The 54,616-nt window shown below is 37.6% G+C and carries 74 protein-coding genes and 1 tRNA gene (1 of these 75 cut by a window edge); 63 read left to right on the top strand and 12 right to left on the bottom strand.

The genetic code is table 11. From position 1 onward, the window contains the following. Positions 1 to 1,238, bottom strand: the 5' end (the start) of a protein-coding gene (locus CVT13_RS05715) for an Eco57I restriction-modification methylase domain-containing protein (protein ID WP_107811898.1). It extends 1,726 nt beyond the left edge of the window; only the first 1,238 of its 2,964 coding nucleotides appear in the window; it begins with the start codon at positions 1,236 to 1,238; its stop codon lies beyond the left edge, outside the window. 257 nt (positions 1,239 to 1,495) lie between these two features. Here CVT13_RS05715 and rpsJ point away from each other — a divergent pair, with 257 nt between their 5' ends. From rpsJ to CVT13_RS05500, 43 genes are all read left to right on the top strand, one after another. After that, positions 1,496 to 1,804 (top strand): 30S ribosomal protein S10, encoded by a 309-nt coding sequence (rpsJ, locus tag CVT13_RS05710; protein WP_009295257.1) that lies wholly within the window; start codon positions 1,496 to 1,498, stop codon positions 1,802 to 1,804. A gap of 20 nt (positions 1,805 to 1,824) precedes the next feature. Then, the gene (gene rplC, locus CVT13_RS05705) at positions 1,825 to 2,403 is read left to right on the top strand and encodes a 50S ribosomal protein L3 (RefSeq protein WP_107811897.1); all 579 of its coding nucleotides are present in this window, start codon (positions 1,825 to 1,827) and stop codon (positions 2,401 to 2,403) included. Continuing rightward, complete coding sequence (gene rplD, locus CVT13_RS05700; RefSeq protein ID WP_107811896.1) at positions 2,400 to 3,014, top strand: 50S ribosomal protein L4; 615 nt, start codon at positions 2,400 to 2,402, stop codon at positions 3,012 to 3,014. The genes rplC and rplD overlap by 4 nt, the downstream gene beginning before the upstream one ends. A gap of 1 nt (position 3,015) precedes the next feature. Next, on the top strand, positions 3,016 to 3,297 hold the full coding sequence (locus tag CVT13_RS05695; protein WP_002941535.1) for a 50S ribosomal protein L23: 282 nt from the start codon (positions 3,016 to 3,018) through the stop codon (positions 3,295 to 3,297). A gap of 1 nt (position 3,298) precedes the next feature. Then, entirely contained in the window at positions 3,299 to 4,132 is an 834-nt protein-coding gene (gene rplB / locus CVT13_RS05690; protein ID WP_103601039.1) for a 50S ribosomal protein L2, read from the top strand. 2 nt (positions 4,133 to 4,134) lie between these two features. Further along, the gene (gene rpsS / locus CVT13_RS05685) at positions 4,135 to 4,416 is read left to right on the top strand and encodes a 30S ribosomal protein S19 (RefSeq protein WP_002941639.1); all 282 of its coding nucleotides are present in this window, start codon (positions 4,135 to 4,137) and stop codon (positions 4,414 to 4,416) included. Between the two features lie 11 nt (positions 4,417 to 4,427). Further along, the gene (rplV, locus tag CVT13_RS05680; protein ID WP_002941544.1) at positions 4,428 to 4,760 is read left to right on the top strand and encodes a 50S ribosomal protein L22; all 333 of its coding nucleotides are present in this window, start codon (positions 4,428 to 4,430) and stop codon (positions 4,758 to 4,760) included. Between the two features lies 1 nt (position 4,761). Then, positions 4,762 to 5,460 carry a 30S ribosomal protein S3 gene (rpsC, locus tag CVT13_RS05675; protein ID WP_002941650.1) on the top strand — a complete coding sequence of 233 codons (699 nt, stop codon included), beginning with the start codon at positions 4,762 to 4,764 and terminating at the stop codon, positions 5,458 to 5,460. A gap of 2 nt (positions 5,461 to 5,462) precedes the next feature. Then, a complete protein-coding gene (gene rplP / locus CVT13_RS05670; RefSeq protein WP_021091116.1) occupies positions 5,463 to 5,888 on the top strand; it encodes a 50S ribosomal protein L16 in 426 nt (141 codons plus the stop codon). Further along, positions 5,875 to 6,069 carry a 50S ribosomal protein L29 gene (rpmC, locus tag CVT13_RS05665; RefSeq protein WP_002941625.1) on the top strand — a complete coding sequence of 65 codons (195 nt, stop codon included), beginning with the start codon at positions 5,875 to 5,877 and terminating at the stop codon, positions 6,067 to 6,069. Before rplP ends, rpmC begins: the two co-directional genes overlap by 14 nt. A 1-nt stretch (position 6,070) precedes the next feature. After that, a complete protein-coding gene (gene rpsQ, locus CVT13_RS05660) occupies positions 6,071 to 6,322 on the top strand; it encodes a 30S ribosomal protein S17 (protein ID WP_002941511.1) in 252 nt (83 codons plus the stop codon). Continuing rightward, a complete protein-coding gene (gene rplN, locus CVT13_RS05655) occupies positions 6,322 to 6,690 on the top strand; it encodes a 50S ribosomal protein L14 (RefSeq protein WP_002941516.1) in 369 nt (122 codons plus the stop codon). Before rpsQ ends, rplN begins: the two co-directional genes overlap by 1 nt. After that, a complete protein-coding gene (rplX, locus tag CVT13_RS05650; protein ID WP_107788688.1) occupies positions 6,690 to 6,926 on the top strand; it encodes a 50S ribosomal protein L24 in 237 nt (78 codons plus the stop codon). Before rplN ends, rplX begins: the two co-directional genes overlap by 1 nt. A gap of 5 nt (positions 6,927 to 6,931) precedes the next feature. Continuing rightward, the gene (gene rplE, locus CVT13_RS05645; protein WP_107811895.1) at positions 6,932 to 7,477 is read left to right on the top strand and encodes a 50S ribosomal protein L5; all 546 of its coding nucleotides are present in this window, start codon (positions 6,932 to 6,934) and stop codon (positions 7,475 to 7,477) included. 1 nt (position 7,478) lies between these two features. Next, entirely contained in the window at positions 7,479 to 7,664 is a 186-nt protein-coding gene (locus CVT13_RS05640; protein WP_002941532.1) for a type Z 30S ribosomal protein S14, read from the top strand. 9 nt (positions 7,665 to 7,673) lie between these two features. Next, on the top strand, positions 7,674 to 8,069 hold the full coding sequence (gene rpsH, locus CVT13_RS05635) for a 30S ribosomal protein S8 (RefSeq protein WP_021091129.1): 396 nt from the start codon (positions 7,674 to 7,676) through the stop codon (positions 8,067 to 8,069). Positions 8,070 to 8,259: 190 nt separating this feature from the next. Further along, a complete protein-coding gene (gene rplF / locus CVT13_RS05630; RefSeq protein ID WP_107811894.1) occupies positions 8,260 to 8,796 on the top strand; it encodes a 50S ribosomal protein L6 in 537 nt (178 codons plus the stop codon). Between the two features lie 10 nt (positions 8,797 to 8,806). Further along, complete coding sequence (gene rplR / locus CVT13_RS05625; protein WP_021091120.1) at positions 8,807 to 9,163, top strand: 50S ribosomal protein L18; 357 nt, start codon at positions 8,807 to 8,809, stop codon at positions 9,161 to 9,163. A gap of 15 nt (positions 9,164 to 9,178) precedes the next feature. Beyond that, complete coding sequence (rpsE, locus tag CVT13_RS05620; protein ID WP_002941646.1) at positions 9,179 to 9,622, top strand: 30S ribosomal protein S5; 444 nt, start codon at positions 9,179 to 9,181, stop codon at positions 9,620 to 9,622. A gap of 15 nt (positions 9,623 to 9,637) precedes the next feature. Then, complete coding sequence (rplO, locus tag CVT13_RS05615) at positions 9,638 to 10,039, top strand: 50S ribosomal protein L15 (protein WP_107811893.1); 402 nt, start codon at positions 9,638 to 9,640, stop codon at positions 10,037 to 10,039. Then, the gene (gene secY, locus CVT13_RS05610) at positions 10,039 to 11,301 is read left to right on the top strand and encodes a preprotein translocase subunit SecY (RefSeq protein ID WP_107811892.1); all 1,263 of its coding nucleotides are present in this window, start codon (positions 10,039 to 10,041) and stop codon (positions 11,299 to 11,301) included. Before rplO ends, secY begins: the two co-directional genes overlap by 1 nt. Before the next feature lies 1 nt (position 11,302). Then, positions 11,303 to 12,061, top strand: a complete 759-nt coding sequence (gene map / locus CVT13_RS05605; RefSeq protein ID WP_107811891.1) for a type I methionyl aminopeptidase — start codon at positions 11,303 to 11,305, stop codon at positions 12,059 to 12,061. Positions 12,062 to 12,094: 33 nt separating this feature from the next. Next, positions 12,095 to 12,313 (top strand): translation initiation factor IF-1, encoded by a 219-nt coding sequence (gene infA, locus CVT13_RS05600; protein WP_002848031.1) that lies wholly within the window; start codon positions 12,095 to 12,097, stop codon positions 12,311 to 12,313. 189 nt (positions 12,314 to 12,502) lie between these two features. After that, positions 12,503 to 12,616: a 50S ribosomal protein L36 gene (gene rpmJ / locus CVT13_RS05595; protein ID WP_002941545.1), complete on the top strand. Its 114-nt coding sequence runs from the start codon at positions 12,503 to 12,505 to the stop codon at positions 12,614 to 12,616. A gap of 3 nt (positions 12,617 to 12,619) precedes the next feature. Then, entirely contained in the window at positions 12,620 to 12,988 is a 369-nt protein-coding gene (gene rpsM, locus CVT13_RS05590) for a 30S ribosomal protein S13 (RefSeq protein WP_002941610.1), read from the top strand. A 22-nt stretch (positions 12,989 to 13,010) separates the two neighbouring features. Beyond that, positions 13,011 to 13,403 (top strand): 30S ribosomal protein S11, encoded by a 393-nt coding sequence (rpsK, locus tag CVT13_RS05585; protein ID WP_021091081.1) that lies wholly within the window; start codon positions 13,011 to 13,013, stop codon positions 13,401 to 13,403. Positions 13,404 to 13,428: 25 nt separating this feature from the next. Further along, on the top strand, positions 13,429 to 14,055 hold the full coding sequence (gene rpsD / locus CVT13_RS05580; protein ID WP_054197275.1) for a 30S ribosomal protein S4: 627 nt from the start codon (positions 13,429 to 13,431) through the stop codon (positions 14,053 to 14,055). A 14-nt stretch (positions 14,056 to 14,069) separates the two neighbouring features. Continuing rightward, positions 14,070 to 15,086, top strand: a complete 1,017-nt coding sequence (locus CVT13_RS05575) for a DNA-directed RNA polymerase subunit alpha (protein WP_087578016.1) — start codon at positions 14,070 to 14,072, stop codon at positions 15,084 to 15,086. Between the two features lie 11 nt (positions 15,087 to 15,097). Further along, positions 15,098 to 15,454, top strand: coding sequence for a 50S ribosomal protein L17 (gene rplQ, locus CVT13_RS05570; protein WP_002941584.1), 357 nt, complete (start codon positions 15,098 to 15,100; stop codon positions 15,452 to 15,454). A gap of 276 nt (positions 15,455 to 15,730) precedes the next feature. Next, positions 15,731 to 16,732, top strand: coding sequence for a hypothetical protein (locus CVT13_RS05565; protein ID WP_107811890.1), 1,002 nt, complete (start codon positions 15,731 to 15,733; stop codon positions 16,730 to 16,732). A gap of 123 nt (positions 16,733 to 16,855) precedes the next feature. Further along, positions 16,856 to 17,464 carry a hypothetical protein gene (locus CVT13_RS05560; protein ID WP_107811889.1) on the top strand — a complete coding sequence of 203 codons (609 nt, stop codon included), beginning with the start codon at positions 16,856 to 16,858 and terminating at the stop codon, positions 17,462 to 17,464. After that, entirely contained in the window at positions 17,461 to 18,210 is a 750-nt protein-coding gene (locus tag CVT13_RS05555; protein ID WP_107811888.1) for an ABC transporter permease, read from the top strand. Before CVT13_RS05560 ends, CVT13_RS05555 begins: the two co-directional genes overlap by 4 nt. Beyond that, positions 18,207 to 18,899: an ABC transporter ATP-binding protein gene (locus CVT13_RS05550; RefSeq protein WP_107811887.1), complete on the top strand. Its 693-nt coding sequence runs from the start codon at positions 18,207 to 18,209 to the stop codon at positions 18,897 to 18,899. Before CVT13_RS05555 ends, CVT13_RS05550 begins: the two co-directional genes overlap by 4 nt. A 76-nt stretch (positions 18,900 to 18,975) precedes the next feature. Then, positions 18,976 to 19,893: an NrtA/SsuA/CpmA family ABC transporter substrate-binding protein gene (locus tag CVT13_RS05545; RefSeq protein ID WP_107811886.1), complete on the top strand. Its 918-nt coding sequence runs from the start codon at positions 18,976 to 18,978 to the stop codon at positions 19,891 to 19,893. A gap of 208 nt (positions 19,894 to 20,101) precedes the next feature. Further along, on the top strand, positions 20,102 to 20,377 hold the full coding sequence (locus CVT13_RS05540) for a NifU family protein (protein ID WP_107811885.1): 276 nt from the start codon (positions 20,102 to 20,104) through the stop codon (positions 20,375 to 20,377). Beyond that, a complete protein-coding gene (locus CVT13_RS05535; RefSeq protein WP_107811884.1) occupies positions 20,364 to 20,918 on the top strand; it encodes a histidine kinase in 555 nt (184 codons plus the stop codon). Before CVT13_RS05540 ends, CVT13_RS05535 begins: the two co-directional genes overlap by 14 nt. After that, positions 20,896 to 22,179, top strand: a complete 1,284-nt coding sequence (locus tag CVT13_RS05530) for a UDP-N-acetylmuramoyl-L-alanyl-D-glutamate--2,6-diaminopimelate ligase (RefSeq protein ID WP_107811883.1) — start codon at positions 20,896 to 20,898, stop codon at positions 22,177 to 22,179. Before CVT13_RS05535 ends, CVT13_RS05530 begins: the two co-directional genes overlap by 23 nt. A 2-nt stretch (positions 22,180 to 22,181) precedes the next feature. Beyond that, entirely contained in the window at positions 22,182 to 22,529 is a 348-nt protein-coding gene (gene panD / locus CVT13_RS05525) for an aspartate 1-decarboxylase (RefSeq protein WP_002941539.1), read from the top strand. 3 nt (positions 22,530 to 22,532) lie between these two features. Further along, positions 22,533 to 22,847: a YbaB/EbfC family nucleoid-associated protein gene (locus CVT13_RS05520; protein ID WP_054197266.1), complete on the top strand. Its 315-nt coding sequence runs from the start codon at positions 22,533 to 22,535 to the stop codon at positions 22,845 to 22,847. Then, a complete protein-coding gene (locus CVT13_RS05515) occupies positions 22,844 to 23,953 on the top strand; it encodes a PDZ domain-containing protein (protein WP_107811882.1) in 1,110 nt (369 codons plus the stop codon). The genes CVT13_RS05520 and CVT13_RS05515 overlap by 4 nt, the downstream gene beginning before the upstream one ends. After that, a complete protein-coding gene (locus tag CVT13_RS05510) occupies positions 23,950 to 24,849 on the top strand; it encodes a polyprenyl synthetase family protein (RefSeq protein WP_107811881.1) in 900 nt (299 codons plus the stop codon). The genes CVT13_RS05515 and CVT13_RS05510 overlap by 4 nt, the downstream gene beginning before the upstream one ends. Before the next feature lie 134 nt (positions 24,850 to 24,983). Then, positions 24,984 to 26,894: a transketolase gene (gene tkt / locus CVT13_RS05505; RefSeq protein WP_107811880.1), complete on the top strand. Its 1,911-nt coding sequence runs from the start codon at positions 24,984 to 24,986 to the stop codon at positions 26,892 to 26,894. A 57-nt stretch (positions 26,895 to 26,951) separates the two neighbouring features. Then, positions 26,952 to 27,746, top strand: coding sequence for an undecaprenyl-diphosphate phosphatase (locus CVT13_RS05500; RefSeq protein WP_107811879.1), 795 nt, complete (start codon positions 26,952 to 26,954; stop codon positions 27,744 to 27,746). A 109-nt stretch (positions 27,747 to 27,855) separates the two neighbouring features. Here CVT13_RS05500 and CVT13_RS05495 read toward each other — a convergent pair whose 3' ends face one another. The 3 genes from CVT13_RS05495 to moaC are packed head-to-tail and all read right to left on the bottom strand — an operon-like array spanning position 27,856 to position 29,822. Beyond that, positions 27,856 to 29,094: a hypothetical protein gene (locus CVT13_RS05495; RefSeq protein WP_107811878.1), complete on the bottom strand. Its 1,239-nt coding sequence runs from the start codon at positions 29,092 to 29,094 to the stop codon at positions 27,856 to 27,858. Positions 29,095 to 29,104: 10 nt separating this feature from the next. Beyond that, positions 29,105 to 29,371, bottom strand: a complete 267-nt coding sequence (locus CVT13_RS05490) for a DUF493 domain-containing protein (protein WP_021091143.1) — start codon at positions 29,369 to 29,371, stop codon at positions 29,105 to 29,107. Next, positions 29,346 to 29,822 (bottom strand): cyclic pyranopterin monophosphate synthase MoaC, encoded by a 477-nt coding sequence (gene moaC / locus CVT13_RS05485; RefSeq protein WP_199907283.1) that lies wholly within the window; start codon positions 29,820 to 29,822, stop codon positions 29,346 to 29,348. Before moaC ends, CVT13_RS05490 begins: the two co-directional genes overlap by 26 nt. Positions 29,823 to 30,240: 418 nt before the next feature. Between moaC and CVT13_RS05480 the strand changes: the two genes are divergently transcribed. From CVT13_RS05480 to CVT13_RS05415, 14 genes are all read left to right on the top strand, one after another. Next, entirely contained in the window at positions 30,241 to 31,059 is an 819-nt protein-coding gene (locus CVT13_RS05480; protein ID WP_107811876.1) for an ATP-dependent protease, read from the top strand. Positions 31,060 to 31,071: 12 nt separating this feature from the next. Then, a complete protein-coding gene (gene nosZ, locus CVT13_RS05475; RefSeq protein WP_107811875.1) occupies positions 31,072 to 33,660 on the top strand; it encodes a Sec-dependent nitrous-oxide reductase in 2,589 nt (862 codons plus the stop codon). An 83-nt stretch (positions 33,661 to 33,743) separates the two neighbouring features. After that, positions 33,744 to 34,499: a cytochrome C gene (locus CVT13_RS05470; RefSeq protein WP_072595072.1), complete on the top strand. Its 756-nt coding sequence runs from the start codon at positions 33,744 to 33,746 to the stop codon at positions 34,497 to 34,499. Further along, a complete protein-coding gene (locus tag CVT13_RS05465) occupies positions 34,492 to 35,748 on the top strand; it encodes a nitrous oxide reductase family maturation protein NosD (protein ID WP_107811874.1) in 1,257 nt (418 codons plus the stop codon). The genes CVT13_RS05470 and CVT13_RS05465 overlap by 8 nt, the downstream gene beginning before the upstream one ends. After that, positions 35,741 to 36,418 carry a 4Fe-4S dicluster domain-containing protein gene (locus CVT13_RS05460; RefSeq protein WP_107811873.1) on the top strand — a complete coding sequence of 226 codons (678 nt, stop codon included), beginning with the start codon at positions 35,741 to 35,743 and terminating at the stop codon, positions 36,416 to 36,418. The genes CVT13_RS05465 and CVT13_RS05460 overlap by 8 nt, the downstream gene beginning before the upstream one ends. Next, positions 36,415 to 36,963, top strand: coding sequence for a c-type cytochrome (locus CVT13_RS05455; RefSeq protein ID WP_107811872.1), 549 nt, complete (start codon positions 36,415 to 36,417; stop codon positions 36,961 to 36,963). The genes CVT13_RS05460 and CVT13_RS05455 overlap by 4 nt, the downstream gene beginning before the upstream one ends. Next, the gene (locus CVT13_RS05450; protein WP_107811871.1) at positions 36,963 to 37,424 is read left to right on the top strand and encodes a c-type cytochrome; all 462 of its coding nucleotides are present in this window, start codon (positions 36,963 to 36,965) and stop codon (positions 37,422 to 37,424) included. The genes CVT13_RS05455 and CVT13_RS05450 overlap by 1 nt, the downstream gene beginning before the upstream one ends. A gap of 2 nt (positions 37,425 to 37,426) precedes the next feature. After that, positions 37,427 to 38,326, top strand: coding sequence for a NapH/MauN family ferredoxin-type protein (locus CVT13_RS05445; RefSeq protein ID WP_103644287.1), 900 nt, complete (start codon positions 37,427 to 37,429; stop codon positions 38,324 to 38,326). Between the two features lie 9 nt (positions 38,327 to 38,335). Then, positions 38,336 to 38,989 (top strand): ABC transporter ATP-binding protein, encoded by a 654-nt coding sequence (locus CVT13_RS05440; RefSeq protein WP_103618669.1) that lies wholly within the window; start codon positions 38,336 to 38,338, stop codon positions 38,987 to 38,989. Next, positions 38,982 to 39,809, top strand: a complete 828-nt coding sequence (locus CVT13_RS05435) for an ABC transporter permease (protein ID WP_107811870.1) — start codon at positions 38,982 to 38,984, stop codon at positions 39,807 to 39,809. Before CVT13_RS05440 ends, CVT13_RS05435 begins: the two co-directional genes overlap by 8 nt. A gap of 135 nt (positions 39,810 to 39,944) precedes the next feature. Then, entirely contained in the window at positions 39,945 to 40,352 is a 408-nt protein-coding gene (locus tag CVT13_RS05430; RefSeq protein ID WP_107811869.1) for a tetratricopeptide repeat protein, read from the top strand. A gap of 399 nt (positions 40,353 to 40,751) precedes the next feature. Beyond that, on the top strand, positions 40,752 to 41,840 hold the full coding sequence (locus tag CVT13_RS05425) for a PepSY-associated TM helix domain-containing protein (protein ID WP_107811868.1): 1,089 nt from the start codon (positions 40,752 to 40,754) through the stop codon (positions 41,838 to 41,840). Further along, the gene (locus CVT13_RS05420) at positions 41,821 to 43,935 is read left to right on the top strand and encodes a TonB-dependent siderophore receptor (RefSeq protein ID WP_107811867.1); all 2,115 of its coding nucleotides are present in this window, start codon (positions 41,821 to 41,823) and stop codon (positions 43,933 to 43,935) included. The genes CVT13_RS05425 and CVT13_RS05420 overlap by 20 nt, the downstream gene beginning before the upstream one ends. Before the next feature lie 88 nt (positions 43,936 to 44,023). After that, positions 44,024 to 44,557 carry a chemotaxis protein gene (locus CVT13_RS05415; RefSeq protein WP_107811866.1) on the top strand — a complete coding sequence of 178 codons (534 nt, stop codon included), beginning with the start codon at positions 44,024 to 44,026 and terminating at the stop codon, positions 44,555 to 44,557. Positions 44,558 to 44,564: 7 nt separating this feature from the next. Here CVT13_RS05415 and CVT13_RS05410 read toward each other — a convergent pair whose 3' ends face one another. After that, complete coding sequence (locus CVT13_RS05410) at positions 44,565 to 44,777, bottom strand: molybdopterin biosynthesis protein MoeB (protein WP_107811865.1); 213 nt, start codon at positions 44,775 to 44,777, stop codon at positions 44,565 to 44,567. Next, entirely contained in the window at positions 44,777 to 45,070 is a 294-nt protein-coding gene (locus CVT13_RS05405; RefSeq protein ID WP_107811864.1) for a hypothetical protein, read from the bottom strand. Before CVT13_RS05405 ends, CVT13_RS05410 begins: the two co-directional genes overlap by 1 nt. On the opposite strand from CVT13_RS05405, the gene CVT13_RS05400 reads away from it, so the two are divergent. Next, positions 45,045 to 45,221 (top strand): hypothetical protein, encoded by a 177-nt coding sequence (locus CVT13_RS05400; RefSeq protein ID WP_234411981.1) that lies wholly within the window; start codon positions 45,045 to 45,047, stop codon positions 45,219 to 45,221. The genes CVT13_RS05405 and CVT13_RS05400 overlap by 26 nt on opposite strands. A gap of 177 nt (positions 45,222 to 45,398) precedes the next feature. Here CVT13_RS05400 and CVT13_RS05395 read toward each other — a convergent pair. The 4 genes from CVT13_RS05395 to CVT13_RS05380 all read right to left on the bottom strand — a co-directional run bounded on the left by CVT13_RS05395 (position 45,399) and on the right by CVT13_RS05380 (position 48,168). Continuing rightward, a tRNA-Ser gene (locus CVT13_RS05395) sits at positions 45,399 to 45,486 on the bottom strand. A 43-nt stretch (positions 45,487 to 45,529) separates the two neighbouring features. Further along, a complete protein-coding gene (locus tag CVT13_RS10545) occupies positions 45,530 to 45,655 on the bottom strand; it encodes a hypothetical protein (protein ID WP_265094423.1) in 126 nt (41 codons plus the stop codon). A 302-nt stretch (positions 45,656 to 45,957) separates the two neighbouring features. Beyond that, positions 45,958 to 46,761 carry a M48 family metallopeptidase gene (locus tag CVT13_RS05385; protein ID WP_103582376.1) on the bottom strand — a complete coding sequence of 268 codons (804 nt, stop codon included), beginning with the start codon at positions 46,759 to 46,761 and terminating at the stop codon, positions 45,958 to 45,960. Positions 46,762 to 47,199: 438 nt separating this feature from the next. Then, the gene (locus CVT13_RS05380; RefSeq protein ID WP_054197246.1) at positions 47,200 to 48,168 is read right to left on the bottom strand and encodes a putative transporter; all 969 of its coding nucleotides are present in this window, start codon (positions 48,166 to 48,168) and stop codon (positions 47,200 to 47,202) included. A 108-nt stretch (positions 48,169 to 48,276) separates the two neighbouring features. On the opposite strand from CVT13_RS05380, the gene CVT13_RS05375 reads away from it, so the two are divergent. Next, positions 48,277 to 48,723, top strand: a complete 447-nt coding sequence (locus CVT13_RS05375) for a DUF411 domain-containing protein (protein WP_107691639.1) — start codon at positions 48,277 to 48,279, stop codon at positions 48,721 to 48,723. Between the two features lie 43 nt (positions 48,724 to 48,766). On the opposite strand, the gene CVT13_RS05370 is transcribed toward CVT13_RS05375, so the two are convergent. After that, positions 48,767 to 50,080, bottom strand: coding sequence for a sodium-dependent transporter (locus CVT13_RS05370; protein WP_107811863.1), 1,314 nt, complete (start codon positions 50,078 to 50,080; stop codon positions 48,767 to 48,769). Positions 50,081 to 50,281: 201 nt separating this feature from the next. Between CVT13_RS05370 and CVT13_RS05365 the strand changes: the two genes are divergently transcribed. The 3 genes from CVT13_RS05365 (at position 50,282) to CVT13_RS05355 (ending at position 53,250) form a co-directional block, all read left to right on the top strand. Next, complete coding sequence (locus CVT13_RS05365) at positions 50,282 to 51,592, top strand: hemolysin family protein (RefSeq protein WP_223154647.1); 1,311 nt, start codon at positions 50,282 to 50,284, stop codon at positions 51,590 to 51,592. A 242-nt stretch (positions 51,593 to 51,834) separates the two neighbouring features. Continuing rightward, a complete protein-coding gene (locus tag CVT13_RS05360; protein WP_107697862.1) occupies positions 51,835 to 52,680 on the top strand; it encodes a fumarate hydratase in 846 nt (281 codons plus the stop codon). Between the two features lie 9 nt (positions 52,681 to 52,689). Then, positions 52,690 to 53,250 carry a Fe-S-containing hydro-lyase gene (locus CVT13_RS05355; protein WP_084109801.1) on the top strand — a complete coding sequence of 187 codons (561 nt, stop codon included), beginning with the start codon at positions 52,690 to 52,692 and terminating at the stop codon, positions 53,248 to 53,250. Between the two features lie 32 nt (positions 53,251 to 53,282). Here CVT13_RS05355 and CVT13_RS05350 read toward each other — a convergent pair whose 3' ends face one another. Continuing rightward, a complete protein-coding gene (locus CVT13_RS05350) occupies positions 53,283 to 53,756 on the bottom strand; it encodes a cysteine permease (protein WP_084041562.1) in 474 nt (157 codons plus the stop codon). A gap of 96 nt (positions 53,757 to 53,852) precedes the next feature. Here CVT13_RS05350 and CVT13_RS05345 point away from each other — a divergent pair, with 96 nt between their 5' ends. Beyond that, positions 53,853 to 54,227 (top strand): RidA family protein, encoded by a 375-nt coding sequence (locus CVT13_RS05345; RefSeq protein ID WP_107811862.1) that lies wholly within the window; start codon positions 53,853 to 53,855, stop codon positions 54,225 to 54,227. Positions 54,228 to 54,616: the final 389 nt, after the last annotated feature.

Below are 54,616 nucleotides of genomic sequence, written 5' to 3'. Positions count from 1 at the left end.
TTTTTGGGATTTTTTGGTGCTAGTAGCTCATTTAGATCAAGCCCTAGCTCATCTTTTTTGGCTTTACAAAGCATGCCAAGCGAATTCTCAACTATAAATTCTGTTATAAACTCTGGCGTATAAAATATGCCATCTTTTTTACGTTTGCTCTGTTTGGCATCAAATTCATTACCATTTATTTGTGCATTTAGCTCTTCAAGGTCGTTTAGTGAGCTTTCAAAGATATGCCCTAGGATATTTACACCGATGTCGCTTAAAAAGTCATAGTCACTTAAAAACTGCGCTTCAAGCACGCTATCGTCTATCTTTAGTGCATCAAGCTCAGTATCTGTGGCAAAAAGTCCGCCATTGTAGCGTTTGATATCAAGACGTTCACTGCCTTCATCAATGGCTTTAAAGTAAATTTTGTAAAAGTCATAAAAACTAAGCTCAGTAACTTGGTTTTGAAATTTATCTTTTATCTCGGCTATCGTGCGAAGTCTTAGTAGTCCGCGGTCTTCGGCAAATAGTATAAAGACAAACCTATCACATAGTTTTTGAGTCAGGCTTAAAAGCCTATTTTTATCAATACTAGCATTGTTTTTGCAAATATTTTTAAAAAGAGTAAGTCTAAAAGCACTAAAGTCTTTATAAAATTTGTTTGAAATTTCACGCTCATGAGTGGCAAATTTCTCTTTTAGCTTTAGTGGCAGATCCGTGCTAATGCTCTCAAAGCTAAGCAGCAAATGAAGTCTTTTAAACTCGTCAAAGCTTGCTGTAAAAAGGTCAAATTTTTCAAATGTTGTTTTATTGCCGATGTAAAAGCGTAATTCGTTAAAATTTGAAACAACGACATATTTGGCATTGTCGTGCGAGATAAAATAGCGAAAAGCTTGATCTACTGGGCTAAGCTCGCGATTGGACGGAGTTTTATCAAGATGCTGTGTAGTCTGATCTTTTAGCTCGATCACGCATCTAACTTCGCCATTTATCAGTATCGCCCCATCTGCTTTTTTGCCGTCAGTTTCGTTCTTTTTCTCACGTTCAAGATTGAAATTTGTAGGATTAGTAGTGTCCAAAGTGTAGCCAAGGCAGTCTTCAAAGATATCTTTTAGAAACTGCGTTTGAAATTTCTCTTCTTTGAAATTCTTAATGTCGCTAGCTTTTTCCTGATACATTTGCAAATTTGCATAACGCTTTTTAAGCTTTTCTTCGTCTTGATCTTGGGTTAGTAAGAATTTTGGATTAAAGATCGGCATCTTTTCTCTTTAAAATTTTAATTTCTTGGAATTTTATCTTTTTAAATTTTATATCTTCCTTATTAAAAGGAAATAATTAATCAAAATTCATCAAAAAATAGCGTTTTTCTTGACAACTATAATAGCTTTTTTGTAAAATCGCGTTCTCTTTACGAAAAGACAAGCGTCTTTGCTCGTACGATCGCTTGATCCTATGCGAGTTATTTTGATGTAAAGAGGTCGCGAGTTTGCGACAAGTTCTTTTTAAAGGAAAACACATGGAAAGAATCAGGTTAAAGCTAAAAGCTTACGACCATAGAGTTCTAGACCGCACTGTTGCAGCAATCGTAGAAGCTGTCAAACGAACAGGTGCCGACGTTCGTGGCCCGGTACCAATGCCTACAAAGATCAAACGCTATACAGTCTTAAAATCTCCACACATCAACAAAGACTCACGTGAGCAGTTTGAGATGAGAATACACGCTCGTATGCTTGACATCGTAGCTGCTACTCCAGAAACTGTAGATAGCCTAACAAAACTCGACCTAGCTCCAGAAGTTAATGTCGAAGTTCGTGCGATGAAATAAGCGGACAAAAGGATAAGAGTATGGAATATATTGTAGAAAAAATAGGCATGAGTAGAACGATTGCCACGAAGAGTACGCCAGTTACACTACTTAAGCTAGTTGAGGCTAAAGTATGTGAGATCGACGAAAACAAACGTGCTATCGTAGCGTATGCCCACACTAAAGCAAACAACAAAGCTATCGCTGGTCAGCAAAAGAAATACAATCTGACTGCAGAATTTAACAAATTTGCTACGCTTGAAGTAGCTAATAGCGAAGTTGGAAACCTAGACTTTACACCATTAAACGAGGCTAAAATTTTAAAAGTTAGCTTTAACTCAAAAGGTAGAGGCTACCAAGGTGTGGTAAAAAGACATGGTTTCGGTGGTGGTCCAAAAAGCCATGGCTCACGTTTCCACAGACGCCACGGTTCAATTGGTAACTGCGAATGGCCAGGTCGTGTTCAACCAGGTATGAAAATGGCAGGACACATGGGTAATGAGAAAGTTACTGTTAAAAACGAGCTAATAAGCTTTGACGTTCAAAATGGCATCGTAGTTGTAAAAGGTTGCGTTCCTGGTCACAATGGTGCAATGGGTAAAATAAGGATTGTAAAATGAGTAAAATTCACGTATTAAACGATAAATTTGAAAATTCAGGCGAGTTAGAGCTTCCTGCAAGCTACGCTGAAGTAAATCCGCACAACCTATATCTTTATGTAAAATCTTACCTTGCTGGTATAAGAGCAAATTCGGCTCATACTAAAAGCCGTGCTTTTGTAAGCGGTGGTGGTAAAAAACCATGGAGACAAAAAGGACGTGGTGGTGCAAGAGCGGGTTCAACTAGAACTAACGTTTGGGTAGGCGGTGCAGTTGCATTTGGTCCAACAAACGAGAAAAACTATTTTCAAAAAGTCAATAAAAAACAAAAAAGACTAGCTCTTGAGTACGCTTTGGCAGTAAAAGCACAAGATGGTAAAATTTTCGCAGTAGATAGCATCTCAATCGAGTCTGGAAAGACAAAAGATGCAGCTAATATCATCAAAAATTTAAAAGTAAAAGACGCGCTTATCGTTAAAGATTTACTAGACGATAAAACACTACTTGCTTTTAGAAATTTAGTAAACTGCTATGTAGTAGATGCAAATGAGGTAAATGCTTATCTTGTCTCTACATTTAGTTCGGTTATTATTGAAAAAGCTGCACTAAAAACTATAACAAAAGAGGGCTAAAATGGCGGATATAACTGATATCAAAACAATTATTTATACAGAAAAAACTCTAGGCCTTCAAGAACAAGGCGTTGTTGTTATCCAAACTTCACCAAGAGTTACAAAAAACAGCTTAAAAGCGGTTTTACAAGAGTATTTTGGAGTAACGCCTGTTCGCGTAAATTCACTTAGAATTAGCGGCAAGGTTAAGCGTTTTAGAGGAAGAGCAGGCCAACGTGACGAGATAAAGAAATTCTACGTTAAGTTACCTGAAGGCGTAAGCCTAGAAAATACGGAGGCGTAAGATGGCTATAAAATCATATAAACCATATACACCTAGTCGTAGATATATGACTGGACTAAGCTCTGAAGATATAACAGCTAAACCAAGCGTTAGAAGCTTGCTTGTTAAACTACCTGCAACTGGCGGTAGAAACAACAATGGTCGTATAACTTCAAGACATAAAGAAGCAGGTGCAAAAAAACTTTATCGTATCATCGATTTTAAACGTCGCAAATTTGGTATAGAAGGTAAAGTTGAAGCGATCGAATACGATCCAAACAGAAACTGCCGTATCGCTCTTATAGCTTACAAAGATGGTGAAAAGCGCTATATCATTAGACCAAATGGCCTAAATGTTGGCGATGTTATCGCATCTATCGATGAGGGTTCACTAGATATTAAGCCAGGTAACGCTATGAAACTAAGATTTATCCCAGTTGGTACTATCGTTCATAACGTAGAGCTAAAACCTGGCAAAGGCGCTCAGATAGCTCGTTCAGCTGGTGGTTATGCTCAGCTAATGGGTAAAGAAGAGAAGTACGTTATCTTAAGAATGCCAAGTGGCGAGATGAGACAAGTACTAGCTGAGTGCATGGCAAGTATTGGTGTAGTTGGCAACGAAGACTGGGCTAACATCACTATCGGTAAGGCTGGACGTAATCGCCACCGCGGTATCCGTCCACAAACACGTGGTTCTGCTATGAACCCAGTTGATCACCCACACGGTGGTGGTGAAGGTAAGAAAAATTCAGGCCGTCACCCAGTTACTCCATGGGGTAAACCAACTAAAGGTGCTAAGACTCGCCGTAAAAAAGCTAGCGATAAGCTTATAATTTCAAGAAGGAAAGGAAAATAGAGATGGCAAGATCACTCAAAAAAGGTCCTTTCGTAGATGATCATGTAATGAAAAAAGTTATTGCCGCAAAAAATGCAAACGATAACAAACCAATCAAGACTTGGTCAAGACGTAGCACGATTGTACCTGAAATGATTGGACTAACATTTAACGTTCATAATGGCAAGAGCTTTATTCCTGTATATGTTACAGAAAATCATATAGGCTATAAACTTGGCGAATTTGCTCCAACACGCACATTTAAGGGTCACAAAGGCTCAGTGCAAAAGAAAATCGGCAAGTAAGGGGAGATAATATGAGTAGAGCAATTATAAAATTCGTAAGACTTTCTCCTACAAAAGCAAGACTTATAGCAAGAGAAGTTCAAGGTATGAATGCCGAGCTAGCACTTGCAAGCTTGCAGTTTATGCCAAATCGTGGTGCTAAATTTATAGCAAACGCTATTAGCTCAGCAGTAGCAAATGGCGGATTTGAGCCAGAAGAGGTTGTAGTAACTAGTTGCCGCGTTGACGCTGGTCCTGTATTAAAGAGATTTAGACCAAGAGCAAGAGGAACAGCGAGCAAAATTCGCAAACCTACTTCTCATGTAATGGTAGAAGTATCTAAACCTGAAAAGAAGGAAGCATAATATGGGACAAAAAGTAAATCCAATAGGTCTTAGACTAGGAATTAACCGCAACTGGGAATCTAGATGGTTTCCAACCAAACAAAGTCTTCCTGAAAACATCGGTGAAGATTACAAAATTCGTGCATTTTTAAAGAAAAAACTTTACTATGCAGGAATCAGCCAAATTCTAATCGAAAGAACGGCTAAAAAACTTCGTGTAACCGTAGTTGCAGCTCGTCCTGGTATCATCATCGGCAAAAAAGGTCAAGATGTTGAAAACCTAAAGAACGAAGTTAGCAAACTTATCGGTAAAGAAGTAAATGTAAATATCAAAGAAGAAAGAAAAGCTCAAGCTTCAGCTCAACTTGCTGCTGAAAACGTAGCTATGCAACTTGAAAAGCGTGTCGCATTTAGACGTGCTATGAAAAAAGTTATCCAAGGTGCTCAAAAATCAGGCGCTAAAGGTATCAAAATTTCAGTTGCCGGTCGTTTAGGTGGTGCTGAGATGGCAAGAACCGAGTGGTATCTAGAAGGTCGCGTTCCGCTTCATACTCTTAGAGCAAAGATAGATTATGGTGTAGCTGAGGCTCATACGACTTATGGAAACATAGGTATTAAAGTATGGATTTTTAAAGGTGAGGTTCTTCAAAAAGGTGTTCAGCCTGAGAAAACTGAAGAAGAAGCACCTAAGAAAACACGTAGAGCAAGAAGAGGTAAATAATTATGTTGATGCCTAAAAGAACGAAATTTCGTAAGCAGATGAAAGGTCGCAACCGTGGTTATGCGACTCGTGGAGCATCTTTAGCAACTGGCGAATTTGCACTTAAAGCCGTTGAAGCTGGTAGAATAAATTCTCGCCAAATAGAAGCTGCTCGTCAAGCTCTAACTCGTCACGTAAAAAGACAGGCTAAAATTTGGATTAGGGTTTTCCCTGATAAGCCACTTACTAAAAAACCTCTACAAACTCGTATGGGTAAAGGTAAGGCTGGAGTTGAAGAGTGGGTTATGAATATCAAACCTGGTCGTATAATATTTGAGATGGCTGGTGTTAGCGAAGAGTTAGCTCGTGAAGCTCTAACTTTGGCTTTACACAAACTTCCTTTCAAATCAAAATTTGTAACGCGAGAGAGTGAAAATGAAATATACTGAGTTAAAAGATAAGAGCGTTGCAGAATTAAACGCGTTGCTAAAAGAGAAAAAGGTGCTTTTGTTTACTTTAAGACAAAAGCTAAAAACTATGCAGTTAAGCAACCCTAATGAGATTAGTGCTGTTCGTAAAGAGATAGCTCAGATCAACACTGCAATTAGTGCAACAAGACAAGGGGCGTAAAATGGCATTAAAAAGAGAAATTCAAGGTGTTGTTTTACAAAAAGCTGGAGATAAAACAGCTACTATTTTGGTAGAAAGACGCGTTATGCACCCAAGATACCATAAATTTGTAAAACGCTTTAAAAAATATTTAGTTCATGATGAGAAAAATGAGACAAGAGCAGGCGATACAGTTGTTGCAGTTGAGTGCAGACCACTTTCAGCTCGCAAGAATTTTCGCTTAAAAGCTGTATTGGCAAAGGGAGTTGAGTAATGATTCAAAGTTTTACAAGACTTGCAGTTGCTGATAACAGCGGTGCAAAAGAATTAATGTGTATAAAAGTTCTTGGCGGCAGCAAAAGAAGATACGCTACACTTGGTGATATCATAGTTTGCTCTGTTAAAAAAGCTCTTCCAAATGGTAAGATCAAAAAAGGACAGGTTGTAAAAGCTGTTGTTGTAAGAACTAAAAGAGAGGTTCAAAGAGATAATGGTTCGCTAATCCGCTTTGACGAGAACGCAGCTGTTATACTTGATAGCAAAAAAGAGCCAGTCGGCACTCGTATTTTTGGACCAGTTGGACGTGAAGTTAGATATGCTAACTTTATGAAGATTGTTTCGCTAGCTCCGGAGGTTTTATAATGGCTAATGTAAAATTTAAAGTCAAAAAAGGCGATACCGTTAAGATCATCGCTGGTGACGATAAAGGCAAAACTGGTAAAATTTTAACAGTTCTTGCAAAAAAAGGTCAGGTTATAGTTGAGGGATGCAAAATAGCTAAAAAAGCTATCAAACCAAGCGAAAAAACTCCAAATGGTGGTCACGTAAATAAAGAGATGCCAATTGACATATCAAACGTCGCGAAAGTTGAAGGATAAGAGATATGAGTAGATTAAAAAATAAATTTAACGAAACTATCAAGCCAGCTCTCGTAAAAGAATTTGACATCAAAAATCCAATGCTTATCCCTGCACTCGAGAAAATTGTGATCAGTGTAGGCGCTGGAGACTCTGCTAAAGATCAGAAAGTGCTTCAAAATATGGCTGATACCATTTCACTTATCGCTGGACAAAAAGCAGTTATCACTGATGCTAAAAAATCAGTTGCTGGCTTTAAAGTTCGCGAAGGTTTCCCTGTTGGTATCAAAGTAACTTTGAGAAAAGAGCAAATGTATGCTTTCTTAGATAAGCTAATCAGCGTTGCTCTCCCAAGAGTTAAAGACTTCCGTGGTCTTCCAAAAAATGGCTTTGATGGACGTGGAAACTATAACTTCGGTCTTAGTGAGCAGCTAATGTTTCCAGAGGTTGAGTATGATAAAATTTTACGAACTCATGGTATGAATATTACGATTGCTACTACGGCTAAAAATGATAAAGAGGCATTCAAATTGCTAGAGCTATTTGGTGTGCCGTTTGCAAAAGGAAAGTAAAATGGCAAAGAAATCAATGATAGCAAAAGCTGCGCGCAAGCCAAAATTTGCGGTTCGCGGCTATACTAGATGCCAAATTTGCGGTCGTCCGCACTCTGTTTATAAAGATTTTGGAATTTGCCGTGTTTGCCTAAGAAAAATGGCTAACGAAGGCCTGATACCTGGTCTTAAAAAAGCAAGTTGGTAAGGAAGAGAAATGTTAAACGATTTAATATCAGATGGATTAACACGCATTAGAAATGCAAGTATGAGAAAGCTTGAAACTGCGAAATTGCTTCATTCTAAGGTTGTTGAGGCTACTCTTTCTATCCTTGCAGCAAAAGGCTATGTAGAGAGCTACAACGTTATTGAAGAAGGTAACAAGAAATTTATAAACGTAGTTTTAAAGTATGATGAGTACGGCAGAAGCGTTATAAATGAGCTTAAAAGGGTTTCAAAACCTGGTCGCCGTGTTTATCAAGGCAAAGACGACATTAAGCGTTTTAAAAATGGTTACGGAACAGTTATCGTTAGCACAAGTAAAGGCGTTATGAGCGGTATTGAAGCAAGTAAAGCTGGCGTTGGCGGCGAAGTTCTTTGTACAGTTTGGTAATAAACTGTATTAAACGCTATTTAACCTTATGAAGGTAAGGTTAAATTTTTAGCTTGGTAAAATTTTAGATTTTGCCAAAGCTAAATTTAGAAATTCAAATGAAGGTTTCGTCAAATTTGACGATAAAATTTACGGCATTGTGGTGTTTATTCGTAAATGTAGGAACACCCTAGACAAGTAAAGGAAAAAAATGTCACGTATTGGAAAACAGCCTATCGCTATCCCAAGTGGTGTAGACGTTAGCGTTGAAAATAATGTCCTAAAATTTAAAAAGGGCAATCATATAAAAGAGCTTGACACAAAAGGTCACGTTTATGTCAAGATAGAAAATGGTCATATAGTTTTTGCTCCAAAAGGCGAAGATCGCCAAAGCAGAGCTTACTGGGGAACATATAGAGCACTTGCTAATAATATCGTAACTGGTATCACTGCGGGATTCACTCGCCAGCTTGAGATCAACGGCGTTGGTTACAAAGCAGCTGCAAAAGGTAAAATTTTAGAGCTTTCTCTTGGTTTTTCACACCTTATCAACTATGAGCTACCAGCAGGCGTTGAAGCTAGTGTTGAGAAAAACGTTATTACTATCAAAGGCGATGACAAACAAGTAGTAGGCCAAGTGGCTGCTCAAGTTAGAGGATTTAGACCACCTGAGCCATATAAAGGTAAGGGCGTTAAATATCTAGAAGAACGTATTATCCGCAAAGCGGGCAAGACATCTAAGAAGTAAGGGGCGGTAAATGACAGCAAAAGTACTAAAAAGAAAAATCGCTCTTAGAATTAAGAGAAAAAGAAGAATCAGAGGTAAAATTTCTGGTGTTGCAACTTGCCCAAGAGTTTCTATTTTCAAATCAAACAGAACTCTTTATGTTCAAGCGATTGACGACGTTACAGCTACTACACTAGCTGCAGTAGATGGTAGAAAGATAGGCATAAAAGCAAATAAAGAAGGTGCGGTCACTTTAGCTAAAGAATTTGCTAAGGCTTTAAAAGCTAAGAAGATAGATGTTGCAGTTTTTGATAGAAATGGTTATTTGTATCATGGCGTTATCGCAGCATTTGCTGAAGCTTTAAGAGAAAATGGCATCAAGCTATAACCCAAAGGAAAATCGATGGAAAAATATAATAGAGAAGAATTTGAAGAAGTAATCGTCGATATCGGTCGGGTTACAAAGGTTGTTAAAGGTGGTCGTAGATTTAGATTTACAGCTTTAGTTGTTGTTGGTAATAGAAATGGTCTAGTTGGCTTTGGATATGGCAAAGCTAAAGAGGTGCCAGATGCGATGAGAAAAGCAATTGACGACGCATTTAAAAATATTATCCACGTTAAGATCAAAGGCACAACTATCCCTCATGATGTAGAGGTAAAATACAACGCAAGTAGAATGCTACTTCGTCCAGCTAGCGAAGGTACTGGTGTTATCGCTGGTGGTAGTGCACGTCCTATTATCGAGCTTGCAGGTATTAAGGATATCCTTACTAAATCACTTGGCTCAAACAACTCAGCAAACGTCGTTCGTGCTACTATAAAAGCACTTAGTTTGCTAAAAAGCTAAGAGAAAGGAGTTAAGATGGCATTAGAAAAATTAACACCTGCTGCAGGTTCAACTCATGCAACCAAAAGATTAGGTCGTGGTCAAGGTAGCGGCAATGGCAAAACTGCTGGCAAAGGTAACAAAGGCCAAAGAGCAAGAAAAGGCTACAATGAGAAAAGAGGTTTTGAGGGCGGACAGCAACCACTTCAAAGGCGTCTTCCAAAAGTAGGTTTTACTTCTAAATTTGAAAAACCTTATGTTATTAATGTCGAGAAAATTGCAGCTATAAAAGAGCTTGCTGAAATTTCAATAGCAACAATAGCTAGCGTTCATAAAATTTCAAAGAGCGTTACTAAGATAAAACTAATCGGTGCAAGCGCAAAAGCTCTTGCTTCTAAGATTAAAGACGAGAACGTTAGCGTTAGCGGAACAAAATAATGGATAAAACACTGACCAACAAGATTTTAATCACGTTGGCATTTTTGTTCGCATACAGGATACTGGCTTATGTGCCAGTTCCTGGTGTTAATGTCGACGTAATTAAAGAATTCTTCAATTCAAATAATAGTAATGCCTTGGGCTTATTTAATATGTTTAGCGGTAAAGCTGCTGAGCGTTTAAGCATTATCTCTTTAGGTATTATGCCTTACATTACAGCTTCGATCATCATGGAGCTTTTAGCAGCAACATTTCCAAAATTAGGTCAGATGAAAAAAGAGCGTGACGGTATGCAAAAGTATATGCAAATCATACGTTATGCAACCATCGTTATTACTCTTGTACAATCAATCGGTGTTTCTATCGGACTTCAAAGCTTAAGCGGACGCGGTGGCGAGCAAGCTATCATGATAGATATAAATTTATTTATCGCGATCTCTGCTGTATCTATGCTAACTGGAACTATGCTACTTATGTGGATAGGTGAGCAAATAACGCAACGTGGTATAGGCAACGGCATAAGTCTTATCATCTTTGCCGGTATCGTCTCTGGCATACCTAGTGCGATCGGTGGAACTGTAAATTTAGTAAACACCTCTGAGATGAATTTCCTAACAGTCATCGCTATTTTAGCGATCATCTTAGCCACCATCGGTGCTATTATATTTGTTGAGATGGGTGAAAGGCGTATCCCTATTTCTTACTCAAGAAAAGTGATAATGGAAAATCAAAACAAACGTATAATGAACTATATACCGATCAAAGTAAATTTAAGCGGTGTTATTCCACCGATATTTGCTAGTGCGATTTTGATGTTTCCAAGTACGATCTTGCAAGCTAGCACAAATCCAATCATCCAAGCTATCAATGACTTTTTAAGTCCAAATGGCTATATGTTTAACGTTTTAACATTTTTATTTATTATCTTCTTTGCGTTTTTCTATGCGTCAATTGTATTTAATACAAAAGATATAAGTGAAAATTTAAAGAAACAAGGTGGATTTATTCCAGGTGTTAGACCAGGCGAGAGTACAGCTAGCTATCTAAATGAAGTAGCTGGTAGGCTAACTTTGGGCGGCGCTTTATACTTGGGTATCATTTCAACACTGCCTTGGATACTTGTAAAGACTATGGGTGTTCCATTTTATTTTGGTGGTACATCAGTGCTTATCGTGGTTTCAGTAGCACTTGATACGATGAGGCGTATAGAAGCTCAGTCTTATACAAACAAATACCAAACTCTAAGCGCAGTAGGTCTATAAAATGGCTATCACGCTAAAAAGACCAGCTGAGATAGAGAAAATGAGAGCGGCGAACAAGATCGTCGCTCGAACTCTTGATCACGTTTCTACGATCATAAAACCTGGAATTTCACTTCTTGAGATAGATAAAATTTGCGAAGATATGATAAGGGCTGCTGGAGCAAAACCTGCTTTTAAAGGGCTCTATGGCTTTCCAAATGCGGCTTGCATAAGTGTCAATGAAGTGGTGATCCACGGAATTCCAAATGAGTACAAGCTAAAAGAGGGCGATATCGTTAGCGTTGATATTGGCTCAAATTTAGATGGCTATTTTGGTGATTCGGCTAGGACTTTTGGGGTCGGTAAAATTTCAAAAGAAGATGAGGCTTTGATCGCTTGCTCAAAAGATGCACTATATTTTGCGATTGATATCATAAGAGCTGGTATGCATTTTAAAGAAATTTGCTACGAGCTTGAGAAATTTATACTAGATAGAGGCTATGTACCTTTACGTGGATATTGTGGTCACGGTATAGGAAAAAGGCCACACGAAGAGCCAGAAATTCCAAACTATCTTGAGGGGCATAATCTAAAAGCCGGACCAAAGATAAAAGATGGAATGGTTTTTTGTATAGAGCCGATGATCTGCCAAAAAGATGGTACGCCAGTTTTAGGAAGTGATAACTGGAAAGTAACCTCAAAAGATGGTTTGAGAACCAGCCATTATGAGCATTGCATGGCGATAGTTAATGGCAAAGCCGAAATTTTAAGTCAAGCGTGAAATTTAGAGAAAAATTTAAAGAAAGGAGAATTTGTGGCAAAAGACGATGTCATTGAGATTGATGGAAATGTTGTTGAAGCACTGCCAAATGCAACTTTTAAAGTTGAGCTTGACAACAAACATATAATTTTATGTCATATCGCCGGAAAGATGAGAATGCATTATATAAAGATAATGCCTGGCGACCGCGTAAAAGTAGAACTTACGCCATATAGCCTAGACAAGGGCAGGATCACTTATAGATATAAGTAAATTTGATTTTGTGGCAAATATGCTAAGTAAATTTAAAGCTGGTTTTAGGTAAAATCCAAGCTTTGCGAAAAGCTGTATGAAGAATTATTTTCAAAGTTCCCCACTTATTTTGAAAATAGTTGGTCTAAATTCTTTCTTTAGACCTGATGCAGCCCCTAAAAAAGTGGAATAAATTTTTAGGAGACTAAAATGAAAGTTCGTCCTTCTGTAAAGAAGATGTGTGACAAATGTAAAATTGTCAAACGTAGTGGCATAATTCGTGTTATCTGCGAAAATCCAAAACATAAACAAAGACAAGGATAAGGCATGGCACGTATTGCAGGTGTAGATTTACCAAACAAAAAGAGAATAGAGTATGGTTTGACTTATATATATGGTATAGGTCTTTACAAATCTCGTCAAATTCTTGACGCAGCTGGAATTTCTTACGACAAGAGAGTCTATGAGCTTAGTGAAGACGAAGCGGCAGCTATTCGTAAAGAAATTCAAGAGCATCATATCGTTGAGGGCGATTTGAGAAAACAAGTTGCTATGGATATTAAAGCTCTTATGGATCTTGGAAGTTATAGAGGTCTTCGCCACAGAAAAGGTCTTCCTGTTCGTGGTCAAAAGACTAAAACTAATGCTAGAACCAGAAAAGGCAGACGTAAAACTGTCGGTGCAGCTACTAAGTAAGGCAAGGGTTAAAGGATAATAAATGGCGAAAAGAAAAATTGTTAAGAAAAAAGTAGTTAGAAAAAGTATAGCCAAAGGTATCGTTTATATCAGTGCAACATTTAACAACACTATGGTAACTGTAACTGATGAAATGGGAAATGCTATTGCATGGAGTAGTGCAGGTGGCTTAGGCTTTAAAGGTAGTAAAAAATCAACTCCTTATGCAGCTCAGCAGGCAGTTGAAGATGCTCTAAATAAAGCAAAAGAGCATGGTATAAAAGAAGTTGGTATTAAGGTTCAAGGTCCAGGTAGCGGACGTGAAACGGCTGTTAAAAGTGTAGGAACTGTTGAAGGAATTAAGGTATCTTTCTTTAAAGACATTACACCTTTACCACACAATGGTTGTAGACCGCCAAAACGCCGCCGCGTATAATTAGAGAAAAATAGGAGAAATTATTATGGCTAGATATACAGGACCTGTTGAAAAATTAGAAAGACGTCTTGGTGTGTCTCTTGCGTTAAAAGGCGAAAGAAGACTTGCTGGTAAAAGTGCTTTTGAAAAAAGACCTTATGCGCCAGGACAACATGGACAAAGAAGAGCAAAAATAAGCGAATATGGCTTACAACTTCGCGAGAAGCAAAAAGCTAAATTTATGTATGGTGTTTCTGAGAAACAATTTAGAAGATTATTTCAAGAAGCAGCACGCCGCGAAGGTAATACCGGTGCTCTTTTGGTTCAACTATTAGAGCAAAGATTAGATAATGTTGTTTATAGAATGGGCTTTGCAACAACTCGTCGTTTTGCTCGTCAGCTAGTAACTCATGGACATATTTTAGTAAATGGTAAAAGAGTAGATATACCATCTTACAGAGTTGAGCCAGGTGCAAAAGTAGAGATTGTTGAAAAATCTAAAAACAATCCACAAATTGTTCGTGCGATAGATCTTACAGCACAAACTGGTATTGTTGCTTGGGTAGATGTTGAAAAAGAGAAAAAATTTGGAATTTTCACTAGAAATCCAGAAAGAGAAGAGGTTATCATTCCTGTTGAGGAAAGATTTATAGTAGAGCTTTATTCAAAATAATAGAGGGTATAAAGATGAGAAAGATTACTACATCAGCTTATATGCCAACTGAAATTGAAGTTAAAAGTGTTAGTGAAAATGTTGCTAACATTACAGCATATCCTTTTGAGGCTGGTTATGCTGTTACCTTGGCTCACCCATTGCGTCGTCTTCTTTACACAAGCACAGTGGGTTTTGCTCCTATTGGTGTAAAGATAAAAGGCGTTAGCCATGAATTTGATAGTATGCGTGGTATGCTAGAAGACGTAGCTTTTTTTATTATAAATTTGAAAAAGATCAGATTTAAATTAAAAAGTACCAGTGAGCGCGAAGTTATAGAGTATAGCTTTAAAGGACCAAAAGAGATAACTGGGGCTGATCTAAATAATGATCTAGTCGAGATCGTTAACCCAGACGCATACCTTGCTACAATAAACGAAGATGCTGAGTTAAATTTTTCAGTTATCATTCAAAAAGGTATCGGATATGTTCCTAGTGAAGAGATCAGAGAAGAGATTGAAGACGACTATATCGCACTCGATGCTTTCTTTACACCTGTTAAAAAAGCAGTTTATGATATACAAAATGTCTTGGTTGAGGATGATCCAGACTATGAAAAGATCGTATTTACTATAACAACTGATGGTCAAGTTAGTCCGATAGAGGCTTTTAAAAATTGTTTAGAAGCTATGTATCAACAAATGTCAGTATTTAAAGGAATTTTAGATATTGATGTTAGTACTCCAGTTGCTAGCTCAAGTGCAGGTGGCGAGTTTTCAAAGCTACTTTCTAGCGTAGAAGATCTAAATTTAAGTGCTAGAAGTTTCAACTGCCTTGACAAAGCTGATATTAGATTTATCGGCGAGCTTGCATTAATGGACGAAAATGAGCTTAAAGAGCTTAAAAATTTAGGTAAAAAATCTCTTGAAGAGATTAAAGCGGTTATGGAAGAGATAGGCTATCCAGTTGGTGCCGATGTGTTAAAAGATGGCAAAGAGCAACTAAGAAAGAAAATAACCGAGCTTAAAGCACAAATGAGTGTAAAAGAATAAAAGGACAATAGATGAGACATAAACACGGATATCGCAAACTTGGTAGAACGTCATCTCATAGATCTGCATTGCTTAAAAATTTGGCGATAGCTATCATCAAAAGCGAAAAGATAGAGACGACTTTACCAAAAGCAAAAGAGCTTAGAAGCTATGTTGAGAAGCTAATTACAAGAGCCAGAAAAGGTGACTCTAACGCTCACAGAGCAGTATTTGCTTCTTTACAAGATAAAGAAACAACAAATAAATTAGTTACTGAAGTAGCTCCAAAATTTAAAGAGCGTAATGGTGGCTATACAAGAATCATCAAGACTCGTGTTCGCAGAGGCGACGCGGCAGAGATGGCCTATATAGAGCTAGTAGCTGAGTAATTATTTAGAGAGCTTCGGCTCTCTTTTTTATTTTTTATATAAAACCCCCACTTTTAAAATAAAATCCTTCTTCTAAAAGGTTTCGAAAGCTATAAATCTCTTTAATTATCTACCAAAATTATTAACCAAAAACCATAAATTTCATAGTTAAAAGTTGTAAGTCTTTTAATCTAAAATTATACATTTTAAATTTTTACCTTTAAACTCTATGCTAAAATTTTATTTTATAAAGACGATATTTGTTTCAGGCATCTAATAAATTTCAAAGGATTTGAGATGATAGGTAGTGTAAATGGAGTTGGCACAAATTTTTATGTTGGCTCGCAAAGTAGTATAGCACAAGAACTTGATACTAATAATACTAAACCAAATATAGGCAAAAATTCTTTAAATAATTTATCTAGTAGTTTGGTTGATGAGCAAAAAAGTCATACCGATACTAGAGGTGAGCCAATAAATTTAAATGAAACAAATACGATAAAATTTCAAAAAAATAGCGAGAATCTAACATTTGCTAGCAATTTCTCGCTCTCGGGCATAGCTGCTAATGGCAAGATAAGCATCTGGGGCAAGCTCATGGGATACGATAAACAAGTCAGCCAAGATGAGATAAATGATCTCAAAAATTTTATCAACCAGACTAAAGCACTTGGCTTTGGCAGAGCTCACGAAGAGATCATAGGATATTATCCAACAGATGTCGATCTCTTTGCAAAAGAGTATACATCAAAACTTGATAACACACTTCTTGGGCTTGGTCACAAGAGCCACGTGGAAGGGTTTGAGATACTTGATAAAGACCTAAGCATAGATGAGTTTAAAGATAAGTGGATTGATTATGCACTTAGGCAGTATCTTGGTGAAAGAGTCGGCGTGGAGAGCATTACGATAGGCAAAAAGGCTATCTCCATGCTAACTAGCACTAACAAGCCACCAATTGAGTATCAGACGCTACAAAATATAAATTTCACTGACGAAGAGAGTAGACAGAGATTTCTGGCGCTTATGAAAGCTGGCATGAAGAGCGGGGCGGATTTTAAAGAGGTGGTAGAGGGCGTGCTCTCGCTTTATAATGTGCAAAATACGGACAAACTTGATGGCAACAAAGTCTATGCTTCAGTGATCGGACGAAGCGAGAAATTAACTACTTACGACATCAATAAAGATGAGAAATTTGCCTATCTTAAGGAGCTAATGCAGCTTGAGAAAAACGGAGTTGATATACTAAAGCTAATGGAAAAAGTGGAGCAAAAACAGAAATTAGATATAAAAGTGTAGGATAAATTTATATTTTTGTACCGCCTATCTTTTGTGATTTTAGTCATAAGAGGCTCTTTTTACTTGGTTTAAATTTTTAAATGATAGAATCTTGATTTCTATTATTAAAATTACGGAGAACTCGTGAGAAAGCTACTTTGGCTAAATCCCGTTGTAAAAAATATGTATGACTTCTCTGCGTTAAAAGAGCTTTTGCAAAATAAGGGCTTTAACATAGTAGAGTGCGAAAGAGATCATGTTTGTGATGTCAAAAATTCATATAAAAATTTATGCTCTAAAGGCATGGTTTTAGACAGTCGCTGTCCAAGAGCTGTAAATTTTATAAGATCAAATTTCAAAGAATTTTCAAATAATATTTCAAGCTTAAATCCCATTTTAATTGAAAGCGCCATTGAACTTAGCTCGAAGCTAAAAGAAGATGAGTGGCTTTATATAACAACGCCTTGTGAGAATTTGGCTGAGCTTGGAAATTCTTTAAAATTAGATCAAACTACATTTTTAACATGGAAAAATTTTAAAGAGTTAAACGATATAAATTTAAAAATAAACAAAATAGAATCAAGTCCCATTCCACCTGGATTTTTTGAAAATTTAGGTATAAAAACACTAAGTTTATGTAGTAAAGAAAAGATACAAAACGCATTTTCATATAAATTTAGCGAGCTTAAAAACTACCAGATCATCGAGCTTTTATACTGTGAAAATGGCTGTCACAATGGAGATGGGCTGTGATAGAAATTTTAAAAAAGAGCGTTTTGATCCTAGTGATCTTTGCCCTCTGGCAGGTCGTTTGCGAGCTAGAAATTTTCACACCTTATATCTTACCAAGTCCTATTACGACACTTAAAACAATGTTTGATATGAGCTTAATTGGCGAGTTAATAACGCATGTGATGATTAGCTTTAAGCGTATATTTGTTGGCTATATTTTGGCTTTTGTTTTGGCATTTGCTTTTGGCGGAGTGGCAGCGCTATTTCCAAAAGCTAGTATTTATTACGAGTGGATACTAGAGTTTTTTAGAAATGTTCCACCACTTAGCCTTATTGCTATTTTGGTGCTTTGGTTTGGTATAAACGAAACTCCAAAAATTATTATTATCATCTTAGCATCGTTTTTTCCAATGTTTTTAAGTATTTCAAAAGGGCTAACTAGCTGCGATGTGAAGCTTATTGAGGTTGGTAAAATTTTTTGTTTTAGTAAATTTGAAATTTTTTACAAAATCATCCTAAAAAATGCCATAAAAGATATTTTTGTAGGTATGCGCATAGGTTTTGGCTACGCTATGCGAGCGATTGTGGGAGCGGAGATGATCGCAGCTTCCAGCGGGCTAGGCTATCTCATACTAGATGCGGAGGAGCTTTCGCGCGCAGATAGGATATTTGTTGGCATTTTTACGATAGGAATTTGTGGCGTACTCATAGATAGGATATTTTTATTTTTGATATCTAAATTTAGCCTTTTACGAAGTGAAAAATGATAGAAATTTTAAATTTATCAAAGCATTTTTTTATTAATGATAAGCGCATTGATGTTTTAAAAGAGCTAAATTTAAGCATAAAAAAAGATAAGATCACCGTTATACTTGGCAGAAGTGGTTGCGGCAAAACCACGCTTTTACGCCTCATAGCAGGCCTTGAAAGCGTAAGTCTTGGCGAGATAAAATTTAAAGAGCAAGCAAAGATTGGCTTTGTCTTTCAAGAGCCTAGGCTCATGCCTTTTTTAAATGTCTATGAAAATATCGTATTTGCGCTTAAAAAGCATGAGATAGACGAGGTAAAGATAGATAGACTCATATCAATGATAGGACTTAATGACTTTAAATTTGCCGCTGTTTCGCAGCTATCTGGCGGCATGAGCTCGCGCGTTTCTCTTGCTAGAGTGCTTGCATATGAAGCAAATTTGATCCTTATGGATGAGCCATTTGCAGCACTTGATGCTTTTACGAGAGCCAGCATGCAGGCTGAAATTTTAAAGCTCCAAACCGGCAAAACCATCATTTTTGTCACTCATAATGTCGATGAGGCCCTATATCTAGCAGATGAGATAATTTTGCTTGAAAAAGGTGGGATAAAATCAAATTATGATTTATCAAATTTAGCTAAGCCAAGAGATTTGCTTTGCGATAAACTAATAAATTTAAAGCGTAAAATTTTGAGCGAAATTTAGCATTTTATAAAATGATAATTAAAACCAAAACGAAGCAAAAAGTTATATAATTTGGAAAATTTTTAAAGGAGCAAATATGAGAAAGTTTTTTAAGATTTTGTGTGCGGCCTCTTTGCTTTGTCTAGTCGCAAACGCAAGTGAGCTAGATAAGATCGGCATGACCTACGTCAAATCGCCGCTAAACGTCCCTTCAATCGTCGATAAATTTAAAGGCTTTTATGCTAAATCTTTTGGCGTACCAGTCGAGTACTCTGAGATAACATCAGGTGCGAAACAAACGCAAGCGCTCGCTTCAAATTCGCTCCAGTTTCTAAACTGTGTTGGCGGAACCTCAGTCATACTTGCCGCAGCGAACAAAGCTGATATAAAGATCATAAGTGCCTATTCAAGAGCACCTGAAGCTTTTGCGATATTTGCTAAAGATAAAGGCATAAAAACCGCTAAAGACTTAAAAGGTAAAAAAATAGCAGGCCCAAAAGGTACGATATTAAATGAGCTTTTGGTTAGATATCTTGCTCTTGGAGGGCTTAGCATAAATGACGTAGAGTTCGTTTCTATGGGCATCCCAGCTGCACAAGCTGCACTTGAAAATGGTAGCGTCGATGCAGCACTTCTTGCTGGACCAGCTGCTTATAATGCTAAAAAATCAGGACTTAGTGTTATAACAACAGGCAAGGGCGTCATCACTCCAGTCATCGTTACTGCCACAAGCGGAGAATTTTACAAAAAACATAAAGATCTAGTTGAAAAATTTAAAAAGGCTCAAGATGAAATTTTGGCTTTTATGAAAGCAAATGAGGAAGAGGCATTAAAATTTACAGCTGAAGAGACTGGGCTTAGCATAGAGGCGGTAAGGAGTATGTATCCGCAGTATGACTTTAGTCCAAAGATCACGGCTGAAGATATAAAAGCACTTGAGGCTACGCAAGAATTTATGCTCGAGAGTAAGATGATCGAGCAAAAAGTAGATATAAAATCACTTCTAATAGATTAAACAAAAGGGCAAAATTTGCCCTTTTATCCTAAAACTAATAATCAAAAATTTACTAAATTTTAGCTCACGCATTTAATAATCAAAACTGACTAGGTGTGTCAAAAAGGTTTAAATTATAAAGCAAAATTAGCGCTAAGCAAAAATATAGCCATTATTTTTTGCATTTTTATTTTGCTATAATAGCCCAAAAATTTAATAGGAAAAAGATATGATCCCATTTAGCGATGAAGAACTTTTAAAACCAGTCAGTGCGAGTTTGCAAAAGGTATTACCGATGCTTGAAAATGATGGCGGTGGCATGGAGCTACTTGGCATAAAAAACGGCAAAATTTATGTAAGACTTACAGGGCATTGTCATGGATGTGCAGCTAGCACAACTACACTAAAATATGGACTCGAAAGACAACTTCGTATGGATATTCACCCAGAGCTCGAGGTCGTAAATATCCCGATTGGCGAGGAATTTAACATTGATAGATTATAAAAAAATAGGCATTAAACACTTCAAACGCTCAAAATTTAAAGAAGCTATCTTTTATTTCTCTCTAGCTTACGAAAAGACACAGGATAAAAATTTACCATTTTTGATACAAATTTGCTCTCTTGGCGAGGAAAATGCCGAGGAAGCAAAGCTCTTGTTTGACTACTACATGGCGAAGGTAAGAGCCGGCGAGGACGACGAGGGCGTGGAGGAGATTTTAAAAATTTTAGAGTCCAGAGACGAGGAGAGCGAGTACTTTGAAGAGCAAGACGCGATCAGCTACGAGGACTTTAAAAGGGCTGTTTATAAGGACGGCAGCTTTAAAAAGGTCTTTGAAAACATCATGTTCTCAACAAAGGTGATGATCTCAAACAAAGACGATTTTTTGGAATTTTTAGGAAATTTGATAAAAAATGACTTCATTGATATGAGCATGAACTACCTTGAGAGTGCAGCGGTGATGTTTGGCGGCGACGAGCGTATAGATCAGCTTTTTAAAGAGATACAAAAAAGACAAAACGATGAAAATATCAGTAGAAAATAGCTTCATAACAGATGACTCAAACGAGTGCGAGCAGGGTGCATACTTTGTGCAAACCACTGCAAATGCGAAATTTGCAGAGGATGCGGTAAAAAAGGGCGCTAAGATAATCACCCTTGAAGAGTGCAAAAAGCTTTTAAAGATTGATGAAAATCTAAAAATAGTTGGCATCACAGGCACCAATGGCAAGACCACAACGGCTGCGGCTATCTACGAAACCCTGCGAAATTTAGGTAAAAAATGTGGGCTAAGTGGCACCAGAGGGGCATTTATAGAGGGCAAGCAGATAGATGACAAGGCGCTTACGACAAGTGCCATTTTAAGGACGCTTTCTTATCTCAAAGTAGCTAGTGAGCAGGGCTGCGAGTACTTCGTGATGGAGGTTAGCTCGCATGCGATCGCTCAAAAGCGCATAGAGAGCTTGAAATTTGCTCTAAAAATTTTTACAAATTTAACTCAAGACCACCTCGACTACCATAAGAGCATGGAGGAGTACGCTAGGGTAAAGTCGAGCTTTTTTGATGATGATTGCATGAAGCTTATAAATGCTGACGATAATGGCATTAAATTTAATCCAAAAAACGCTTATACGTATTCGCTTAAAAAGCCAGCCAGCTTTGCGCCGGTGGTTTATGGGCTAAAGGACGGCATAGACGCAGTTATCAAGACGCCAAATGGCGATGTGGAGATAGACTCAAGCCTTCAAGGTGAGTTTAATCTTTACAACCTAATCGCCGCTCTTGGCGCCGTTTGCCTGCTAGAGCACCCAGACGCAGCCGCACTTTCAAAGGCGATAAGTAAATTTAAAGGCGTGAGCGGCAGGATGGAGGTCGTTAGCACCGATCCGTTAGTCATCGTAGACTTTGCTCATACGCCTGATGGCATAGAAAAGGTGCTAAACTCGCTTAGACATCTAAATTTGATAGCTGTATTTGGCGCAGGCGGTGATAGAGATAGGACAAAGCGTCCAAAAATGGGAGCAATAGCCCAAAAATACGCAAGAATTTGCATCGTCACAAGTGACAATCCAAGAAGCGAAGAGCCAGAGAGCATAATAGATGAAATTTGCGCTGGTATGAGTCAAAATGAAAATTTGATACGAAACGCTAACCGCAAAGAGGCGATCGCACTAGCCATTAGCAAGCTAGAACCCGGCTGGGCGCTTGTCATACTTGGCAAAGGCGACGAGCCATATCAAGAGATAAAGGGCGTCAAGCACCCATTTAGCGACAAAGAAGTAGTAAGAGAGCTTTTAAAGAGGTAAAAATGAATATAGAAATTTTAGCTAGTAAGATCCATAGAGCCGTCGTAACAGACGCAAATTTAAACTATGTTGGCTCGATCAGCATCGGCGAGGAGCTTATAAAAGCTGCAAATTTGATAGAAAATCAAAAGGTTGAAATTTTAGACGTAAATAATGGCGAGAGATTTGCCACCTATGTGATAAAAGGTAAAAAAGGCGAAATTTGCCTAAATGGCGCAGCTGCTAGAAAAGTCTGCGTAGGAGACGTGGTCATCATCGTGGCTTACGCTAGCATGAAATTTAAAAAGGCTAAGAAATTTAAGCCAACCATCGTGCACGTAAATAACAAAAACGAGATCATAAAGGAGTAGGCGATGTTTGAGGGATTTGACTTTTCAAAGATGGGGCAGATGCTTGAGGATGTGCAAAGACAGGCCAAACAGATAGAAGAAGAGAGCAAAAATAAAGAATTTGGAGCAAAAAGTGGCGGTGGGCTGGTGAGCGTGAGAGCAAACGGCAGTGGCGAGATACTTGATATCAGTATAGATGATAGCTTGCTTGAAGATAAAGAGAGTATGCAAATTTTACTAATAAGCGCCGTAAATGACGTGCTAAAGTCAGTTGAGGCTGATAAGAAAAACACCGCTTCAAGGATGCTTGGCGGTCTTGCTTCGATGGGGATAAAATGAGACTAAAATATAAATTTGCCCTTGCATTTTTGCTATCAGCGCTTTGCCTAAACGCCGATCCTAGGCCTACGCAAGAGGACTTTAACGCCTGCTTTGAAAAGAACAAAAACTCGATCGTCTCAGTAAATAAACACTTTGGCGTGGCTATCACTAAAAATTTGATCGCAGTGCCAAAAAGCGAGGGAGCTCCGCTTGGCGAATATGTCAAGTTTGACCCATATTTGCAGCTCTTTTTGGTTCGCTCTAGCAAGGAGTTAAGCCCTGTTGTGATGGCTGATGAGACCAACGAGGAGCGCATAAAAAAGAGCACTTGGGTTGGCATTTTAAATGATGCAAACAACACCGTCATGGGTCACATCAAGTCTTTGGGACAAAATTTAGGCGACTTTGATACGCTAAGCTTCGAGTATAACGCGACTGGCGAGATAAACACGCCTTGCTGCAAGATGATAGGCATAGCTATTGGAGCTGATAAATTTATACCAAATCGTTATTTGAAGCACTTTGTATCTTACGATGACGTCTATTACGGCGATATAGGTGTGAAATTTTTACAAAAAGAGGATAAATTTTTTGTGGGTCTTGTTGATCCTTTGGGCCGTGGCAAGATGATGATGGTCGATGATGAGCTTGTTACGATAAATGGCATCAAGCCAAAGAGCCTAAGAGAGCTAAATGAGATGGTACTTTTTGCTCCAAAGGGCGCAAAGCTTGACATCATCGTGAAGCGCGATAAGCAAGAAATGCTCTTTCAAGTACCAGTAAGTGGGGATGTGAAATTTAACCAAAGCCTCGATGTAGACGCCCCTTCAAGCCTTGATATACCAAATTTCAACATCATGCCAAAAGAGCCACAAACAATGCTTGATGATAAGATTTTGGTGGATTATGGTATCACGGTGGATAAAAATTTAGTCGTTACAAAGGTTGAGCCAAAGTCAAATGCAGAAATTTTTGGCATCAAGACCGGCGATAAAATTTTAGGTTTTGATAAACAGAGCGTGAGTAGTCGTGAAGAGCTTTTAGAGAAGCTTGGTGAATTAAAAAATTTTACGCTTCTATTTACTAGAAATGACTTTCAATTTTTTGCGAGAGTGCCAAAATGAGCCTACTTGAGGACTTTGTAAAATTTCTAAACGCAAATTTGCCAAAGGCTCCTAGCTTTCATCCTTACTACGAGGAGGCGCTTGGCGTTATGCTAAAGGCTGGAGGCAAGCACTTTAGGGCGCTTTTGCTTCTTGGCGTGGTAGAAAGTGTGGATAAAAGCCTCACGCAAAAGGCCATGAGAGTGGCTTTAGGGCTTGAGATGATGCATACATACTCGCTTATCCATGATGATCTGCCATCAATGGATAACGCAAGCCTTAGGCGTGGCACACCAACGCTTCACGTAACCTACGACGAGACAACTGCCATACTTGCAGGAGATGCGCTAAATACGCATGCTTTTTATGAAATTTCACGTGCTGATTTACCAGCTGACACGCGTATAAAATGTGTGGAAATTTTAAGCGAAAATGCTGGCCTTAGTGGCATGGTGCTAGGTCAGGCGCTTGATTGTTTTTTTGAAAATACAAATAAAGAGGACATCAAAAGAGCAAAGGCTAAATTTGGCCTATCTGACAAGATGCTAAGCCTTGATGAGCTAGTCTTTTTGCACATCCACAAAACCGCAAAGCTGATCGCTGCTAGCCTAAAAATGGGTGCTGTGATAGCAAATTTAAGCGAAATAGAGTGTGAGAAAATTTATGATATCGGCCTAAAACTTGGTCTTGCTTTTCAGATACAAGACGACATCATCGATCTTACAAGCGACGAGGCAGCTGCTGGAAAGCCTGTGCATAACGACCTAGCTAAAAACTCATTTACAAATTTACTTGGTCTATCTGGCGCAAAAAAGAAAAAAGACGAGCTTATTTGCGAGATAGAAGAGGCGCTAAATCAGATAGATGCTGGCATAGCAAAGATGATCTTAGAGCTTACGGATAAACACCTTAGATAAAAGCTAGAAATTTCTAGCTTTTTTACTACTAAAAATTTAAAAAATTTATATCACTATTTAGACATTTTGGACAAAAATGCAAGGCAAGTTTTAATCACTTTTTTGTATAATCTGGCGCAATAAAAGGAGATCATATGCTAAAAAAACAAGCCGATACTATAAGATTTTTGTGCGCTGACATGGTGCAAAATGCTAACAGCGGACACCCAGGTGCTCCTATGGGCCTAGCTGATATCATGGTGGTTTTAAGCAACTTTTTAAAACACAATCCAAAAAATCCAAAATGGTTAAACAGAGATAGGCTCGTTTTTAGCGGTGGCCACGCTTCAAGTTTGGTTTATAGCTTTTTGCATCTAAGCGGCTACGATCTAAGCCTTGATGAGCTTAAAAATTTCCGCCAACTTGGCTCAAACACACCAGGACACCCAGAGATTCACACTCCAGGCGTTGAGGTTGCTACTGGCCCACTTGGTCAAGGCGTAGCAAATGCAGTTGGCCTAGCCATGGCAGAAAAATACGCTGCAAACGTGCTAAATGAGCCGGACAATAAAATAATCGATCATAAAATTTACTGTCTTTGTGGCGATGGCGATCTAGAAGAGGGTATAAGCTACGAGGCATGTTCGGTAGCCGGAAATTTAAGACTAGACAACCTTGTACTCATCTACGACTCAAACAATATCACGATCGAGGGCGACACAGCGATCGCATTTAGCGAGGATGTAAAAGCGAGGTTTGAGGCGCAGGGCTGGGAGGTCGCACGTATCGACGGACACGACTATGACCAGATCGAATTTGCATTAGAGCAGGCAAACGAGAAAGAGTCGCCATATCTCATCATCGCAAACACACGCATAGCACGTGGTGCAATGGAGCTTGAGGGCTCACACCACAGCCACGGCGCCCCACTTGGCGAAGAGATCATCAAAAAGGCAAAGGCTGCAGCTGGTTTTGATCCTGAGAAGAAATTTGCCATTGATGAGGACGTGCTTTTAAGATTTAGAGGTGCAGTTGAAAAGGGCGATTTAGAAGAGGCGATGTGGAACAAAAAGGTTGAGGCGTTAAGCATTGAAGGCAAAAATTTACTAAACTCACTTCTTAATCCAGACTTTAGCAAGATCGAATTTCCAGACTTTAGCGACAAGAAGCTAGCCACAAGAGATACAAACCACGCCATTTTAAATGAAATAGCTAAAAAACTACCTGGCTTTATCGGCGGTAGCGCTGACTTAGCTCCTTCAAATAAGACTGAGCTGAAGGGTATGGGCGACTTCCCAAATGGCAAAAATATCCACTACGGCATCAGAGAGCACGCCATGGCGGCCATCAACAACGGTATCGCCAGATATGGCCTTTTCTTGCCATTTTCAGCGACATTTTTCATCTTCAGCGACTATCTAAAGCCAAGTGCGAGGATAGCAGCGCTAATGGCCATAAAACACTTTTTTGTCTTCACGCACGATAGTATCGGCGTTGGCGAAGATGGTCCGACGCACCAGCCTATCGAGCAGCTTAGCACATTTAGAGCGATGCCAAATTTCTACACTTTCCGTCCAGCTGACGGTAACGAAAACGCAGCTAGCTGGCAGGTGGCTTTAAATTTAAACGCTCCAAGCGCATTTGTGCTTAGCCGCCAAGGGCTTGAGCCACTTGCAAAAGGCGAATTTGGCGAGGTTAGCAACGGCGCATATCTGCTAAGCTCGTCAAAAGATGCGAAGATCACATTTATAGCAAGCGGTAGCGAGGTCTCACTCTGCGTAAAAGCAGCCGCACTTCTAGCTGAGCAAGGTATCGGCGCAAACGTCGTATCAGCGCCTTGTTTTGACCTACTTTGTGAGCAGCCAGATGAATATGTGGCTAAAATTTTAGACAAAAACACGACGATCGTCGCAGTTGAAGCTGCAACTGGCTTTGAGTGGTATAAATTTGCTGACGCAGTTTATGGCATGAATAGCTTTGGCGCTAGTGGAAAGGCCAACGAGCTATTTGATCACTTTGGATTTATGCCACAAAAACTTGCAAATTTTGCTAGCGAACTTATATAAATTTAATCTTGGGGAGTAAAATCCCCAACTGCAATCTAAAATCAAAAAAGGCATTTTATGGAAATTTCTCACGTTATCGTTTTAGCCTTGGTGCAAGGTATAAGCGAATTTTTGCCGATATCTAGCTCGGCTCATCTTATCTTGGTGCCAAAGCTACTTGGCTGGCCAGATCAAGGTCTTGCTTTTGACGTGGCAGTGCACGTTGGCACGTTAAGCGCGATACTTTTTTATTTTAAAGATACGATTTTTAAGCTACTTCGTGACTTTTTTGCCTCGATCGCACAAAGAAAGATGGTGGGCGATAGCTTGCTTGTTTGGTGTGTCGGCTTTGCTACCATTCCAGTGGGAATTTTTGGACTTTTGTTTAACAACATTATCGAAGAATACGCAAGAAGCGGCGTTGTGATCGCTATTACTACGATCATCTTTGGCATAGCGCTTTACTTTGCTGATCTTCGCTCATCAAACAAAAGCGAATATGAAATGACCATAAAATTTGCACTTATTATCGGCCTTGCTCAAGCTGTGGCGCTCATCCCTGGCGTCTCAAGATCAGGCATAACGATGACAGCAGCCTTATTTTTAGGATTTAGCCACAAGGGAAGTGCGAATTTCTCATTTTTGATGTCGATCCCAGTCATCATCCTAGCTGGCGGACTCGAGAGTATCAAACTTATAAAAGATCCAAATGCGCTTCCTTGGAGCGATATCGCCCTCGGTGTCATCATAAGTGCAGTTAGTGCCTACGTGTGCGTGAAGCTATTTATGGGGATCATCTCAAGGATCAGGATGCTGCCTTTTGTCATCTACCGCTTGATTTTAGGAGCATTTTTACTTTATCTATTTTTGTGATTTTAAGTCTTTAGAAAGTAAAAGCCAAGTGTGGAGGAAATTTTCACACTTGGCAAGAATATATAACTCGAGTATCTTTCAGGAAAAATTTCAAGATAGGCTTGATAATTTAATCCTCTTTTTTATCTTTTTTAATAACATTTAACAGATCTTTTGCAGCTTGATAAGCCCTATCTCCAAATTTCTTGGCTTCTGATTTGATGTCAATTTGTTTGATGTCTTCAAATTTTTCATTGGCTTTTTTCTCAAGATTAGCGATCTCTTGTTTGATCTCTTCAATTTTGTCGTTTGTATCAAAATTTAGCTTTAGCTTTTTACTCTTGTCATTTAGCTCTTGTTTTAGGGCTTCAAATTTATTATTTGCCTCGCTCATAAGCTTTGCCATGCCATTTGACTTTAACTCTTCTATCCTTGAAATAATTTGCTCTCTTGCTTGATCGCTAATGCGTTTAAATTTCGCTAGGTTTGTATCTAGCTCGCTATTTATCACATTTTCGATCTCATTTCTTGCTACACCTTCAAATTCTTTTTCAAGTTCCCTAAGCAATGCTATAAATTCTTCATCAATATTTTTTAAGTTTAGTAGTTGCGAGTTTAGCCTAAGCTCATCTGGAGCAAATTTCGCCTCATCTTTAAGCTTTTCTATGGCTCTTAAAATGCCATCTCTTGTGCCACTTATCGCTCCACTTATCAACTCTTTTGCAAAGATATGACCCTCATCTGCTAAATTTGCCGCTGCTATGATGATGTTTTTTGAAATTTCAAGTATCCGCTCTTTGCTAAACTCTCCTCCAATGATCGCAACATAGGTCATATTTTTAGCTATCGCACTAGCTGTTTCCTCGACATCTTTTGCACCTTCAAGAGTTGTCAAAAATGCTATTTGAGCACTTTCTTTTAAGATACCAAGAAGTCTTGTTTCTCTAATGATCGCATTATTTAAAAGCTCTAAAATTTCCTCTTTTTCACTAAAATTTCTATCTTTTACGACCTCTTCAGCTGCTTCAAATGAAATTTTGAGCCTATTTTTTATCTCTTCACGTTTTGCTTCTATTGCACGATTTAGCTCATCTTTTTTATCAAGTAGCTCGTAAAGTGCCTTTTCTTCAGCACCGACAATGGCTTGATTTATTCCCTCCATGGCACTTTTTAGATTTTTTGCGTTTATGAGATCTTCTTTGTTCATTTTGTCATAAAGTTCGTTCATTTTAGCCTTTAAAATTTCTGGCAAAGCATTTATATCTTTGTTTGCAGTATCTTGAAAGAAGTTATTGCAAAGAGCTTTTATACTTATTAATAAGCCATCGCTGCTTTTATAATCATGTAAATTTTGTTCTAAATTATTCATATCTTTTACCTTATAAAACGTATTTTGCTTCGTGTTTTAGTGCTGAAAATATCTCTAGCCTCTCTTCTTCGCTCAAAACTAGCACGGCTAGGTCATAGCTAGCGTATTTTTTATCTTTGCTAAATTTTGAAAAGACCAGCTTAAATTCTCTATCTTTTACTATCTCTTTTACCTTTTCTTCTACATTGACATCTGCATCAAATATTATTTTATATTCCCAATGTGTTGGGTAATCAATTTTTGCTTTTTTGTTATTTAGATCGCATATACTCGCCACTTTTTCCTCCTGTTTTACTCTCTAATACAATATTACTTATTTCCATGCTTTTATCTATAGCTTTTACCATATCATAAATGGTCAAAAGCCCCACGCTAACGCCAGTTAATGCCTCCATCTCAACGCCTGTTTTACCCTCTATTTTTACGCTTACATAAAGCTTAAAAGCGCAAATTTCAAGTAGCTCCTCGATATCACAATCCACACCTAAAATAGCTAGTGGATGGCACATCGGGATTAGTTCACTTGTCTTTTTTGCACCCATTATCGCAGCAACGACAGCTGTTTGGATGACCGGACCTTTTTTGCCAGTATTTTCTTTGATCGCTTTAAAGGCCTCTTTGCTCATCTTGATGATCCCGCTAGCAGTTGCCACTCTTTTTGTAGGATCTTTTGGGCTCACATCGACCATTTTTGGACGATCTTTCTCATCTAAATGCGTTAGCATTATCTCTCCTTTTTTGGCGGATTATAGCCTATTTAAACAAATTTAAATTACCAATAGGTTTAAGCTAAAAATATAACAAATACATAAAATCTAGCTTTTTACTTAAATACTAAAGAGAATTCTCATTCCTTAATATAATTATTTAATTTAAATAATTTTTTTAATAAATTATTTATAATTTAATTTTTAATGCATAAAATACCTAAAATGAAGAGTTTTATAGATAATAAATTTTATTAAAACTATATTAGTATTGATTAAATCATAATGTCTATATAATGTAAATAATGAAATTTAAAAAAATTTATTGATATTTTTCTTTAAAAGCTTAAAAAAATAAATTAATCGCTAATTTGCTTTTAAGAGTTAAGTATGTATAGTTTTTTTGCTTATTAAATTTATGATGAAAGTGCCTTGGATTATGAGATTTCTGCTTTGTATAAGTTTGTTTTTGATAACAGCTTTTGCCCAGCAATTAGGTTGCTTTATTAATGAAAGCAACCAAAGCATCGTCTTTATAAAAGATGGACAGATTAAAAATTTGGATCTAAAAGAGACGATTTATAAAAATCAAGAGTGCGGAAATGATGGAGAATCCTTTTATATCGCAAATTTAAATAATGAGATTATTGAGGTAACAAATGAGAAAAATTTCTTATTTGCTATGCCAAATGTTGGCTGTAAAATTTCACAAATTGTGGCAATTAAAAATAAAATTTACGTAGCTTGTGATATGGCAAATGAAGTAAGCATAGGCGTTTTTGATAAAAATCTCAATAAACTTTTAACTAAAAATTATAAAGATGTTTATAAAATTTCGAGCCTTTTGCCAATTGATGATGAACTATTTTTTACGAGCTTTAATGGCAAAGCATTTTTGCTTGATAAAGAGCTTAATTTAAAAGAGAAAAAGCGTGTCGGCTTTGCTCCGCTTAGCGCCTGTAAATTTAAGGGAAATGATATTTTGCTTGGCTTTAGAGATGGAGAAATTTTAGATTTTAAAAGTGGAATCAAAAAGCAAGTTTTAAAATCTAAAATTTCAGCTCTTGCGTGTATGGAGGATGAAATTTTTATAGGTGATGGGGATGGAGTAGTCTATAAATTTGACAAAGATCTTAAGCTAAAAGGACAAAAGGCTCTTTTTAGCAATGAGATAAAAAGAATTTTTATAGACAAAGGCGTCTTAAATGGCGTAAATTTAGACAATGAGATAAAGAGTTTAGAGATAAATTCATTTTAAAAAGGAGAGTAAATGCAAAAGTTATTTTGTGTCGCAAGTGCTGCGTTGCTTGGGCTATCTTTAACGACTGCTTGTGCTGCTAGTAGTGACCTTGAAAAAGTCATGAAAGAGCGTGGGCTAAGCGAAAAAGATGTCCTTGCAGCTGCTAAAACTTATCAGCCTAGCGGTAAAAAAGATGATTTCATCGTCTTTTCATCTGGCGGGCAAAGCGGTCAAGTGCTAGTTTATGGCGTTCCGTCGATGAGAATTTATAAATACATCGGCGTTTTCACGCCAGAGCCTTGGCAAGGATATGGCTATGACAATGAGTCAAAAGCTGTTTTGAAACAAGGCAACATCAGGGGCAAAGAGATAACATGGGGCGATACACACCACCCAAATTTTAGTGAGAAAAATGGTGAGTATGTTGGTGATTATCTATTTATCAACGATAAAGCTAACCCAAGAATCGCAGTTATAAATTTGCATGACTTTGAGACAACTCAAATCGTTGTAAACCCTATTATGAAGAGTGAGCATGGCGGTAGCTTCATCACCCCAAATAGCGAGTATGTTATCGAAGCTAGCCAATATGCAGCTCCGCTTGATAACAACTACCACTCAATAGATGACTATGAAGCGGTTTATAGAGGCGCTGTAACATTTTGGAAATTTGACTATCCAAAAGGCAAGATCGACGAGAAAGAGTCATTTTCTCTTGAGCTTCCTCCATACTGGCAAGATCTAAGTGATGCTGGTAAAGGCGAGAGCTACGGCTGGGGCTTTACAAACTCAATAAATACTGAGATGTATACCGGCGGTATCGAAAAAGGTCTTCCTCCATTTGAAGCAGGTGCAAGTAGAAATGACACTGACTTCTTACACGTTTATAACTGGAAAATTTTAGAAAAACTTGTTCAAGACAAGAAAAACTACAAAGTTATAAATGGTCACAAGGTAGTTACAATAGACGCTGCTGTAAAAGCAGGTGCGCTATTTTTGATCCCAGAATCAAAGAGCCCACACGGTTGTGACGTAAGCCCAGATGGTAGATACATCATTATTGGCGGAAAGCTTGATACTCACACATCAGTTTATGACTTTAGAAAGATCAAAGAGCTAATCGATAAAAAAGAGTATGCTGGCACTGACCCATACGGAATTCCTATATTAGATAGAGAAAAGTCAATGCACGGACAAGTCGAACTTGGCCTTGGACCACTGCATACATCATTTGACTCACAAGATGGCGTACTTTATACATCACTTTACGTTGATAGTCAAATCGTAAAATGGGACTATAAAAATTTAAAAGTGCTTGACAAGATAAATGTTCACTACAATATCGGCCACCTTGATACAATGGAAGGCAAATCAGCAAAACCAGTTGGCAAATATGCAATCGCTCTTGATAAACTTTCAATCGATCGCTTTAGCCCAGTTGGCCCACTTCATCCACAAAATCACCAGCTAATAGACATCACTGGTGCAAAAATGGATCTAATCTATGATATGCCAATCCCACTTGGCGAGCCACACGATGTTGTTTCAATAGCTGCTAGCAAACTAAGCCCAGCGCTTACTTACAATATGGGTACAAACTCAAGAACGGGCGAGGCTAGCCCATATGCAACTCTAGCTGGTCAAGAAAGAGTTGAAAGAAACGGCAAAAATGTAACTGTCTATGCAACAATGATCAGAAGCCACATCAACCCAGAGCACATCGAAGTAAATAAAGGCGATAATGTAACAATTCACTTAACAAACCTAGAGCGTGCTCAAGATGAGACTCACGGCTTTGGCATCGACCTTTACAACATTCACGCGTCACTAGAGCCTGGCAAAACTGCTTCAGTAAATTTCGTAGCTGATATGGAAGGTGTCTTCCCATACTACTGCACGGAGTTTTGCTCAGCACTTCACCTAGAGATGATGGGTTATTTACTTGTTAAAGATCCAAGTAAAAAATATGAATCTGCAAAAAATAACAAGCTAAAAACTCTAAGTCCAGAGGCTTTAAAAGCTGAATACGACAAAGTAATCGCAACTAATAAGGCAACTGATGATGTTATCCAAGAGGTTGTTAAGTACCTAAAAGAGAAACATTATGAGAAATATCCAAAAGTAAAAGCTTTGGTTGATGATGCACTTGATCAATACGGCCACATCAAAGAGGTAAAAGCTAAAGCTGACGAAGCTTACAAAAAAGGCGACGTAAACGGCGCTATCCTTTGGGAGTACCAAGTATGGCAATACATGGTTAAAACAGCTGACGTTGGCTTAAGAGCTAAAAATAACCTAGCTAAAGAGATCGCAACTCCGATGAGTCCAGCTGCTGCAAAAGGTGAAGAGGCTTATCTAAAAGGCGGTTGTAATGGTTGCCACGTTATCGGTCAAGTAAGCTCAGGTCCAGATCTAACTGGCGTTTTACTAAGACATGAAAATGGCGAAAAATGGGTGGCAGAATTTATTAAAGATCCTGCTAAGTTCTATAGTGACGACTACATTAAATCAATGATTGATTACTTTAACCTTAGAATGCCAAATCAGCATATGAGTGATGAAGAGATCAAAAATATCATCGAATACCTAAAATGGGTAGATGAAAACGCTGGTATGTAGTTTTTAAAGGGGCATTTTGCCCCTTTTTAAATTTTAAAATTTTATTTTTAGCAGATGAAATTTTAAAATTTAAAGGAGAGATCATGAGTAAATATAAAATTTATACCATTGTTGCACTTGTCTTAATGACTGTTTGTTTTACTTTGCCTGTTCTTGGTTGGCACGGAGCAAAAGAGCGTATAGCTGATGGCGATGAACTACCATCTTATACTTACGGTATCTATAATCTTTATAGCTCATTTCAGTATAAAAATCACCTTTTATCAAAAGATGTAGCAAGCGATCTTCATAAGATGATCGAACAAAAAGCAGAGATAGGCACACCATCTTTTCCTATCTGGTACGTCTCTCTTGAAGCTCCAAATTATCCAAAATCAGCCTTTCCTGATGGAATTCCTGTGTATTTTCACGTAGATGGATATAGTGGTGACGTGCATGAGATGAATACGATAAATCACTACATCGGTATGTATCCTATGGAGCATGGTGGAAATTTAGAGCGAGCGATAGCGCCTTATTATTTGCTTATTTCAACACTTTGCATGCTTGCATTTTTATATTACAACGGCAAATTTAACTCACTTCTTATGGTTCCAACAATTATCGCGCCTGTGCTATTTATGAGCGCATTTGCAGGATGGCTTTACTGGTATGGACACAATATGCAAGAGTGGGGCGCATTTAAGATTAAACCATTTATGCCAACAGTTCTAGGCGATGGTAGCGTTGCACAATTTACAACGCACTCTTATCCAAGTATCGGATTTTGGGTTATGATCGCTATGAGCGTATTTTGCATACTTGCAGTATTTTCAAAGAAAAAAGAGCTAAATGCGTAAAATTTTTATTTTTGCCCTTACTTTCTTGCCTATTTTTAGCTCTGCAAATATCCTTCAAGATGCAATAAATAACGCTAGCCCTGGCGACGTTATAAAGCTAGGAGACGGCATCTATGAAGGAAGCATAACTATAAATAAGCCGCTTAGTATCGTTGGTGAGGGCAAAAACGCTCACATAAAAGGAAATGGTAAAGGCACAGTTGTAAAGATTATTGCCTCAAATGTTACGCTTAGAAATTTAAAGATAAGCGGTAGCGGAAATGACCTTGGTGAGCTAGATGCTGGCATTGGCTGTGATAAAGCAAATAATGTCTTGATTACGCAAAATGACTTGAGTGATGTGCTTTTTGGGATTGATTTTAAAGAGTGCAGTAGCTCAAAGATCACTGAAAATAACATCACTTCTAAAAAGGGGGCCAGTCTTGGCTTTAGAGGTGATGCGGTTAGACTTTGGTATAGTCATGAAAATTTAATCGAAGGCAATTATATTTATGATAGCCGCGATATGGTTGCATGGTACGCAAGTCACAATAAATTTTTTAAAAATAAAGCGATCCGCGGTAGATACTCGCTTCATTTTATGTATGCAAATCAAAATTTAGTCGAGAATAATGATTTTATCGGCAATGCAGTCGGAATGTTTTTTATGTATTCGGCTGGCTCAAATATAAAAAATAATCTTGTTATGGATAGTGACGGCGCTTTTGGTATCGGCATCGGTCTAAAAGATGTTTCAAATTTTACTATCGAAAATAATACCCTTATCTATAATGCGAGAGGAATTTTGCTTGACAACTCGCCTTTTCAGCCAGGCTCAACGATAAATTTCTTAGGCAATAAAATTTTACACAACGTAGTTGGCGTATATTTTCACGCTACTCAGGGGACAAGCATATTTGAAAATAATGATTTTATAGGCAATATGGATATCGTTGCGAACGACACTCCAGGCGATAAAATGGCATTAAATCAGTGGAGTAAAAATTATTATGATGAGTATGAGAGCTTTGATAGAGATAAAGATGGCTATGGCGATACGCCGTTTATGCATCTATCGTATGCCGATCAGCTTTGGCAGTATTATCCGAATTTGCAGTTTTTCTATGGCTCAAGTGTCTTTAGTATCTTAAATTTTTTAGCCAAACTCGCACCATTTTCTGAGCCGATAAAGCTACTTGAAGATAGCACGCCAAGGATAAAACCACTTGATGCTTCAAATTTTAACGCGTTAAGGGCAAAACGTGGATAGAAGAAAATTTATAATCTTAGGCTCAGTCGCAGCTGCCGCAGGATATGGCATAGGTAAAATTTTGCCAAAAAGTAGTGGCGATAAACTCTATCTTAGACCACCAGGCGCGGTTGATGACTTTGATGATCTTTGTGTCAAATGTGGTCAGTGTGTGCAGGTATGCCCTTATCACAGTATAAGTTTGCTTGATATAAAAGATGGATATTCAAATGGCACGGCATACATCGATCCTAAAAAGAGAGGTTGCTATTTATGTGATCTTTTCCCATGTGTACTCGCCTGTCCAAGTGGTGCGTTAGATCATGCTACAAAAGTTGTTGATGATGTGAAAATGGGCGTTGCTGTCTTGAGTAATGCAAATGCCTGTATGTGCCTAAAAAGAGAAAAAATAAGCGAAGATAGCGTTGAAGATTTGCTTGTTCGAAAAGTTTATAACGATAGAGAAGAGGCAGAAAAAGATAAGATAAAAGGCAAAATCGGTCAAATTTGTGATCTTTGTGTCAGCATTTGCCCAGTTGGCGATAGTGCAATAGTAATGAGTGAAGCAAATTTACCACTCATAAAGCATGGCTGTGTTGGGTGTGGGGTGTGTGCTGAGGTTTGCCCTGTAAAAATTATAAATATTGCCCCAAAAATGAGTTATGATGAAATTTATAAGGAGAAAGAATGAGATTAATGATGTCTTTAGTGGCTGTTGCTTTGCTATTTGTCGGCTGTGAAAAGAGCGATGACAAAGCGCAAAAAGCAGCTAGCGAGCAACCAATAAATGTAGCCACGAGTGCTAGCATAAAGGTTGAAAAAAAAGAAAATAACCAAAGCACAAATAAACAAAATGACTTCATAAAATACGATATGCACGGCGAAAAGAGCGTAAAATTTGGACTTGAAGATAATAACGTAAGCCGTCAAATCGGTGCTTTAGCAATGGTAAGAACCCCTCTTCAAACTATAAATTTAAGACTTATAAAGGGCAGACTTAGCAAAAATTTCATTACAAAATGCTCAGCTTGTCACGATGATTACGCAAATGGCATCATCGGGCCATCACTTTTAACAAAAAGTGAAAATGAAATTTATACAATGATAAATGCTTATAAAAATAAAGAGAAAGTCAATGTCTTGATGCGAGATCTTGTTAAAAAAATGGATGATAGTGAAATCAGAAATTTAGCTAAAGAAATCAGTGATTTTAATACACAATTTAGGAGCAAATAATGAAAGTAGGAAAGATTATAACCATTATTTTAGCAGTAGCAATTTGCGGTATTATGGTATTTATGTTAAGCCAGACTCCGCCTAAAAAGGAAAAAGTAGCAACTAATGCTCAGCCAAAAGTAGAGCAAAATTTTACAAAAGAACAGCCAAAGTCTAGTGAAGAATTTGCTAGTGAAGATGAGCTAAAAAAGGTAAAAGAACTAAGTCTAAGTGTGGCTAAAGTGCACAATGAAGGCGTTAGTAAGCAGTATCTAACAACTTGTGCTCCGTGTCATGGCGCAAATGCAAAAGGTGTCGTAGCTCCTGATATAACGCATCTAAGTAAGGATGAATTGCTTAAAAGACTAGCCGATTATAAAGCTGGCAAGGTGCAAAACTCGCTTATGAAGGGGCTACTTACAAATGTTAGTGATAGCGAGCTTGAAAGCCTTGCAGATGAAATTTCTAAATTTAAAAAGTAAAAATGGACAAATATAACACTCGTGCGACGATTAGAAATGTAAGCTTTCTAAGCACGTTAATCACAACTACAAAAGATGGCAAAAAACGTCCTAGTATACGTTTTTGGCGCATATTTAGCATTATTCTAGTTCATCTTTTATTTGTGCTTTCATATAGAGTTGATATACAAATTTTAGAAGGCGACATCAGTGCCTCAAGGATATTTGGTTTTCACTTGGCAGATGCTTTTATGAGCCTGCAAGTTTTCCTGGCGACACATGAAATACATGTAAATTTAATAATCGGTTCACTTAGTATCTTGGCATTTTATATCATTTTTGGCGGTAGAGGCTTTTGCTCTTGGATCTGTCCATATTCATTAATAAGCGAAATAGCTGAGAAGATCCATGAAAATTTACGCGCTAAAAAGATAGTAAAACCACGAGTTTTTGACACAAAGTGGCGATATGTTTTTACCATTTTATTTTTAACCCTTAGCTTTGCTAGTGCAAGCCTTACATTTGAAATTTTTAATGTTGTTGGGATTTTTTCAAGATTTATTATCTATGGCTATTTTCATGCTATTTGGTTCGTTGTGGCCATGCTTATGGTTGAAATTTTCTTCTCACGTAGAGCTTGGTGTAGGTATGTCTGTCCTATCGGAGCTACTTACTCAGTGCTAGCTAAACCAAATGCTATAAAAGTTAGCTGGGATAAAGAAAAATGCGATCACTGCTTAGTTTGCACTGATGTTTGTCTAGTGCCTCACGTGCTTTTTATGACTAAAAAGGGAGCAAAGCTTGACGAGAGCAAAAATATCTTTAGGATAGCTGGCGCTGATTGCACGCTTTGTGGTAGGTGTATTGATGTGTGTCATCAAGATGCACTGAAATTTGACAACGGCTTTAAAAAACTCATATAAGGAAAATTTTTGATAGATATAAAAGAAGTAACTAAAATTTTTGGCTCGCAAAGGATACTTGACAATGTTAGTCTAAACGTAAAATCTGGCGAAAAAATAGCAATACTTGGACAAAATGGAGCTGGCAAAAGCTCGCTCATGCGTATCATTTTGGGCGAGTTTATCCCAAATAGCGGAAGCATCGCGATAAATGGCGTAAATACTCTAAAAGATAGAAAAAGGGCTTTGAAATTTATCTCATTTGTGCCACAAACCCCACCACCGCTTAAATTTAATCTACGTGAGCTTTGTGAGTTTGTTTGCAAAAGCTCAAATGTAAAATTTGAAGAGATTGAGAAATTTAGCAAGCTTTTAGAGCTTGATCTACATGCAAATTTAAATAAGCCATTTTATAAGCTCTCTGGCGGCATGAAACAAAAGATGTTAATAGCAATCGCATTTGCTAAGGATAGTGAAATTTTGATGTTTGATGAGCCAACGGCAAATCTTGATGTAAAAGCAAGGCTTTCTTTTAAAAATTTACTTGATAACTTCACGCAAAATAAAACACTTGTTTTTATTTCACACCGTATCGATGAGATAGCAAATTTATTAGATAGATGCGTCTATATGGACCTTGGCAAGATCATCAAAGAAGAAAATTTAAGGAGCAAGAGTGAATAATCTTTTTTTAATAGCAAAGCTTGATGTAAAAGAGTCTTTTCGCTCAAGATGGTTTGTGATATATGCTGCTCTTTTTTCTGCTTTGATGATAGGATTTTTATTTAGCGGCGTGACTGATTCACGTGTACTTGGCTTTTCTGGTCTTACTAGAGCACTGCTTTTGTTTATTCAAATTTGTGTCATTATTGTGCCTATTTTTATTCTCATCTCAACCGTAAGAAGCATAAATCAAGATAGAGATACAAATTTGCTTGAATACATCCTTAGTTTCCCGCTAAGTCTTAGAGAGTATTATTTTGGCAAGGCACTGGGCCGTACATTTGTTGTTTTTGTGCCACTTTTGTTTGCTCTTTTGCTTTGCGTGGTGGTTGGCTTTATAAAAGGTGTTGCGATACCTTGGGGTGTATTAACACTTTATTTTGGGCTACTTTTTAGCTTAAGTATCATTTTTTTATCGCTTGGATTTTTTATCTCAAGCGTGATTAAAAATCAAGAGACAGGCCAAGGTATGGCGTTTTTACTCTGGCTTATAATGCTTGCATTTATTGATCTAGCATTAATTGGGCTTCTTATGCGAAGCTCGGTTGATGAGTACGTTATTTACGCTATTGCTATACTAAATCCGATAGAGCTTTTCAGGATAGCAGCACTTAGTCTTTTTGATCCAAATTTAGCAGTTATCGGTACTGCATCTTATTTTATTTTAAGCACCTTTCCAAAAGCGACATTTGTAGCTTATGCGATTATTTATCCGCTCGCACTAGGCATTATTTTGCTAGTTTGTGGCTATTTTGCCTTTAGTAAAAAAGATTTGGTTTGAGATTGTTTTTTGTTAAAGAAAAGTTGGTTTTAAATTTAGACGAAACTTGTATTATTCCACTTGTCCAACAAGAAACCTCCTTTTTGTAATAGCTCCCTTTCCCCCAAAGGGGGCTAACTTCTTCCAAGGAAATTTATGAAAAAATCCATTTTATTTTTAGCATTTGCTCTTTTATCTTTGAATGCGAACTGGGATATAAATATGCAAGAGTGTATTAATAAAAGCAACGCTAAAGCTTGCGAGAGTTTTACAAAAAAGCTTTCAAGTGAGTGTGAGAATAAAGATAAAATTTCTTGCTTTATCTATGCAGATATGCTAGGGCGTGGCCTTGGCGTAGAAAAAGATACACAAAAATCTTTTGACATATTTAAATCGCTCTGTGATGATCGCAGTAGTGAGGCTTGCTATGAGCTAGCGACAAAGTATCTTCAAGGAAATGGCACTGAGCAAAGCTTTGATCTTTCTGCAAATGCTCTTGATAAAGCTTGCAAGATGGGTAGCAAGCGAGCTTGCAACGTATTAGAGCTTGTGCCTAAAAATTAGCTATTTTAATTTTGTACTTGCACTAATTAAAAGAAATTTCTTAAATGCAGCTTCTTTAAAGTTAAATTTACTTTAGTATTACTTGGAATTTCTTTTTTATTAACTAAAAATTTTATTAAAATTTATGCTTAAATAATACTATTTCATCGTCCTAAATGGACCCTCCTTTTTGTAACTGATAAGTCTTTGCTTCCCCCTTTTCTGGCTTTTCGTATACACAAAGAGGAGTTGCTTATTCTTTTAAAAATCAAATCTACTTATTTTTTTCAATTTACATTCTATAAAAATTTTTCTTTTTTGAAATCATAATTGATAATAGTTTTAAATATTATCAAAGTAAATTTTGTGTAAGATTGCGAGCCATTATCAAAACCTACTATTAAAATGCTTTAAAAGAAAGTGAAATTTCTAAATCAAAAATTTTTTTATAAATTGCACACTTATTTATCTCTATTATTTTTCATTCCACTTGCAGTAGTTTGTTTTAGCGGTGCTATTTTGGTTTATAAAAATGAGATAAATAATATTTTTATTCCAGAGCTTGTAAATGCTAATCTAAAAGCTCAAAGAATAAGCCTTGATAAGATAAAAGAGATTGTCGCTAAAGAGCTAAATGATTATGAGATGGTCGGTATAAATATCGATGCAAATCCTAAAAGATGTGACAAAATTTGGTTAATAGAGCACAATGACAGCCAAAAAGAGTGGAAATTTATCTATTTTGACGCTTTTAGCGGTAAGATAAAGAGCGAGCCACTCGCACATGATGAGGGCTTTTTTGGAGTTTTAACCGAGCTTCATGAGTCGCTATTTCTAGAAAAGAGCGGTCACATTATCCTTACTCTAACCGCTATTTTTACGTTTTTTATCTGCATAAGTGGTTTCGTGATTTATAGAAAATTTTGGCTGACACTACTTAGGCTTCGTGTAAATAGGCTAAATATTTTTATGAGCGACATTCATAAAATGATAGGAATTTTTTCTACGCCTATTTTACTGCTCATTTGCATAAGTGGTGTTTGGTGGGAATTTCAAATGGCACGCATGCCAGAGTTTAAAAATGACTTCGTTATAGATGCAAAAATTTATAACAAAGGCCTATCTCTTGACGAGCTGGTAGCCCGCTCAAAAAATGATTTTGCTGGCTTTGAGCCACACTTCATCTCACTGCCTTTTATGCAAGGAGCAAACATACGCCTTTTTGGCTATGTAAAAGATCAAAATTTCTTACATAGCGAATATTCAAGCATATTAACTTACGATAAAAATAGCGGCGAATTAGTAAGCATTTTGGACATAAAAAATGCAAATCTAAGCGAAGAAATTCTCTCAGTATTTAGAAAATCGCACTTTGGCAACTACAATCAAATCACAAAATTTATCTGGTTTTTAGTCGGCATTTCACCGCTTATTTTAAGCATTTCAGGGCTTTATTTGTGGATAAAAAGAAATTTTAAAAGGAGAAAAAATGAAAAAATTTTTAATTAGTTTGGTTGCATTAAATTTGATGCAACCTCAAATTTTTGCTAGCCAAAGCGATAAAATTTTAGAAGCAATTGATGTCGTAGAAAGCGAGCGAAGAGACGACGCAAACTACTTTGCAAAAGAGCTTGTAAAGAGCACAACTAGGCTAAATTTAACCTCTCGTCAAACACCCCAATCACTAACAGTGCTAACAGAGGCTAGACTAAAAGATCAAGGCATCAAAGACTATCAGGTGCTTCTTAGAAATGTCCCTGGCGTTACGCTAAACAAATGGGACGAGCGCATACGTCCGACGGTTCGTGGATTTCAGATAGATTATTACTTGCTTGATTCGATGCCTAGCTTTGGTGGCTTTAGCCTTGACGCAAATGATATGAGCTTGCTGCCTTATGAGAGAGTTGAGGTAGTAAAAGGGGCAAATGGTCTGCTTGCAGGCGCTGGCACCCCAGCTGCAAGCTTAAATTTCATAAGAAAAAGGGCAGACTCAAAGGAGCTAAAAGGAAATTTTGGTGTAAGTGCTGGCTCATACGATAGATATGGCGTAAATGGTGATGTGCAAACGCCTGTAAATGAGAGTGGAAGCGTCAGAGCGAGGCTATCTTTTATGCATGAGAAGTCGCACTCTTATATGGATTATTACAACCGCAAAAATAGCGCGATTTATGGCGTCGTAGATAGCGACATAGGCGACAGCTCATGGCTTAGTCTTGGTGCGTTTTATCAAGAGCTAAAACGTCACGGCATTAGATGGGGCGGCATGCCAGCATTTTACACAGATGGCTCTAGGACAAATTTTAGTAAAAATGAAATTTTCTCTCAGCCTTGGACTAGGTGGGATATAAAAACACTTGATTTTTATGCTGATTTTAAGCACTACTTTGAAAATGAAGCGAGCTTAAATTTAAGCTACTCATTTAGACGAGCAAACACTGACTCAAATTTGCTCTACTACGGCGGAGCGGTAAATTTAGACGGTACTGGCAATATAAACGGTCTTTACACCTACGCAAACAAAAGAGAAGAAAATATCCACAACGTAGATGCATACGCAAATATCCCTTACGAGCTAGCAAATTTATCTCATGAGTTTGTCTTTGGTGCTATGTATAACAACTATCAAAAAAGTAGCGATAAGGTAAGTAGCTACTTGATGCAAAAGGGCACGCCAGCTTGGCTTGCTTATACAGCTAGAAGTAGGATTGATTTTAAAAACTTACATCTTGATGATCCGAAATTTCCTTACGAAGATCAAAACAATAAAGACAAAACGATACAAAAAGCCGTATATATGGCAAATAAATTCTCGCTAACTGATGAGTTAAAGCTCTTGCTTGGAGCTAGGATAAGCTACTACAAGTATGAAATCGAAGGTGGTAAAGACAATAAAAATTTTACTCAGGAGATCACGCCATATCTTGGCATCACTTATGACATCGGAGCAAACCACACTCTATATGCTAGCTACACGAGCATATTTAAACCTCAAACCGTAAAAGATGCAAATGATAAATACCTAGATCCTATTCAAGGCAAGGACTATGAAGTGGGCATTAAAGGCGAGTATTTTGACGGGGCGCTTCAAGCAAGTCTTGGTGTCTTTAAGATCGTGCAAGACAAGCTTGGTATAAACACAGGCGAGAGAAATCCAGCGACAAATGCCTACATATATGAAGCTGGCAAGGGTGTGACAAGTAAGGGTGTCGAGCTAGATCTAAACGGAGAGATCGCCAAAGGCTTAAGCCTAAGCTTTGGGGCAACGCACTTTAACGCAAAAGATGCTAATGGCGAGAAATACGCCACCGACTCATCAAGAAGTACGGCAAATTTATTTGCAAAGTATGAATTTAGGGACTTTAGAGTAGGAGCTGGAGCTATGCATAAGAGCAAAATTTACACTGGCAAGGGCGCAAAAGAGATCACGCAAAAGGGCTACACTTTGGCAAATTTGATGTTTGGATATAAATTTGCTAAGAATTTTGATGTACAGCTAAATATCGACAATCTCTTTAATAAAAAATACTATGAGGGTATCGGCAAAAACATGATGGTTTATGGCGATCCACGCACCTTTAACCTAAGCTTTAACTACAATTTTTAATCTAATTAAATCACCAGCCAAATAAGCTGGTGATAAATTTCAACTCCTAAAGTGTATAATTAGAAAAATATATTTTAGGATGAGTGTCATGTTTAAAGTAGAGGTTATTTATAAATTCTGTCTTGTTTTAGTTCTTATTTTGGGGCTTTGTATGCTCGCATTCTCTGGTGTAAATTTTGCGCTTGGCGAATATAATGAGTACTTACTAAATGCCCATAAAATCGCAGGTTTTTTAATATTGCTTGCTGCAACACTTCACGTTATAAATCGTAGAAAAAAACTAGTAAAGCTAATGAATGAAACAATGGATGTGCTAACGCGCAGTAAAAATCCAAGTATTTGCAACATGGACCGAATTATCGCATCGCTCGAGCCATACAGCATAACTGAAATTTCGCAAATATTGGTCTTTGACGAGGCTATTTTTTGCGAAACTTTACATAAAAATGGAGTTAAATTTAATGACGCTAGCCAAACTCTACGCCAGATCGCGCGAATGAATGACGAAAAGATATTTTTTGTGCTAGTTCTTATAATCGAGGCGAAATTTGGCAAGAGATTTTGTGGTGAGCTAAAGTACAAACGTGGCGAAAAACTTAAAGATAAAAAAATGGTTGCGTAGAGCTAGCTCAGTCTTTGCTAGCTTGTGCCATGCAGATGAAGCTATCTTTACTCCAGCGTCTAAACGCGCAGTCGTAGCAGCTCCTCTCGCCGCCGCAGCTCGTCTCCTCTTCGTCGTTATCTAGCTTAAATTTAGCGCAGTTTTGGGCGGTTTCTCGCGCTTTTTCATAGTTAAATTTACCAAATCTAAACTCGCCTTTTTCGTTAAAATTTAAGCTCATCAAAAATCCCGAAGCTCTTTTATGTTTAAATTTCTAAATTTACCATTTTTATCTTTTTGTACGAGTAAAGTTGCCTTGTGATCCCAAAATATAGGCTTTAAAGCCCCATCTAAATTTATCATCTCATTTTTTGCTAGCTCTTTAAAATTCTCATCCAAAACTGCTTCGATAAAAGGAAGCTCTATGAGCTTAGCAACGCTTAGCTTTGGCTCATTTAGATTAAATTTGCCCCTTATCTTGCCATCATCGCCGCTAAGCCTAAGCCCTATGCCAGCAAGTGCGCAGGAGCTCATACAAAAGACGCGCTGGGGGCTTGGCGGCGAGCTAAGCGAAACGGAGGAGGCGCGGCTAGCGGAGTATTTTAACAGCGGCAAATACAAACCAAAGCAAGAATTTATGCACTGGGCGTTCGTAGCTGTCGATAAGGCAAATAGAATTTTATAGTTAAAATTTCTTCTAGAATGGAGCAAATTTGATGCTAGTTATATGCCTAACTATGACAAAAGTAAAAGATAATTGGCAAGATTTTAGTAAGTTTTAAAAAAGTAGTCTTTTGCTTAGTGCCAATGTTTTAAGCAATAAAAATAAAGGTCAGTAGACTTTAAGTTATAGATAGTTTTATGGCGGGTAGAGAGAGATTCGAACTCTCGGTGAGTTGCCCCACACACGCGTTCCAGGCGTGCTCCTTAAACCGCTCGGACATCTACCCAAGATGAAGGTGATTATATCTTTATTTGCTTAATGCTTGGCTTTTAGAGCTTTAGCCCCAAGATAACGACATCTTTATACTCGCCGTCCATCAGGCAAACGCCAGGCAGTTCGCCCCATTTTTCAAAGCCAAATTTTTTAAAATAGCCTAAGATTTGTTTTGTTTTCACTAAATATCAGAGCGATAATTTTTAAATTTAGCCTCTTTCCCTCATCTAGACTGTGGCTTAAAAGCTGTTTGCCAATGCCAAGAGCCTTTTTAGCTACATAGATGCTTATTTCTACACTTATTTTGTAAGCTATTTTAGGATTAAAATCACTAATAAAACATCAGCCTAAAATTTCGCCATTTTCTTTATATACAAAAATTGGGCGAGAGTTGTTATGGGCTTTAAACCAAGACTCTTGCTAACTAGCCGAATATTAGCAGTCGTAGTTTTTTAAAATGTACTAGTTATAAATTTGAGCAAGTCTAACCTTTTTTGGCTGCTTGATAGATCGGCTCAAGCTTTGCTGCGATCTCTTTTAGATCTTTTATCCTACTCTCGTTTGATGGGTGAGTGCTTAAAATTTCAGGCACCTTTCCGCCACTCATCTTGCTCATTTTTACCCAGACTTCGACCGCTTCTTTTGGATCATATCCAGCTCTTGCCATTAGCTCAGTACCGATGTGATCAGCCTCGGTCTCATGCGAGCGAGAAAATGGTAGAGATATGGTGTATTCGCTAGCTAAATTTAGAGCATTGGCTCCAAGATCGCCAAGGCCAGTAGCTGTGGCTATTGCAAAGATGCCGATACTTTTCATCTGATCAGCACTTGCTTGCTCTCTGCTGTGCTCCCTAAGCGCGTGGGCAATCTCGTGACCCATGACCGCTGCTAGCTGCGCATCTGTCAAATTTAGCCTCTTGATGATGCCGCTATAAACGACGATCCTACCCCCTGGCATACACCAAGCATTTAGCGTATCTTCATTAATGACATTTACTTGCCACTTCCATTTTAGAGCGTCATCCCTAAAAACGCCAGTTTGAGCGATGAGCCTTTTGGCGATATCTTGAACTCTTTTTGTAAGGATCGGATCAACATTTAGCTCGCCTTTACTTCTAGCAGCTGTTAGCGTCTTGACATAGGCTTGGGCTGAGCTTTGCTCCATAGCTTCTGATGAGACTAACATAAATTGCTTACGATCAGCGCCAACAACGCCTGCTTTTGTAACGCTTGAGCAGCCAGTGAAGAGCAAACTAGTCGCTAACAATGTAAGTAAAAATTTTTTCATTTTTATCCTTTTTGGACTAAAATTTCGCGTATTATAGCCTGAGTTGGATATGCATTGTTAAACGATGAGAGAAATTTAATTTTTGGAGCTGAAACGGCTTGCAAATTTTAAAATTTGTCAGAAATTTTCTAAAATAAAACGCATGCAGTGCGCCAGCACGATTGCATGCCACTCCTAACGTGCGAGGGGTTTAGGGGATTTAAAAAGGGGGATAAGGGGACGGCTTCGTAATTCAAGTCCCCTTGTCTCCCTTTTAAATAAAAAGAAATTTACGAATTTAATAAAGCTATTTTGCAAATTTTAAAATCTCATTCACTCGCAAGAATTGACTACTAAAATTTGGCTTCGCTTATCGCTTAGCTCAAATTTTAGAGCCGAAATTACTCGCTCATGAAATTTTAAAATTTACTAGAGTTTATTTGGTATGTAAATTTACCCTTACGCCTTATAGTTTATATTTCTCTCAAATTCTCTCAAACGTTTATTTACGGATCTTAACTCTGTTATTGTCGTCCAGTTATCGATAAAGACGCTAAAACTCTCTCTAACTTGAGAAAAAGCATTGCTAGCTTGTATAAGCACACCAAGCGTTATAACGCCGCTAAATAGGCCATTTCCCATGATGATATAAGGCACGATGACAAGAATTTGTGAAAAAGAGATGAGCCAAAGGTTAAAGTAGCCATAGTGCAAAAATAGTTTGTAATAATTTAACTTTACGCCCGTAAAAAGCTCTAGCATGACATTTGGCTGGCAAAATTTAGACTTATCGTCCTCGCCATAAACTAGCTCTTTTCTAAACGCTGCTTCTGCTTTTTGGTTGTTATACTCGATATGCGGGAGTTTAATGCCCACAAACCACGAAATAATTAAGCCACCGATGCTAATTATTAAAGCGATATAAACAAGCGAGCCTTCGATATCTTTGATGTAAGGCAAACTCACGCTCTTGCTTAGCTCCCAAAGCACTGGTATAAAGGCAATTAGCGTCATGATCGCCCTTAAAACCTGCACGCCAAGGCTTTCCATTATTTTAGCAAAGCGGTAGACATCTTCTTGGATACGCTGCGAACTGCCTTCGATGTCACTTTTGCAGTTTTGCCAAAATTTTAGATATCTAAACGTCATCGCCTCTCTCCAGCGAAAGACCCAGTGGCTAGCAAAAAACGAGATCACAGTGTAAGTCACGACGTAAGGCATAGCGATTTTTATAAAGTTAAAAATTTCTCGCCAAAACTCACTTACATCATGATCTTTTGAGTTTTGCACGATGTCGTAGAAATTTTTATACCACTCGTTTATACGGACATTTAGGTGCGTTTGATAGACAAGAAGCAAGATGATAAATATCGCTCCGCCATAAGCCCAGAGTGCCCATTTTTTATCTTTAAAAAATGATGAAAACATAAAGTGCCTTTTATAAATTTTGGCGAATTATAGCAAGCAATATTAAGCATTTATATAAAATTTAAATGTGAGCTATATCATTTTGCAAATTTTACGTAAAGGAAAATGATGAAAAAATTAGCATTTTTGGCTCTTGGCTTTTTTGCAACATTTGTATTTGCGGCTGATATGAAGGTCTATAAAAGCCCAACTTGTGGATGTTGTACTAGCTGGGGTGAGGCGATGCAGAAGGCTGGATTTAGCGAAGAGGTCATAAAAGTAGATGATATAGCAAAAGTTAAGAAAGAATTTAACGTGCCGCTAGAGCTTTCAAGCTGCCATACAGCAATCATCGATGGATATATCATAGAAGGTCATGTCCCAGCCGATGAGGTAAAGCGCCTACTAGAGCTTAAGCCAAAAGATGTAGTTGGTATCGCAGTACCTGGCATGCCGATGGAGAGCCAAGGTATGGAGCAAGGCAGTAAAGCTGAGCAATACGATGTTATTTTATTTAAAAAAGATGGCTCACAAGAAATTTTTGCCACTTACATCGGCACAAAAAAACTAAGATAACTTCAAAAATTTTTAAATTTAGCTCATTTTTGGCGAGCTAAATTTAAAAAGAAATTCCCTTACTTACGGCTATGATACAAAGTAAAAATGTTAGCGGAACGTAGATAAATTTGCCTACAAAATACCAGAAATTACCATAAGATTTATTTGCTCCAGAATTTATCTCGTCTAAAATTTCATCTTTTTTAATAATCCAGAACCAAGAAATAGCTCCGATTACCGCGCCGATTGGAATAATATAGATCGACACAAAGTCCATCCAAGGCCCCCAACTGCTAATAGGCTCCATAAATGCTCCTATGCCAAAGCAAACTGCACAAAGTAGCGTGAGCGTCCAAAATCTACTAAGAAACGGAAATTTATGCATTAGTGACTCGGCGACTACTTCAAACATATTTTGAAGCGAGGTGATACCGCCAAAGATAACAGCTGTAAATAAAATAATGGCAAAAATTTGTCCGCCTATCATATTTTGTAAAATTTTAGGAAGCGTTACGAAAAGTAGCTTTGGACCTTCGGCTGGATCCATAGCGTAGGCAAAGACTGCTGGGATCATAACAAGAGCCGCCACAAGAGCTGCGATAGTATCAAAAAAGGCCGTAGTTTTAGCACTTTCAACGATATCTTCATCTTTTGAAAGGTAAGCTCCATAAACTATCATGCCAGATCCTGTGATAGAGAGCGAGAAAAAGGCTTGACCCATCGCAGAAACCCATACCATCGGGTCTGCAAGCTTACTAAAGTCAGGAATAAAAAGGAATTTATACCCATCAAACGCATTTGGTAGCATCGCGACATTTATAGCCAAAATGCTAAATAATACAAAAAACAGTGGCATCATTATTTGATTTGTTTTTTCGATACTTTTTGCCCCAAAAAATAGTGTAAGAAGCGTGCCAACAACGATAATAAAATGATAAGGCAAGACTGAGTAATCTTGAAGTGCAAATGAGTTAAACCAAACGTTCGTATCAACGCTCATAAATGAGCCAGTAAGTGCCTGAGTAAGGGCTTTTAGCACGTAGGCGATGATGACTGCGTAGCCGATGGCTATACAAAGTGAACCAGCAAGTGGAAGCCAACCAATAATACTACCAAATACGCCTAATTTTCTACTTTGCCAAGCATATTTATATGATCCAAGCGTACCAGTTTTTGCACGTCTGCCAATCGCATACTCCGCACTTAGACCAACGTATGAAAAAAGAGCTATGAAAAAAACATAGATGAGTAAAAACGCTGCACCGCCATTTGTGCCAAGTTTATAAGGAAAGCCCCAGACATTTGCCATGCCAACTGCTGATCCAACACAGGCCAATATAAATGCCCAGCGCGATGAAAAATTCTTTTTGCTCATTGTAAAATCCATAAATTTAGTGATGAAAATAATGTTATCAAAATATGATTTAAGAACTTTTTATAAATCTTAAATTTAAGAAATGTTGTTACTTTTGGGCGTGGATAATTTGACCGCTAAATATAAATTCGCTATAATCAGGCAAAAATTTTTAACTCTTAAGGATCATAATTGAACCCCAGTAGCGATAATTCGCTTTTAATGGTAATACTTGCCATTGTATTCATTTTACTAAATGCCTTTTTTGTTTTATCAGAATTTTCTCTTGTTAAAGTTCGTAAGTCTAGACTTGAAGAGCTTATCAAAGAAAAAAAACCAAACGCTCAGCTTGCCTTTGAGATGTCAAACAAGCTTGATACTTATCTTAGTGCTACTCAGCTTGGTATCACACTAAGCTCACTTGCTCTTGGTTGGATCGGTGAGCCAGCAGTTGCAAGACTTATAGAAGCACCGCTTAAAAATTTCTTCAACTTTAGTGATATCTTAGTTCATACGGTTGGTTTTGCGATCGCATTTACGCTTATTACGTTACTTCACGTTGTAATGGGTGAGCTTGTGCCAAAGTCAGTTGCTATCGCAAAGGCCGAGACTTCAGTGTTAAAAATCGCTCGTCCACTTCACTTTTTCTGGGTGCTATTTTCGCCTGTAATTAAGCTTTTTGATATTTTAGCGACCATTGGACTTAAAATTTTAGGCATCCAGCCAGCTAAAGAAAATGAGCTAGCCCACTCTGAAGAAGAGATAAAAATCATCGTTGGTGAGAGCTTAAAGGGCGGTGTGCTTGATAGTTTTGAGACTGAGATTATTAAAAATGCAGTTGATTTTAGCGACACAGTCGCAAAAGAGATCATGACGCCAAGGCGTGATATGATCTGTATAAATAAACAAAAGAGTTTTGAAGAGAATTTGCAAGTCGTATTTGAGTCAAAATACACTCGCTTTCCTTATATAGACGGCTCAAAAGATATTATTTTGGGCATGATACACATTAGAGATATTTTGCAACTTCACTTTAGTAAAGACAAAGAAAAGAGTTTTGACTCAATTGTTCGTAAATTTGTCATAGTGCCTGAGAGCCTTTCTATTTCAAAAGTACTTGTAATGATGAATAAAGAGCAAATTTCAGCAGCACTCGTAGTCGATGAGTATGGCGGCACAGCCGGACTTCTTACGATGGAAGATATCATGGAAGAGGTGCTTGGTGATTTTAATGATGAGCACGATGAAGTTGATCAGCACTATAAAAAGATAAATGACAATATTTACGAATTTCAAGGCAGATATGATCTAGAGAGTGTTGAAGAGGTTCTTGGCATAAGCTTTGACGAAGAGACAGATCAAGTAACGATCGGTGGATATGTATTCAATCTAATTGGTCGCTTGCCAGTTGTAGGTGATAAGATCGAGGATGAAAACTGCTACTACGAAGTAAGAAAGATGGATGGAGCCAGTATCTCACGTGTAAAAGTTAGAAAAAAGATAAAAAATGAAGAGGAGAGCATTCAGTCTTAAATTTATATATTTATGGCTTAAATAAGCCATGTTATGTAAATTTCTATCAATATTGTGATGCTCTAGACTCAATTTTCGCCATCGCTTATTTTATTAAATTTGTTTTAGACAAGTCTTCTAGTTGTAGTCATGCAAAATAAACTCATATAAATTTTTTCGAGTAGATATCCAGCAGTAAAATTTAATCTTAAATTTTAAATATAGTTAATATAATTAAAAATTGTTTTTTACGAGGAGTAAAGATGAGAATAATAAATACAAAAGATATAAGAGAAGTTGTTGCCAAGCTTTGCAAACAGGCCTGTTATGTTGTGACGCCAGATTTAAAGGCTGCTTTTACAAAGGCTCAAAGTAGCGAAAGCTCGTCACTAGGCAAAGATATTTTGGGCAAAATTTTACAAAATGCTAAGCTTGCGGAAGAGGGTGTTGCGCCTATATGCCAAGACACTGGTATGACGGTTGTTTTTGTGCAGATTGGCCAAGATGTGCATATCGAGGGTGGATATATTGAAGATGCGATAAACGAGGGTATTGCGGAAGGCTACATTGAGGGCTACCTAAGAAAGTCAGTTGTTGCTGAGCCACTTTTTGAGAGAAAAAATACCACAAATAACACTCCAGCTGTCATCCACACTAGAATCGTGCCAGGAGATAAGCTAAAGATAAAAGTAGCTCCAAAAGGTTTTGGTAGTGAGAATAAATCAGTTTTAAAAATGCTTGTACCAGCTGATGGCATAGAAGGTGTAAAAAAAGTCTTTTTAGAGGCCGTAAAATACGCTGGACCAAATGCCTGTCCTCCATTAACAATAGGTGTTGGCATAGGCGGTACGATGGATAAGGCAGCACTTTTGGCAAAAGAAGCGGCGGTTCGTTCGGTCGATAGTAAAAATTCTGATCCAAGATATGCCAAATTAGAAGACGAGTTACTAGAGCTTGCTTGTAAAACTGGTGTTGGTCCTCAAGGACTTGGTGGTGACACCACTGCCGTTAAAGTAAATGTCGAGTGGTATCCAACTCACATAGCAGGTCTTCCTGTTGCTATAAACATTAACTGCCATGCTGCACGCCACGCAGACGCTGAGCTTTAAGGAGAGAAAATGTCAGAAGTAAAAAGAATAACAGCACCATTTGATAAAGAGGTGGTAAAAAGCCTAAAGGCAGGTGACAATGTCCTAATATCAGGCACTATCATAGCAGCTCGTGACGCTGCACATAAGGCACTTACTGAAACATTGGCACGTGGCGAAAAACTACCAGTTGAACTAAAGGGTGAGACTATCTACTATGTCGGACCAACTCCAGCCAAGCCAAATCAAGCTATCGGTGCAGCAGGCCCAACAACAAGTGGCAGAATGGATAAATACACCCCAACTATGATAAATGAAGTTGGTATAAATGGTATGATCGGTAAAGGCTACAGGAGTGACGCAGTAGTCGAGGCTATGAAAAAATCATGCTGTGTTTATATGGTTGCTATCGGTGGTATCGGAGCGCTCATTAGCCAAAGTATCAAAAAATATGAAGTGCTGGCTTATCCAGAACTAGGACCAGAGGCAGTTGCTAGGCTTACAGTTGAGGATTTCCCAGCAATAGTTGCCATTGACTGCGAAGGTAATAACTTCTATGAAGTCGGTCAAGCACCTTACAAAAAGATATAAATTTATCCCGCTAGCAAGCTAGCTAGCGGACTTTAGTAATATCCAAGACACATCGTTTCAGTTAATTTTATGCGTTTTTCAAATGGAGCAGGTGAGAAAAATTTGCATTTTTCAATATAAATTCTATAAGAATAGCTAAGATTAAAATCATCATAAAATTTCTTCAAGTCTATAAATTTGATACCGCAAATCTCATAAAATTTAAAGAGCTCGTATATCTTAGAGCCATTTTTTGCTACAAGATGAGATGGAGCAAGCGAGGTAAAAGAGCAAAATACGCCTGTTGGAATAAGGCCATTTAAAGGCGTGCAGGTTTTTATAATGTTTTGAAATTTGACTGGAATGCTATTTTTTCTAAGAAAAACTATTCTTGAGTTTTCAAATTTAGCACTTATGACGTTTTTCCAAAAAAGATAAGCATTTGATGAGATGCCGGCATTTTTAGCCAATTCAGCACCGAGCACATAATCATCTAAAAACTCATTTGGTGCGAGTATATTTTGCATCTTCATCCTTTTGAAATTTTGCCCATTATAGCTTTTGGAGACTAAAAATTTAGAAAATTTATAGTAGGATTTTAAAAAATTTCAAAAGGAGAAAATATGAAAAAACAAATCTCAACAAAAAATGCTCCACAAGCGATTGGGCCATATTCTCAAGCTATTAGCGCAAATGGATTTTTATTTATCTCAGGTCAGCTTGGTGTCACACCAGCGGGTGAGTTTGCAGGTAGTAGCGTAGAAGCTCAAGCTGAGCAATCTCTTGAAAATTTAAAAAATATCTTGGCTGAAGCAGGGCTTACTTTTGATAATGCTGTAAAGACTACAATATTTCTAGCGGATATGGCAGATTTTGTTAAAGTAAATACTGTGTATGCTAAATTTTTTAAAGAGCCTTATCCTGCCAGAAGCACAGTAGCCGTTAAAACCTTGCCAAAAGATGCGCTTGTGGAAATAGAGCTTATCGCGGCTTATTAATAACATTGTGTAAAAGTTTACATAATTTAATGCTTAATTATAATGGAGAGCAAAAACTCTCCAAATTTATACTTCAAAAACTAAACCCTTAAGCCTACTAATAAAAATACATACTTTAAAATTTTTAAGCGCCTAACAATTTTTCTCAAATTCCCTAATTATTTCAACTATCTTTAAGTATTGCTCATATATAATTCCAGCTCACGAAACGAGAAACCACCTTTAACTTCATTGGTTAATAAAGCCTTTTCTTTTTATCGTTGTTCTTTTAACTTACAATTGTTAAACTATTAGTCAATCTTTGAAATCTAAACAAGTGATCGATTGAGCCAGTCTATTATTTTATAATTTATAATAGATTAGACAAACTAATAAATAAAACTAAAAGT

This window comes from Campylobacter concisus (assembly GCF_003049085.1).
Taxonomy (GTDB): domain Bacteria; phylum Campylobacterota; class Campylobacteria; order Campylobacterales; family Campylobacteraceae; genus Campylobacter_A; species Campylobacter_A concisus_H.
This window is presented reverse-complemented; position numbering and strand designations above follow the sequence as displayed.

Coding starts and splice junctions, on each gene's coding strand:
- rpsS (WP_002941639.1), top strand. CDS start 4,135: ATGGCAAGATCACTCAAAAAAGGTCCTTTCGTAGATGATCATGTAATG.
- CVT13_RS05495 (WP_107811878.1), bottom strand. CDS start 29,094: ATGAATAATTTAGAACAAAATTTACATGATTATAAAAGCAGCGATGGC.
- CVT13_RS05360 (WP_107697862.1), top strand. CDS start 51,835: ATGAGAATAATAAATACAAAAGATATAAGAGAAGTTGTTGCCAAGCTT.
- rpmJ (WP_002941545.1), top strand. CDS start 12,503: ATGAAAGTTCGTCCTTCTGTAAAGAAGATGTGTGACAAATGTAAAATT.
- rpsQ (WP_002941511.1), top strand. CDS start 6,071: ATGGCATTAAAAAGAGAAATTCAAGGTGTTGTTTTACAAAAAGCTGGA.
- CVT13_RS05450 (WP_107811871.1), top strand. CDS start 36,963: ATGAAAGTAGGAAAGATTATAACCATTATTTTAGCAGTAGCAATTTGC.
- CVT13_RS05350 (WP_084041562.1), bottom strand. CDS start 53,756: ATGCAAAATATACTCGCACCAAATGAGTTTTTAGATGATTATGTGCTC.
- rpsE (WP_002941646.1), top strand. CDS start 9,179: ATGGAAAAATATAATAGAGAAGAATTTGAAGAAGTAATCGTCGATATC.
- CVT13_RS05480 (WP_107811876.1), top strand. CDS start 30,241: ATGAGATTTCTGCTTTGTATAAGTTTGTTTTTGATAACAGCTTTTGCC.
- CVT13_RS05695 (WP_002941535.1), top strand. CDS start 3,016: ATGGCGGATATAACTGATATCAAAACAATTATTTATACAGAAAAAACT.
- secY (WP_107811892.1), top strand. CDS start 10,039: ATGGATAAAACACTGACCAACAAGATTTTAATCACGTTGGCATTTTTG.
- rplC (WP_107811897.1), top strand. CDS start 1,825: ATGGAATATATTGTAGAAAAAATAGGCATGAGTAGAACGATTGCCACG.
- rplF (WP_107811894.1), top strand. CDS start 8,260: ATGTCACGTATTGGAAAACAGCCTATCGCTATCCCAAGTGGTGTAGAC.
- CVT13_RS05400 (WP_234411981.1), top strand. CDS start 45,045: ATGCCAGCAAGTGCGCAGGAGCTCATACAAAAGACGCGCTGGGGGCTT.
- rplB (WP_103601039.1), top strand. CDS start 3,299: ATGGCTATAAAATCATATAAACCATATACACCTAGTCGTAGATATATG.
- rpsD (WP_054197275.1), top strand. CDS start 13,429: ATGGCTAGATATACAGGACCTGTTGAAAAATTAGAAAGACGTCTTGGT.
- rplO (WP_107811893.1), top strand. CDS start 9,638: ATGGCATTAGAAAAATTAACACCTGCTGCAGGTTCAACTCATGCAACC.
- panD (WP_002941539.1), top strand. CDS start 22,182: ATGAATATAGAAATTTTAGCTAGTAAGATCCATAGAGCCGTCGTAACA.
- CVT13_RS05445 (WP_103644287.1), top strand. CDS start 37,427: ATGGACAAATATAACACTCGTGCGACGATTAGAAATGTAAGCTTTCTA.
- CVT13_RS05430 (WP_107811869.1), top strand. CDS start 39,945: ATGAAAAAATCCATTTTATTTTTAGCATTTGCTCTTTTATCTTTGAAT.
- CVT13_RS05420 (WP_107811867.1), top strand. CDS start 41,821: ATGAAAAAATTTTTAATTAGTTTGGTTGCATTAAATTTGATGCAACCT.
- tkt (WP_107811880.1), top strand. CDS start 24,984: ATGCTAAAAAAACAAGCCGATACTATAAGATTTTTGTGCGCTGACATG.
- rpsK (WP_021091081.1), top strand. CDS start 13,011: ATGGCGAAAAGAAAAATTGTTAAGAAAAAAGTAGTTAGAAAAAGTATA.
- CVT13_RS05545 (WP_107811886.1), top strand. CDS start 18,976: ATGAGAAAGTTTTTTAAGATTTTGTGTGCGGCCTCTTTGCTTTGTCTA.
- CVT13_RS05370 (WP_107811863.1), bottom strand. CDS start 50,080: ATGAGCAAAAAGAATTTTTCATCGCGCTGGGCATTTATATTGGCCTGT.
- CVT13_RS05355 (WP_084109801.1), top strand. CDS start 52,690: ATGTCAGAAGTAAAAAGAATAACAGCACCATTTGATAAAGAGGTGGTA.
- CVT13_RS05380 (WP_054197246.1), bottom strand. CDS start 48,168: ATGTTTTCATCATTTTTTAAAGATAAAAAATGGGCACTCTGGGCTTAT.
- CVT13_RS05405 (WP_107811864.1), bottom strand. CDS start 45,070: ATGAGCTCCTGCGCACTTGCTGGCATAGGGCTTAGGCTTAGCGGCGAT.
- CVT13_RS05465 (WP_107811874.1), top strand. CDS start 34,492: ATGCGTAAAATTTTTATTTTTGCCCTTACTTTCTTGCCTATTTTTAGC.
- map (WP_107811891.1), top strand. CDS start 11,303: ATGGCTATCACGCTAAAAAGACCAGCTGAGATAGAGAAAATGAGAGCG.
- rplR (WP_021091120.1), top strand. CDS start 8,807: ATGACAGCAAAAGTACTAAAAAGAAAAATCGCTCTTAGAATTAAGAGA.
- CVT13_RS05470 (WP_072595072.1), top strand. CDS start 33,744: ATGAGTAAATATAAAATTTATACCATTGTTGCACTTGTCTTAATGACT.
- CVT13_RS05540 (WP_107811885.1), top strand. CDS start 20,102: ATGATCCCATTTAGCGATGAAGAACTTTTAAAACCAGTCAGTGCGAGT.
- CVT13_RS05640 (WP_002941532.1), top strand. CDS start 7,479: ATGGCAAAGAAATCAATGATAGCAAAAGCTGCGCGCAAGCCAAAATTT.
- rplE (WP_107811895.1), top strand. CDS start 6,932: ATGAGTAGATTAAAAAATAAATTTAACGAAACTATCAAGCCAGCTCTC.
- CVT13_RS05455 (WP_107811872.1), top strand. CDS start 36,415: ATGAGATTAATGATGTCTTTAGTGGCTGTTGCTTTGCTATTTGTCGGC.
- rplP (WP_021091116.1), top strand. CDS start 5,463: ATGTTGATGCCTAAAAGAACGAAATTTCGTAAGCAGATGAAAGGTCGC.
- CVT13_RS05385 (WP_103582376.1), bottom strand. CDS start 46,761: ATGAAAAAATTTTTACTTACATTGTTAGCGACTAGTTTGCTCTTCACT.
- rpsH (WP_021091129.1), top strand. CDS start 7,674: ATGTTAAACGATTTAATATCAGATGGATTAACACGCATTAGAAATGCA.
- CVT13_RS05520 (WP_054197266.1), top strand. CDS start 22,533: ATGTTTGAGGGATTTGACTTTTCAAAGATGGGGCAGATGCTTGAGGAT.
- CVT13_RS05510 (WP_107811881.1), top strand. CDS start 23,950: ATGAGCCTACTTGAGGACTTTGTAAAATTTCTAAACGCAAATTTGCCA.
- rplD (WP_107811896.1), top strand. CDS start 2,400: ATGAGTAAAATTCACGTATTAAACGATAAATTTGAAAATTCAGGCGAG.
- CVT13_RS05375 (WP_107691639.1), top strand. CDS start 48,277: ATGAAAAAATTAGCATTTTTGGCTCTTGGCTTTTTTGCAACATTTGTA.
- CVT13_RS05365 (WP_223154647.1), top strand. CDS start 50,282: ATGGTAATACTTGCCATTGTATTCATTTTACTAAATGCCTTTTTTGTT.
- rplV (WP_002941544.1), top strand. CDS start 4,428: ATGAGTAGAGCAATTATAAAATTCGTAAGACTTTCTCCTACAAAAGCA.
- CVT13_RS05565 (WP_107811890.1), top strand. CDS start 15,731: ATGATAGGTAGTGTAAATGGAGTTGGCACAAATTTTTATGTTGGCTCG.
- rplX (WP_107788688.1), top strand. CDS start 6,690: ATGGCTAATGTAAAATTTAAAGTCAAAAAAGGCGATACCGTTAAGATC.
- rpsJ (WP_009295257.1), top strand. CDS start 1,496: ATGGAAAGAATCAGGTTAAAGCTAAAAGCTTACGACCATAGAGTTCTA.
- CVT13_RS05515 (WP_107811882.1), top strand. CDS start 22,844: ATGAGACTAAAATATAAATTTGCCCTTGCATTTTTGCTATCAGCGCTT.
- CVT13_RS05500 (WP_107811879.1), top strand. CDS start 26,952: ATGGAAATTTCTCACGTTATCGTTTTAGCCTTGGTGCAAGGTATAAGC.
- rpsM (WP_002941610.1), top strand. CDS start 12,620: ATGGCACGTATTGCAGGTGTAGATTTACCAAACAAAAAGAGAATAGAG.
- CVT13_RS05575 (WP_087578016.1), top strand. CDS start 14,070: ATGAGAAAGATTACTACATCAGCTTATATGCCAACTGAAATTGAAGTT.
- rpmC (WP_002941625.1), top strand. CDS start 5,875: ATGAAATATACTGAGTTAAAAGATAAGAGCGTTGCAGAATTAAACGCG.
- rplN (WP_002941516.1), top strand. CDS start 6,322: ATGATTCAAAGTTTTACAAGACTTGCAGTTGCTGATAACAGCGGTGCA.
- CVT13_RS05415 (WP_107811866.1), top strand. CDS start 44,024: ATGTTTAAAGTAGAGGTTATTTATAAATTCTGTCTTGTTTTAGTTCTT.
- rpsC (WP_002941650.1), top strand. CDS start 4,762: ATGGGACAAAAAGTAAATCCAATAGGTCTTAGACTAGGAATTAACCGC.
- nosZ (WP_107811875.1), top strand. CDS start 31,072: ATGCAAAAGTTATTTTGTGTCGCAAGTGCTGCGTTGCTTGGGCTATCT.
- rplQ (WP_002941584.1), top strand. CDS start 15,098: ATGAGACATAAACACGGATATCGCAAACTTGGTAGAACGTCATCTCAT.
- CVT13_RS05550 (WP_107811887.1), top strand. CDS start 18,207: ATGATAGAAATTTTAAATTTATCAAAGCATTTTTTTATTAATGATAAG.
- CVT13_RS05345 (WP_107811862.1), top strand. CDS start 53,853: ATGAAAAAACAAATCTCAACAAAAAATGCTCCACAAGCGATTGGGCCA.
- CVT13_RS05410 (WP_107811865.1), bottom strand. CDS start 44,777: ATGAGCTTAAATTTTAACGAAAAAGGCGAGTTTAGATTTGGTAAATTT.
- CVT13_RS05530 (WP_107811883.1), top strand. CDS start 20,896: ATGAAAATATCAGTAGAAAATAGCTTCATAACAGATGACTCAAACGAG.